This is a genomic window from Pseudomonas sp. NFACC08-1, assembly GCF_900106735.1.
In the GTDB taxonomy this organism is placed as follows: domain Bacteria; phylum Pseudomonadota; class Gammaproteobacteria; order Pseudomonadales; family Pseudomonadaceae; genus Aquipseudomonas; species Aquipseudomonas fluorescens_Q.
Map to the genome: position 1 here is coordinate 57,484 of NZ_FNNL01000007.1, position 56,198 is coordinate 113,681.

Sequence of the window (56,198 nt, forward strand, 5' to 3'; positions counted from 1 at the left end):
GCAACGGTGGCGCCGTTAGTGCGGTCGAAGCCGTCTTCGGCAACGGTGGCGCCGTTAGTACGGTCGTAACCATCAGATGCGACGGTGGCGGCGCTCGTACGGTCATAACCATCGGCGGCGATGGCCGAGCTGGTGCGGTCGAAACCGTCGGCAGCAAAGGTGTTGGCAGCCAGTACGGAAAGGGTCAGGGCGATGATCAGTTTGGTTTTCATGGTCGTGCTCCAGAATGTTTGGCGTTAGCGCCTTGGGTGTGGAGTTGATATTACGCTTGTTAATTTGATTAAAAAGCGCAAAAAAATGCTCAAATAAATCGATAAAATCGATGTATTCGCCGTTGCAGCAGAGCGGTCAATGAGGCCATTGCCGGCGTATTCGAGTGGCGTTCTGTTGAGGATGAGGATGAAGGTCAGGCATTAACCAGGGATTAATGTCAGAAAAATCTTTAGCCAGGAACGAAAAAAGGGGCGAACCCTGTCAGGTTCGCCCCTTTTTGTTTGTACGACTTGGAGGTCAGTCGGTCACGATCCGTGAATGCTTGCGGGTGTCTTTCATGGTGATGTACACCAGCAGCGATACGGCGATGCAGGCCGTCACGTACCAGTAGTAACCGGTTTCCATGCCGATGCTCTTGAACCATAGGGCGATGTATTCAGCGGTGCCGCCGAAGATCGACACGGTCAGTGCGTACGGCAGGCCGACGCCCAGGGCGCGGATTTCGGTGGGGAACAGCTCGGCTTTCACCACGGCGTTGATCGAGGTGTAGCCGCTGACGATGATCAGCGCGGCCATGATCAGGAAGAACGCACCCCACCAGGTCTGGATGGTGTGAAGGGTGGTGAGGATCGGCACGGTGAACAGCGTGCCGAGGATGCCGAAGGCGATCAGGATCGGCCGGCGACCGATCTTGTCCGACAGGCCGCCGATCACCGGTTGCAGGCACATGAACAGGAACAGCGTGGCGGCGGAAATGGTGGTGGAGTCGGAGATGCTCATGCCGACGGTGTTCACCAGGTATTTCTGCATGTAGGTGGTATAGGTGTAGAACGCCAGCGTGCCGCCCATGGTCAAGCCGACCACGGTCATCAGTTCCTTGGGATGGCGCAGCAAGGTGCGCATGGCGCTTTCCTTGGCTTTTTCCTTCTTGGTGAACGACTCGGTTTCTTCCATGCCGCGCCGCAGGTACAGCGCCACGATCGCACACAGCGCGCCGATGGCGAACGGGATGCGCCAGCCCCAGGCATACAGCTGTTCGGTGGTGAGGAACTGTTGCAGCACGATCAGCACGCCGAGGGCGATGAGCTGGCCGGAGATCAGGGTCACGTACTGGAAGCTGGAGAAGAAGCCGCGACGTTCCTTGGTCGCCATCTCGCTCAGGTAGGTCGCCGAGGTGCCGTACTCGCCACCCACCGACAGGCCTTGGAGCAGGCGGGCAAACACCAGCAGGATCGGCGCACCGACGCCGATGGTTTCGTAGCTCGGGCTCAAGGCGATGATCAGCGAGCCGAAGCACATCAGGTACACCGAAGCCATCAACGCACGTTTGCGACCGGCGCGGTCGGCGTACAGGCCCATCAACCACCCGCCGATCGGGCGCATCAGGAAGCCCACGGCGAAGATCGCGGCGGTATTGAGCAATTGGGCGGTGGTGTCGCCCTTGGGGAAGAAGACTTTGGCGAAGTACAACGAGAAAGCAGCGTAGACGTACCAGTCATACCACTCGACCATGTTGCCGACCGAGCCGCTGAAGATCGATTTGATCCGGCTGGCGGTGGTTCTTTCACGGGCGGGCACGGCAGCCGACCCAAGGGGCAGGGCGTTGGAGTTATCCATTGAAGGATCCTTCGTTTAATTGTTTTTGTGGAGCGCGTGGGAACGCAGCCTGCCAGGGCTATAGCAGGAGCTGTGCCAGGTGGCAGAAGGCCGGTTTAGAGGGGGTAGTGACGTTGAATGAGCGGAAATCCGCTTGCTTTGGATTCGGCGTGAGCGGGAATCCGCTTATGTTGATCGTTCCCACGCGGGAGCGTGGGAGCGATCAACACCCTACAAAAACATCTCCCGACTCAACCCATGGCGTTGCATCTTTTCATTGAAGGTGCGGCGCGGCAGTTGCAGTTCTTCGAGCACGGCTTTCACATCGCCTTTGTGCCGCGTCAGGGCGGCGCGCAGGCATTGGGCTTCGAAGGCTTCCTGCTGGGCCGCGAGAGACTGGCCCGGCTCCGTCTCCAGGGCCTGTGGTTGATCGAGCCCCAACACCTGGCGTTCGGCGACATTGGCCAGCTCTCGCACGTTGCCCGGCCAGTCGTGGCTGAGCAGGTGGCTCAATTGCGGGCCGCTCAGGGGCGCGGCGGCGCGGCCCAGGCGTTCGGCGGCGCTGTGGGTGAAATGCTCGAACAGTAGGGGAATGTCCTCGCGCCGTTCTCGCAGCGGCGGCAGGCGCAGCTCGGCGATATTCAGGCGATAGGCCAGGTCTTCGCGAAAACGCCCGGCCCGGGCTTCGTCCAGCAGGTCGGGCTTGGTGGCGGCGATGATGCGCAGGTCCACCTGGATGCTCTGGTTGGAACCCAGGCGTTCGAGCTTCTGCTCCTGCAACACCCGCAGTAACTTGACCTGTTGGGCCAGGGGCATGCTCTCGATTTCATCGAGGAACAGCGTGCCGCCGTTGGCGTATTCGAGCTTGCCGATGCGCTTGCCCTGGGCGCCGGTGAAGGCGCCGCTTTCGTGACCGAACAGCTCCGCTTCGAACAGCGCTTCGGGAATGGCTGCGCAGTTCAACGCGACGAAGGGCATGCTCGCCCTCGTGCCGAAGTCGTGCAGGCAACGGGCGACCAGTTCCTTGCCGCTGCCGGTTTCGCCGCGGATCAATACGTTGACCGGCAGTGCGGCCAGGTCCAGCACCTGGCGCCGCAGGTTTTGCAACGCACGGGAAACGCCCAGCAGCGTGCCATCGAGGCGGGCCCGGGCGTCGGCTTGTTCATGCAGGCGACGGTTTTCCAGGACCAGGGTGCGCTTGTCCAGGGCCCGGCGCAGGCTGCCGAGCAGGGCTTCGGGGCTGAAGGGTTTTTCCAGGAAGTCGTAGGCGCCGTCGCGCATGGCCTCCACAGCCATGGGCACGTCGCCGTGGCCGGTCAACAGAATCACCGGCAGGTCCGGATCGCGGCGACGCACTTCGGCCAACAGTTCCAGGCCGCTGAGGCCGGGCATGCGCACGTCGCTGAGGATCACCCCGGGGAAATGCTCCGGCAACCGGGCCAGGCATTCGTCGGCGCGGCTGAACAACTGCACCTGGAACCCCGACAGGCTCAACCATTGCTCGACGGCACTGCGGATGCTGCCTTCGTCATCCACGACCATGACTGAATCAAGCATGCAGTTGGGCCTCCTGATCGATGGGCAAGGTCACGCAGAATACTGCGCCATGTTCGTGATTGTCTGCCGTCAGCCGCCCGCCGGATTCATGAATGATCGCGAAGGAAACCGCCAGCCCCAAGCCCAAGCCGTCGCCTACCGCCTTGGTGGTGAAAAACGGATCGAACACCTGGGCCAGGTGTTCCTCGGCGATCCCGCTGCCGCTGTCGCTGACGGTCAGGCGCCACAATTGCTCATCGGCCTCCAGGCGCACTTCCAGGCGCTTGATGGGTTGCTCGGCCATGGCGTCGAGGGCATTGCGCAGCAGGTTGATCAACACTTGTTCGAGGCGGATCGCATCGCCGCGCACCCAGGCCGGTCGAGTCAGGTGCAACACGGTGCTGATCTGTTCGTCGCGCAGGCGCGTGTCCAGCAATTGCAGCGCCTGGTCGACCACCGCCGCCAGGTCCAGGCGTTCGCGCAGGCCGCTGGGGCTTTTGCGGGCAAATGTTTTCAGGTGGCCGGTGAGGGCGGCCATGCGCGTCAGCATGTCGTCCACCGGCTTGAGGGCCTTGTAGGCGTCATCGACCCGACCGTGATCGAGCAACAAGCGCAGGGTCGCCAATTGCATGCGCTGGGCGGTCAAGGGCTGGTTGATTTCATGGGCCAGGGCCGCCGACATCTGCCCCAGTGCCGCCAGCTTGGCCGATTGCACCAACCCGTCCTGGGCCGTGCGCAGATCCCGGGTACGTTCTTCGACCAACCGTTCGAGCTCTTCGCGGCTGCGCTGGCGCAACCTTGCCAGGCGCCAGCGCTGGTTGAGAAACAGCAGCAGGAACACCAGCGCCAGCCACGAACCGGCGGCCGCGAGCCCGGCATTACGCCGGTCTTCGAAGGCGATCTGCGGACGGCGCAGCAAGTGCAGCGTCCAGCCTTCGGCGGTCAGCGGCAAGGATTCCCACAGGTAGTCCGCCGAGCCGTCGGGCGTCTCGACCCGGGCCAGATGGCTATTGTCGTCAAAGCGCCGCAACGTTTCGTAAGCCAGCGGTTGCAACGGTTGTTTGTCGTATTGACGGGTGGCCTTGAGCTCGGCGCGGTCGCTGTCGCTCAGCGGCTGCAAGTGGCGATAACGCCAGCCTGGGCGGTTGGCGATGAAGATGATGCTCCGGGCATCGCTGACCAGCAGAGTGTCGCTGCCCTGGCGCCATTCGCGTTCAAGCTCCGGAAACTCCAGCTTTACCACCATCGCGCCGAGGAACTCGCCGTTGTCGTCGGTCACGGCGCTGGAGAGGAAGTATCCCGGGATGCCGCTGGTCACGCCCACCGCATAAAAACGTCCGGTGCCCTGGGTGCGGGTCTGGAGGAAATACGGACGAAAGCCATAGTTGTGCCCGACATAGCTGCTGGGCAGGCGCCAGTTGCTGGCCGCGACGGCCAAGCCTGTGTGGTCGAGCAATTCCAGGGTGGATGACTGGGCGGCGCCATTGATCCGTTCCAGCTTGCGGTTCAATACATCCTGCTGCGCCGCGCCGACCGGTCCCTTGAGGGCCGAACGTAACTCCGGGTCCAGCGCCAGCACGGCAGGCAGGGCGCGATAGCGCTCGATCAGGGTGTGCAACGAATTGGCGTACAGCGCCAACTGCTGGTTGGCACGGCTGGCGTCTTCTTCCAGGGCCACGCGTTCGGCGTGGCGCACGGCGAGGGTGGCGGCAACGGCTGCGCCGGTGAGGATCAGCAAGGTGTACAACGACAGACGCAAGGTACGGGTAGTTGGCAGCATGCTGGTGTGAACAGTTGCAAGTCGGGCGGGCACGATAGCATGGCGGTTGCGAAGACGGCTGCACATCCATATTCAAGGTGTCATTCATTGTGGCGAGGGCGCTTGCTCCCGCTGGGCTGCGTAGCAGACCCTTTTGTGAGCGCTACGCGCTCAAGCGGGAGCAAGCTCCCTCGCCACGGTTTGCACAAAAAAAGGCCGGTGGGCTTGTCGCCCACCGGCCTTTTTTACAGCAGCAAAGTGCCTGTTACTGCACTTCCACCGCCAGGCTGTCACTGATCTTCTTTTGCCAGATGGCAGGACCGGTGATGTGCACCGACTCGCCTTTGCTGTCGACCGCAACGGTCACCGGCATGTCCTTGACCTCGAACTCGTAGATCGCTTCCATCCCCAGTTCGGCGAATGCCAGGACCTTGGATTTCTTGATCGCCTGGGCCACCAGGTAAGCGGCACCGCCGACGGCCATCAGGTAGACCGCCTTGTTGTCCTTGATCGCTTCGATGGCGGTCGGGCCGCGCTCGGATTTGCCGATCATGCCCAACAGGCCGGTCTGCTCGAGGATCTGGCGGGTGAACTTGTCCATCCGCGTGGCCGTGGTCGGGCCGGCCGGGCCGACGACTTCGTCGCCTACCGGGTCGACCGGGCCGACGTAGTAGATGAAGCGGCCCTTGAGGTCCACCGGCAAGGTTTCACCCTTGTTCAGCATTTCCACCATGCGCTTGTGCGCCGCGTCGCGGCCGGTGAGCATCTTGCCGTTGAGCAGCACGGTTTCGCCCGGTTTCCAGCTCTGGACTTCTTCCGGGGTCAGGGTGTCGAGGTTCACGCGGCGAGCCGACGGGCCGGCTTCCCAGACGATTTCCGGGTAGGCGTCCAGCGGTGGCGCTTCCAGCGACGCCGGGCCGCTGCCGTCGAGCACGAAGTGGGCGTGACGAGTGGCGGCGCAGTTGGGGATCATGCACACCGGCAGCGAAGCGGCGTGGGTCGGGTAGTCCATGATCTTCACGTCGAGCACGGTGGTCAGGCCACCCAGGCCCTGGGCGCCGATGCCCAGTTGGTTGACCTTCTCGAACAGCTCCAGGCGCATCTCTTCGATACGGTTCTGCGGGCCGCGCGCCTTGAGCTCGTGGATGTCGATGGATTCCATCAACACTTCCTTGGCCATGACCGCAGCTTTCTCGGCGGTGCCGCCGATGCCGATACCCAGCATGCCCGGTGGGCACCAGCCGGCGCCCATGGTCGGCACGGTTTTCAGTACCCAGTCGACGATGGAGTCGGACGGGTTGAGCATGGCCATCTTCGACTTGTTCTCGGAGCCGCCGCCCTTGGCCGCCACGTCCACTTCCACGGTATTGCCGGGGACGATGGAGTAGTGGATGACCGCCGGGGTGTTGTCCTTGGTGTTTTTGCGGGCGCCTGCCGGGTCGGCGAGGATGGACGCACGCAGGACGTTTTCCGGCAGGTTGTAGGCGCGACGCACGCCCTCGTTGATCATGTCGTCCAGGCCCATGGTCGCGCCGTCCCAACGCACGTCCATGCCCACGCGCACGAACACGGTCACGATGCCGGTGTCCTGGCAGATCGGCCGGTGGCCGGTGGCGCACATGCGCGAGTTGATCAGGATCTGCGCCATGGAGTCACGGGCCGCCGGCGATTCTTCGCGCAGGTAGGCCTCGTGCATCGCCTGGATGAAATCCACGGGGTGGTAGTAGGAAATGAACTGCAAAGCGTCGGCAACGCTCTGTATCAGGTCATCTTGCTTGATCACGGTCATGAGTCGCGCTCCTCTCTAAAGACGGGAACATTCAATAAGGTGCCGGCCGCTTGGGTGCATCGGTCGACGGGCGGCACCTCTATAAGGCACGCCGGGCATGCTGGCGCGACGCTAAAAAGGCGCGGCAGTATATCGCAGGCCGGCCCCCTGTGGGAGCGAGCTGCCTTTGTGGCGAGGGGATTTAATCTGTGGCGAGGGGATTTATCCCCGTTGGGCTGCGCAGCAGCCCCAAAAAGCTGAACGAGATCAGCCTGACACACCGAGTTGTCTGGTTAAGGGGCTGCTGCGCAGCCCAGCGGGGATAAATCCCCTCGCCACAGATGGTCTCCTTGTCACAGGGGAACCTTGTCTCTGGTCCAAACTGGGTTCCGCCCGCAGCAAACAAATGCGTCAATCTGGGCCATTGCTTTGACGCCATTTTTCTGCTCCAGAATTGAATGGTCATTTGTCCTACACGCCACTAAAGTGGCGTCTGGCCTGTAGCGTAGGACGCCTCCTGTCAGTTTCCTTTCCCATGGTGAGTCAACGATTGACCCATAACGCCATTCAACGTCTTTTGCTGAAACGCTTCGCTTTGGCGGCAGCGACGTACGCGCTGGCACTGGTTTTATTGTGGCTGGCATTTTTCAGTGGTCATTACCTCGATTCGTTGCGCGGTGTCATCATCGGCAGCGTGTTGGTCGTGCTGTGCCAGGCTGGGCTGTTCGCGCTGTTTATCACGGATCGTAACCTGCGCTTCGCCGACCCCAGCCTTACCGAAGCGCAGGTGTTGATCGGCCTGGGCTGGCAGACCTGGATGATGGCGCACCTGGACCAGGCTCGGGGCGTGTTCCTGGTGTTTTATGTATTGATCCTGCTGTTCGGGCTGTTTCATCTGTCGCGCCGGGCCTTCGTGCGCTGCGCGACGCTGGTGTTCATCAGCTTCGCCGCTATTACCCTTTGGGACGGTTACTTCTTCAGGCTTCCCGATCCCACCTTGGCCGGGTTGCAGGTGGCCGTGCTGTTTCTGGTGCTGGTGTGGCTGGTGTTTTACGCCCGCTACGTCCAGATATCACGTCAGCGCATGCGCCAGCGGCGGTTTGCCCTGCAGGCGCACCAGGACACCTTGCGCGGGATGATGCGCCAGCTCGAAGACCTGGTGGCCACCGACGAGCTGACCGGGCTGTTCAATCGCCGCCACTTCCTGCGCCTCGCTTCGCGCGAACTCAACACGCTCAGGCCCGGCATCGCCCATGGCCTGGCCCTGATCGACCTCGACCATTTCAAGCGCATCAACGACCTGCACGGCCACGCCGCCGGCGATCAGGTGCTGCAGGCATTTGCCGCGGTCGCCACAGCGTGCCTGCGCGAGGGCGATGTATTGGCCCGTTATGGTGGCGAGGAGTTCGTCATGCTGCTGCCTGCCTGCGACCCCCAGCGCCTGACGGCCTGCTGTGAAAGGCTGCGGCTGGCATTCACAGAAGTCGAGCTGATCGGTCTGCAGGTCGGCGCCCTCAGCTTGTCGGCGGGCATGACGATGCTGGGAATGGGCGATGACCTGGACAACGCGTTGCAGCGTGCCGACCAGGCCCTGTACCGTGCCAAGCGAGACGGTCGCAATCGGTGCGCTGCCGCCTGGGAGAATGTCGATGCCTGAACTGACAGTCGCCGGTCGGCAATGGACGGTGGCGGCGGGCAGTAACCTGCTGGACGCCTTGAACGGTGCAGGCGTGGCGGTGCCCTACAGTTGCCGCGCCGGCAGTTGCCACGCCTGCCTGGTGCAGTGTGTGGGCGGTGATGTGCGCGACAGCCGCCCCGACGCCCTGAGCCCGACGCAGCGCGACCAGGGTTGGCGGCTGGCCTGCCAATGTCAGGTGGTCGAGGATGTGCAGATCCACACCTTCGACCCGCAACGTGACGGCCAGGCCGCTGACGTGGCGGCGGTGGATTGGCTTGGTGGCGATGTGCTGCGCTTGCGCATCACCCCCAAGCGGTCGCTGCGTTATCAGGCCGGGCAGCATCTGGTGCTGTGGGCCGGCGACGTGGCCCGGCCGTATTCCCTGGCGAGCCTGCCCGAGGAAGACCGTTTCCTGGAATTCCACCTCGATTGCCGCGAGCCCGGTCAATTCATTGATGCGGCCCGGCGGATGAAGGCCGGTGATCCGATCCGCCTGGGCGAGTTGCGCGGCGGTGCCCTGCATTACGACCCCGACTGGCACGCCAGGCCGCTGTGGCTGCTCGCCGCCGGCACTGGCCTGGCGCCGCTGTTCGGCTTGCTGCGCGAAGCCTTGCGTCAGGATCACCAAGGCGCGATTCGCCTTATTCACGTGGCCCATGATGCGGCCGGGCATTACCTGGCCAAACCCCTGGCGGCGCTGGCGGCCAAGCACCAAAACCTCACCGTGGAACTGTTGACCGCGGCCGAGGCGCCGTCCGCCTTGGCGCAACTGCGGCTTGTTTCACGGCAAACCCAGGCCTTACTCTGCGGCCATCCCGACCGGGTCGAGGCCTTTGCCAAACGCTTGTACCTGGCCGGCTTGCCGCGCAACCAACTGCTGGCCGACGTCTTCCTGCCCCGTGGTTGAGCGCTGATTTCCAGACGCGAGACCGACCATGACCCCAACCCTGTTGCTCGACCGAGAACGCGGCCTGCTGACGGTGCGCTTGAACCGTGCGGAAAAGAAAAACGCCCTGACCCGGGCCATGTACAGTCAGCTGGCCCAAGCCCTGGCGATGGCCGATACTGACCCGCAGATTCGCGCAGTGCTGCTCACCGGCTCCAGCGACTGCTTCACCGCCGGCAACGACATCGTCGACTTCCTCGAACAACCACCGAACGACCTCGATAACCCGGTGTTCCAGTTCATGCTCAGCCTGCTCGATTGCCGCAAACCGGTGATCGCCGCCGTGGCCGGGCCGGCGGTGGGCATCGGCACCACGTTGCTGTTGCATTGCGACCTGGTCTACGTCAGCCGGGACGCGCGGCTGCGCATGCCGTTCGTCAACTTGGGGCTGTGCCCGGAATTCGGCTCCAGCCTCATCCTGCCACGGTTGCTGGGCCAGGCCAGGGCCGCGCAATTGTTGCTGTTGGGCGAGGGCTTCAGTGGCGAACAAGCGGTCGCCTGGGGCATTGCCACCGAGGCAATGGACAGTGGCGAGGCGGCATTGGCCAAGGCGCGGGAGGTGGCGTTGCGCTTCGAATCGCTGCCGGCTGAAGCGGTGAGTATCAGCAAGCAACTGATGAAAGCGCCGGACCGGGAACAGTTGCGCAAGGTGATAGAAGCAGAGGGCAAGCTGTTCACCCAGCGGCTGCGTTCGCCCGAGGCGGTTGCGGCGTTGTCGGGGTTTATCAACAGGCAATAAGTTCTGCAGGGGCCAGTTCAGGCACTACATTCCCCAAGGGCAAAAACCAAAAAGCCCCGCCATTCACATGGTAGGGCTTTTGTTTTCCAGCGCTCGGTCACTCAGACCATCGGGTCGCCAACATGCAGGATTTTCATCCCGTTGGTGCCGCCGATGGTGTGGTAGCTGTCGCCTTTGGTCAGGATGACCCAGTCACCGGTCTGCACCACGCCGCGCTTGACCAGCTCATCCACCGCCGCCTGGCTGACTTCGCCCGGTTGCAGGGCGGCCGGGTCGAACGGCACGGTGTAGACGCCACGGAACATGGCGGCGCGAGCCTGGGTTTCGCGGTGCGGGGAGAATGCGTAGATCGGCACCGAGGAACGGATGCGCGACATGATCAACGGTGTGTAGCCACTTTCGGTCAGGGCGATGATCGCCTTCACACCCGGGAAATGGTTGGCGGTGTACATCGTCGCCAGGGCGATGCTCTCGTCGCAGCGCTCGAAGGTCTTGCCGATGCGGTGGCTGGAGGTCTTGCTGGTCGGGTGCTTTTCAGCGCCGATGCAAATACGCGCCATGGCTTGCACCGCTTCGAGCGGGTAGAGGCCCGCGGCGCTTTCGGCCGAGAGCATCACGGCGTCGGTGTAGTCCAGTACGGCGTTGGCTACGTCGGACACTTCGGCGCGGGTCGGCATCGGGTTCTGGATCATCGACTCCATCATCTGGGTCGCGACGATCACCGCTTTGTTGTGGCGGCGTGCGTGCAGGATGATCTTCTTCTGGATACCCACCAGCTCAGCGTCGCCGATTTCCACGCCCAGGTCGCCACGGGCCACCATCACGGCGTCGGAGGCCTTGATCAGGCCGTCGAGGGTTTCGTCGTCGGCGACGGCTTCGGCGCGCTCGATCTTGGCCACCAGCCAGGCAGTACCGCCGGCTTCGTCGCGCAGTTGACGGGCGTATTCCATGTCGGCGGCGTCACGGGGGAAGGACACGGCCAGGTAATCGACTTCCATCTCTGCGGCCAGCTTGATGTCGGCCTTGTCTTTTTCGGTCAGGGCCGGTGCGGTCAGGCCACCACCGCGACGGTTGATGCCTTTGTGGTCCGACAGCGGGCCGCCGATGGTCACGACGCAGTTCAGTTCGGTGGCGGTGGCGGTCTCGACGCGCATCACCACGCGACCGTCGTCGAGCAGCAACTCGTCGCCCACGCCGCAGTCCTTGACCAGGTCCGGGTAGTCGATACCCACCACCTGTTGGTTGCCTTCGGTCAGCGGATGGCTGGTGGAGAAGGTGAAGGTGTCACCAATCTTCAGCTCGATGCGCTTGTTGGCGAATTTGGCGATACGGATCTTCGGGCCTTGCAGGTCGCCCAGCAGGGCAACGAAACGGCCGTGCTTGGCGGCGAGGTCGCGCACCAGCTTGGCACGTGCCTTGTGTTCTTCGGGGGTACCGTGGGAAAAGTTCAGGCGGGCGACGTCCAGGCCAGCCAGAATCAGCTGTTCGAGAACTTCCGGCGAATTACTGGCCGGGCCAAGGGTAGCGACGATTTTGGTGCGACGGACGGACATGCAAGACTCCTCAAGTTCAAGCGCCAGCGAAGGCTACTATGCTCTTTGGGTGTAGTCATTGTTCATATGCACTACTTTTTCGTTTGTTTTTCGAAATGAACATTCCTGAAAATTTTCACACCTCCTTAAAGCCTGCCACAGGCTCTTGTGGCGAGGGAGCTTGCTCCCGCTGGGTTGCGAAGCGACCCCAAACAAGTTGAACCCGGGCTGCCTGATACACCGAGGGGCCAGGTTTCAGGGCTGCTGCGCAGCCCAGCGGGAGCAAGCTCCCTCGCCACGGGGTGTGTGCCAGCCATGGCAAGCGTTTTCAGGCTGAAGATTTTCCCAGCCAGGTCGATACAGAGCTCAAGACAGGAGAACCTCCCATGCGATTCGTGCTTTTTGTTGCCCTGGCCCTGAGCGTCACGGGCTGCACCCGTTGGTCGATGAACCATCACATGAACCTGGCCTACAAGGCCTATGACCGCGGTAATTGCGAGCAGGTCATGCTCGAACTGTCCCAGGTCGACCGCGCCAGCCGTGCCCGCCGCTACATGCAGCCGGAAGTCTCGATGCTGCGCGGCCAGTGCCTGGAACGGCAGAAGCTGTTTGTCGATGCGGCGCAGACCTACCAGTTCATCATCATGCAATACCCTAACAGTGAATACGCCTTCCGCGCCCGCGCCCGGCTCGAGACCTTGCAGAGCCTGGGCCATTACCCGACCCGCAGCGCGTCGGCGATCCGCCCGACGGCGTCCTGACAGGCTCATCAAGCCATGGGCCGGGGGCGATCCCTGGCCACAAGCCCCCCGGGTATTTTTGTTTATGAAAGGTGTGCGCACGGACTGGCTGCCACACGACCATGAGCTATATTTGTACAAAACGTCATTAGAGCTAAATCTCTAACTTCAAGCGGCACCTGTGACCGGCAGCACTAGGCTTGAACGCTTGCGAGCGTCTGGCACCGGGATCGGGGAGAGCGAGCTGGCGTGTGCTCGTTCCGAAGTATTAGGTTGCCCCGATTCGGGGTCGTTCAAAAAGCGATACAGGACATGTACAAAAAACGGCGCATCGAACGGCAGCAGCTGCCGTATTTCCTGAGAGTGTTTAATGGCGTCAACGGCAAGCCCATCGGTTTTTTGGGCAACGTTTCTGCAGATGGCCTGATGCTGATCAGCCATTTACCGTTGATGGTCGGCGCGGACTTTGACTTGCACCTGAAAATCCCTTCCGATGAGGGACCGCAGCAGAACATTGTGCTCAGGGCCAATTGCCTGTGGTGCCGCGAAGACGTGACGCCGCAGCATTTCGACGCCGGTTTCAGCCTGCAATGGGCGCCGCCGGAGTACGGGCAACTGATCAGCGCATTGCAGCAATATTTCAGTTTTTATCCGTTGCCGGAATCGGCCTGAGCCCCGGTCACTTTTGTTGGCGCAACACTTTGTGGGAGCGAGCAAGCTCGCTCCCACAGGTTTCTCATACACCTCTTCTAGCGCTGAACCTTCGCCTCGTTATCCAGCATCTTCTCCAGCAACAACACCCCCATCTCGCCCATTTGGTGAATCGCCAGGGCCAGGTTGCGCGGGGCGCCTTCCAGGTCTTCCGATAAATCCAGGATCAGCGTGCTCACCGAACAGAAGGTTTCGTAGGTGTGCGCGAGCATGCCTTCGGGGTCGGCGTCGGGGGCGACGATGAAGTAGTCCGGTTGTTTGCCAGGCTTCTTGTCGGGTTGGCCGTGGTTGGGCTTGAGGTAATAGTCGAGGGCTCTTTGGGCGGCTTCGTCGAGCTTTTCGGGGTCGAGGGTTTCGTGGGGGGGGGAGCGGGTCGGTATGGGGTGGATTGGGGGTTGGTTTGATCATATTCACTTCTCTTTGGTGGCGCTGCCATCCGGCTCGCGACTAAACGAGGGGTGGCGGCTGGACGCAGGTTAGTCGACCGGTGAGAAGTGAAACCGGCGCGCCCGAGGGCGCCCTGCGCACAGCCACCATCAAGTGCGGGGATAGGGGAACCCGACTGGATGACGCTTGTGCACCTCACTTCAACACCGGGCGACTAAACCCGATCGCTGGATATCAGCGACGCGAATCAAGTTACGGGGCAAGGCCAAGGCACACAAGCCGGCGGATTCTGGCGGATCTGTAGTCCGTTGCGCAAGGCGCTGTAGTCAGCTGGAGCTTTGCTGGCTCGCTGTAGGACCTATGCGGTCCCCGCCTTTTTCCATGCAAGATATTGCGTCACCAATTGCGCCCCCAACTCACTGGGGCGCGCATCCAGGGTCGGGATGCCATGGGCGCTCAGTTGCTGATGCAGTTCGGCCCGGGCATTCAAGTAGTCCACCGTCCCGCAGTAGGCCAAGGCTTCAGGCAAGGTTTGCACCGGCGCCTGGCGCAAGCGGTCGAGGGCTTCTTCCCGCAGGCTGGCCACCAGCACCCGATGCTGTTGGCCCAACCGTTTCACGGCGGCGAGCAGATCCGCGTCGTCTTCATCCCGCAAGTTGGTCACCACCACCACCAGGGCCCGGCGTTTTTGCCGGGCCAGCAACTGGGTGACGGCTGCCTGGTAGTCGGCGGGGCGTTGGCTGCTATCGAGGTCGTACACGGTGTTGAGCAAGACGTTGAGCTGGCCCGGGCCTTTGACCGGGGCGAGGTAGCGGGGCTGATCACTGGCGAACGTGTTCAGGCCCACGGCATCGCCCTGGCGCAGCGCGGTGTAGCTGAGCAGCAGGCAGGCGTTGAGGGCGTGGTTGAAGTGCGACAGCTCGCCGTCCTGGCTGCGCATGCGCCGGCCGCAGTCGAGCATGAAGATGATCTGTTGGTCGCGCTCGTCTTCGTATTCCCGGGCAATCGGCGTGCGATGGCGGGCCGTAGCCTTCCAGTCGATCTGGCGCAGGCTGTCGCCCTCGCGAAATTCGCGCAGTTGATGGAATTCCTGGCCCTGGCCGCGCCGTTGCCGCTGACGGATGCCGAGTTGGCTGAGCCAGTTGTCCACCGCCAGCAGTTGACCGTCGTAGAGCCTGGCGAAATCCGGGTAGACCCGAGTCTCATCGAGCGCATCCAGCAGACGCTTGTCGGTCCATAGGCCCAACGGGCTCGGCAGGTTGATTTCGCAATGTTCGAAGGCGAAGTGCCCGCGCTTGAGCGGGCGCAGGCGGTAGCCAACCTGGCTGTGTTGGCCGGGTTGCAGCTCGACGGACAGGGGCAGGTTTTCGAAGTCCAGGCCGTCGGGGACGTGATCGAAGACCTGCGCCTCCAGCGGTTGGGCAAAGTCATGGCTGATGTCCAAGTGGATTTCACCCCAGCGACCCAGGGCCAGGCTGCCGGGCATCTGCCGTTGTACCCGCGGCGAGGGCAGGCGCCTGACGCGCACCGCGTCGAGCAGCGCCAGGGCCAGCAAGGCCAGCAGCAGCCCCCAGTTGATCGACAGCAGCGCCGATGGCACCGTCACGCCGAGTGCCCGCAGCGTGCCCAGCGCGATGCCGAGGGCCAGCAGAAGCGCGAGCCAGATCAAGAGCAGGCGCGAGGGTTTCATGGGTGCATTCCCGTTGGAGACATGCAGAGCGCGCTTTTGTGGCGAGGGGATTTATCCCCGCTGGGCTGCGAAGCGGCCCCCTGGTTTTGTCTGACACACTGCAAGGGGCCGCTGCGCGCCCCAGCGGGGATAAATCCCCTCGCCACAATGAGTTTCTCCATCATGAAATGCGTATTCACAAGCGCGGCGCCGGCACTTGATCGAGCAGTTGCCCCAGCACCTGATCCACCGACAGCCCTTCGATGTCCAGCTCCGGCGCCAGCCGCACGCGATGGCGCAGCACCGCCAGGGCGCAGCCCTTGATGTCGTCCGGCACGACGAACTCGCCGCCACGCAACAACGCTCGGGCCCGGGCACACCGCACCAGGGCAATCGACGCGCGCGGCCCGGCGCCGAGGGTCAGGCCCGGCCAACTGCGGGTGGTACGGGCCAGGCGTACGGCGTAGTCGAGCACCTGGTCGTCCATCGGCAGGTCGCTGGCAATGCGTTGCAGCGCTTGCACGTCCTTGGCCTGCAACACCACGCGCAGCGGTTGCACGTCGAGCATGTCGGCGCGGGTCGAGCGGCTGACCTGGCGCACCATGTCCAGCTCCTGGTCGGCGTCCGGGTAGTCCATGCGCACCTTGAGCATGAAGCGGTCGAGCTCGGCTTCCGGCAGCGGGTAGGTGCCTTCCTGTTCGATGGGGTTCTGGGTGGCGAGGACCATGAACGGCTGGCTGATGGGCAGGGCGCGGCCTTCGAGGGTGACCTGGCGTTCCTGCATGGCTTCGAGCAGCGCGGCCTGGGTCTTGGCTGGTGCGCGGTTGATCTCGTCGGCCAGCAGCAGGTTGGTGAACACCGGGCCCTTGCGCAGCTTGAACTGCTCGGTCTGCAAGTCGTACACCGCGTGCCCGGTGACGTCGCTGGGCATCAGGTCGGGGGTGAACTGGATGCGCGCGAACTCGCCGTTGAAACAGCGGGCCAAGGCCCGCACCAGCAAGGTCTTGCCCAGCCCGGGAACGCCTTCGAGCAGCACGTGCCCGCCGGCGATCAGCGCGGTGAGCACATCGTCGATCACCGCGCTCTGGCCGACCACCGCTTTGCGCAGCTCGGTGCGGATGGCCTGGGCCAACTGACTGGCGCGCTGACGCTGTTGGGCGGCGTGGGCCTGGCCGTCGACAGGTTCGTTCTGTTCAGTCGTCAATTCTGGAGTTCTCCTAACGGTTAAATCCTATTTCTATTAGATAAATCATCTAGTTACATGATCTAACCATTTCATGCTTTGCCATGACTGGGCGGTGACATCTGAGCCGCCGACATAACCTAGCCCATTTGGAAGTGCAGGTTTGGAAAGATCAACCCAGCGAAGCGTGCGGGCAAACCCGCCTCCACCGTGCGGGATCTGGGGGTCCTGCTGACCACAATCCCCGCGTCGATCAAGCGGCTCAGTTCCTCCGTGGCAAGCCGATCCTTCAAACCTGTGAACACCTTGAACTCTGCACGCGGCATCGCCCCTTGGGTGAGCAGCGCCAGCACGGCAGCTGCACTGGTATGCCTGATGCCGGCACGGCGAAGCTCAGGATCCGTTGAGAACACATGAACAACCTGCTCGCGCAGCTTGGCTGGGTTTAGCGAGGTCGTCATGTACTCAATCTGGTCGTGGCAGACATCGAGCATGAACTCGATGAAGTTGAAATAGTGACGCTGTGAGAGTTGGCCGCGCCCGTCATAGTCTCCTTCACGAGGACGATCAGCCAAAGCCAGGAAGCGATAGTACTCATCTTGCCTGCGAGCCAGGCCGCGGGACAGTGACCAGAGGAAAGGTTTTAGCCCGAGGTGAACCAGTTGCAGGTGGGTGAGCATCCGAATCACTCGACCATTGCCATCGAGGAAGGGGTGCACAAGCGCCACTCGGTGATGGCCTGCCAGGGCCGCGATCAGTTGGCGTCGCGGATCCTTTATTCGTCCGTAGTGCAACTGCAGATGCTCAAGCATGGGCAATACAACTGCAGCCGCTGGAGCGATATGCGCGCCGACCTGGACCTGTTCATCCTCTTCGACCCGCAGCCTGCCCGGTTCCATCAGGCGACCATCGCTCAGGGTGAGTTCCTGCGTGGAAGCATCTTTGAACAGTCGACGATGGATGGCCGCGATTAACCTGGGATCGAACATGGCAGAGAAATTATCCGCTGGCCGCATGCGAAGCAGCCGCTCCATCACCTCCTGCTGCGTCATGTGTTGTACGGCCAGCTCTTTGAGCTCTTTTCTTTCCCGTTTCGGTGTCGTGCGAGCAATCTGGAGGTCGGCGATCTCGGTTCGATGCCCTTCGATCAGGTTCGAGTAATAGGTATTGGTGATGCGCAACAGGCCCGCCAGTTGGCTGGATGTTTCATCGGCTAGCCGTCCTGCAAGAAAGGCGGCCTTGCGCGGCAACTGATCCGCGGCCCGGAAGATCGAGTCGGGCAGAGTCTCTGACCCTATTACCAAGTTCACAAGGCATTCCTGAGGGTTTGCAAATGGGCGACCTGGCGGCAGAACTCAACGTTCGACGTCCGCTGTTTCGGCCGGGGGCTCAAGGCCTGGCTGATGGCTCGCGTGGGCTGGCGGGTCAGGCGGGCGAGTACCTGCCATTGTTCGGCGACGGCCAGTTGTTCGAAGCCTGGGTGAAGATGACGCGCCCGGCGCAGGACGTCTTGTTGCAAGGCATGCAACAGGTACGCCTGGCCGTTGTGGCGCAGGTGGAAACCGGCGCCGGCCTGCACATGCTCTTCCAACTGACGCCGCGCCTTGGGCGCCGGTTGTTGCAGTGGGCCATGGCGTACCGCCGAGCGCCAGAGCCATAGCGCAACCAGAGCCAGCAGGGCCACCAGTGCCTGGGGGAAATAGCGCAGCAGCAAGGTCAGCAGGTCGTCGTGGTCGGTGTTGAACAGCAGGGTGACGTCCGTGTCGGCGCTCAAATACCAGAGCAGCCAGGCGTTGTCGTATTGGTCGATGGCGTCGTTCTTCCACAGCTCGGCGTCGGTGATCACGGTGATCGAGCCCAGGCCGAGGTTCAACTGCATCATGTGGGTCGACAGCGCGCTGTTGGCCCAGGCCTGGGCCAGGTTATGCGGGTCTTCGAGGTGGAAATCGGTGTCGAAGCCGATATACGCCGGCGCCTCTTCATCTTCCAGGTAGAGCTTGGTCAGTTCCGGGTAACGGTCCTTGATCAGTTCGGGCGCGGGCTCCTTGAGGTCTTCGCTCAGGAGTTGACGCAGGCGCACGCGATCAAGCAGCAGGTCGCCGCTGCTGCCGGTGTTGTTGTCCCACAAGGCTTCGGCCACAAAGACCAGGCGTCCGCCGGCCCGGGTCCAGTTCATCAACTGTTCGACTTCCCGTGGCGTCATGTGGGTTCGCTCGCCCAGCAACAGCAGGCTGTGCTGGCGAGGTTCCAGGGTGGGCAGCACGTCCAGGCTGTTGGCGTGCTCGACGTTGATACCCCGCTGGCGCAGGAAAAGTTCGGCGGCCAGGTAAGGATTGGCCTGGGCTTCAGGGGAGGGGCCGTGCTCGACGACCTCTTCATAGGGTTCGGCCTTGGTGTAGAGGTAGAGGCCGAATGCGCACACCAGCGCGGCCAGCACGGCGCCGATCAGCCACCCTGCGTGCCGGCTCATCGAGAGGCTCCCGGACCGAACAGCTCGCGCCAGCCGTCACACAATTCCTGTTGCAGGTGTGTCGGCGGTGGACGATGCCCATAGGCAATGTTCTGCCAATGCAGGGTCAGGTTTTTGCTGAAGCCCAGCAGGTTGTCCTGCTTGAGTTGTTCGACGCGTTCCAGCACCTGGCCTTCGGTGTCGGCCGGTTTCAAGGGGATCTTGAAGTCATGATGCAACCGACTGAGCAGCGCCCGGTACAGCAGGCCCAGGGCTTCACGGGGTTGCGTGGCCCACAGTTGTTCGACGCGGGTGGCCACATCGGCGGGCAGGCTCTCTTCGCGAATATCCAGGCCGAACATGCGCGCCGGTACGGCTCGTTCCACCGGCAGGCGCTGCGTCGGTCGGCGATTGGCCAGGGCCTTGAGTCTTTCACGGTAGCGCCAGGCCAGCCAGGCGATCGCTGCCCCCAGGCAGGCCCACAGCACCACCTGGATCAGTGCGGCGGCGATGTCGAAACGTTGGCTGCCGAGCCATTTGAACAGGTCCTTGAGCCAGCTCGGTTTGGCCTCGGTCTCGGCCTCGGGGGATTCGGCAGTTTCTTCGCCGAAACGATAACGGATGACGGTCTCGGGGTTCTTGAACGGCGGGGCGTCGAGGATTGCCTTGATACCGTCCCGGGAGGCTTCGCTGGTGAGGGGCTGGTTGAGCAGCCGCGGGCTATCGGGGGCGTCGCTGGCTTCGGCGGCAAACGCCGGGGGCGTCGGCGGCAGCAGCATGAGCGCCAGCAGCATCAACACCGGGGCCACGCCGCTCAGGCGCTGGCGCAGGCGTCGGAACACCAGTTCGATGTCCCACGCTTCGAGGATGGTGCGCCGGTTCAGGTAGAGGCTGAAGCCGCAGGCGACATACACCGGCTCCCACAAGATCAGCAGCAGCGGGTAGAGGAAATTGACCAGGTGTTCGAACCACAACCAGTCGTGCTCGGCCGCTGACACCAGCGTCTCCCAATCCCATTGCAGTTCGACTTGTTGTGGCACGAACAGGTAGAACAGGGCCATCAGGCCGAACCACAAGGCGGTTTCCAGGTGCACGCCGATGATGGTCAACCATTGCGCCGCGCCGCGGTTGCGTTGCATCAGTACCCGCAAGCGCTGCGTCCGCGCCTCACCGCTAAGCCCCTCCAGTTGCACCACCGGCATCAGGAAGCTGCGGCTCAGGCTCAGCCGGCGCCAGGTCAGGCTGGCCAGCAACTGCGGCTTGAGCAGCGCCGGCCATTGGCGCAACGCCTGGCGCAAGGTGGGGGTTTCACCAAACAGAGCCTTGGACAGAATGTACAGCGGCAGCCGGTCGAAGGCCGGCTTCAACCACCAGAACAGCATCACCACCAGCGACGGTGAATCCCACAGCAGCAGGGTCAGCAACAGATACACCGGCAACGTGATGAGCGCCCAACTGGTCATCAGCAGGCGTCGATGCTGCTGGCTCATCAACACCCCAAGGTCCATGGCTTCCCAGGTGGTGCGTGGGCGGATGACGACGGTGGCGTCACTCAGGCGCATGGCGGACCCGTCCGGCAAGCGACAGATAGCTGATGACCAACAGCCACAACAAGGCGCCCACCGTGTATTTGGTGGCGGGCGTCACGGCGCTGGAAGACCAGTAGGCCTCGATGAACGCGGCAATGAGCAGGAACAGCATCACACCGCCGATCATCAGTACGCTTTTGCCCGCCGCGAGCCGCAAGGCCTCGCCTCGGCTCAGGCGTCCCGGCGCAATCAGAGCCCAGCCCAGTTGCAGGCCTGCGGCCCCGGCCAGGGCGATGGCAGTGAGTTCGAAGGCGCCGTGGCCAATCACGAACGACCAGAACGTTCCCCCGGAGCCGATCTGGGTCAGGTGCCCGGCCACCGCGCCAATGGTCAGGCCATTGAAAAACAGGAAGAACGCGCTCCCCAGGCCAAACATCAAGCCACTGGCAAAAGTCTGAAAGGCAATGCCGATGTTGTGCATGATGTAGTAACCGAACATGACCCAGTCCTCGCTGGCGGCGCGCTCGACCGAACGCCCCAAGTGCCCGGACGCGGGGTCATACATGCTGCGGATCTGGCTGATTTCGTCGGCGCCGAGCACGCTGTAGACCAGTTCCGGGAACAGATAGACCAGCAGCCCGATACCCACCAGGCTGCCCAGGAACATCAGGCTGGCGGCCAGCACGAATCGCCATTGTTCACGCACCAGTCGGGGAAAACCGGCCAGGATAAACGCCGAGAGACCGGTCGATGGCCGGCTGCGATCCCGGTACAGTTGCTGGTGACCGCGCAGCGCGAGTTGTTGCAGTGTGTCGACCAGCAAGCTGCTGTAGCCCCGGGCCTGGGCCAATGCCAGATGGTGGCAAAGCCGTCGGTAGGTGGCGGGAAAGTCGCTGCTCTGGGGCACGCTGCGGCTGCGCTCCAGTTGGTCGAGTTGCCGGGCCAGGTGCTCCCATTCCCCTTGGTGACGGCTTTCGAACAGGCTTTGCTTCATGTTGGCCCCAGCAGGCCGCGGGCGACGCCATTGAGTTCGGCCGCAGCGTTTGGCACTTGGACGTTCAGTGGCGCGGCCAGGATGGCAGCCAGTTCGTTGACTCGCGCCTGGGACAGTTCTGCCTGGCGTTCGGCGAAGCCCAGCACGGCGCGTTGCTCATGCAGGCTGAGGGTGAAAGGTGTTCGTATCGGCGCTGCCATTGGCAATGCAGGGCGTTTGACCGGCTGTTCGCGATACACCACCAGCGTGCCGGCCGCGAGATCGCCCAAGCGCTTGAACGCCGGATGCTGCAGGCAACTGATGGCCCCGAAGGTGTAGCCGAAGGGCAGCATGTCGACGAAACGCAGCAGGTTGCGGATCAACGATGCCGACCAGCCGATGGGCCGGCCATCGTCCTGCACCACGCGCAGCCCCATGATCTGCTTGCCGGGAGAGCGCCCCTGGTTGAGCACCTCGAACAGCACCATGTACCACCAACTGACGACAAACAGCAGGATGGACCCAAGGCCGATCCCCAGCTCGCCGAAAAACGCCAGGACCAGAAAGAAAAGCCCCAGGACCAGCCCGCGTATGCCCAGGTCGATGGCGAAGGCGATTGCACGCGGCATCAGCCCCGCCGGGCGCAGCGGCAGGTCGATGCCTTCGGGTGTTTCAACCTGATAGCGCGTGTCCAGGGGCGCGGGCAGCGTCGCGTTCCTTTGCAGTGCTGGTGTCTCGAGCATGGGCAACCTGTGATGGGCCAGACCGAATGTTCAATCTCGACCCAGATGCTAGCAGTCTTCGTGCGGGCAAACGATACAACTGTGCAGGTCATTTCATGGTTTGCAACAGGATTGAGAAGGCGAACACTGCCCATATGAGCACCAGGGTTCAAACTGTGGGCGTGGAACCCGTGTTGGAATTCAAAAGTTACAGGACTGCTGGTCTCGGGCGGGCCCGAGCGCCTAGACTTCGCCAGTCTTCAGTTCAGGAACAGCCCGTGACTTCCATCTTCTGGTACGACTACGAAACCACCGGCATCAACCCGCGTTGCGACCGGCCCTTGCAGGTGGCGGGTATCCGTACCGATTTCGAACTCAATGAAATCGACGAACCGGTGAACCTGTATTGCCGGCCCAGCGATGACATCCTGCCGCATCCGGCGGCCTGTGCGATTACCGGTATCACCCCGACATGCCTGGCCGAAAAAGGCTTGAGCGAAGCCGATTTCATGACCCGTGTCCACGGGCACCTGGCCGCGCCCGGAACCTGTGGCGCCGGCTACAACACCCTGCGCTTCGACGATGAAATGACCCGCTACAGCCTCTATCGAAATTTCTTCGACCCGTACGCACGGGAATGGCAGGGCGGCAACAGTCGCTGGGATTTGATCGACCTGGTGCGCGCGGCCTATGCGCTGCGCCCGCAAGGCATTGTCTGGCCGCAAGAGGACGGGCGCGTAACCCTCAAGCTCGAGCGCTTGACCGCCGCCAATGGCATCGACCATGGCCAGGCCCACGATGCGTTGTCGGACGTGCGCGCGACCATTGCCCTGGCCCGGCTGATCCGTCAGCAGCAGCCCCGGCTCTACGACTGGCTATTCCAGTTGCGCAGCAAACAGAAGGTGATGGACCAGATCCGTCTGTTGCAGCCCATGGTGCATATTTCCGGTCGCTTCTCGGCGGCGCGCAACTACATCGGTGTGGTCTTGCCGCTGGCCTGGCACCCGAAAAACCGTAACGCCCTGATCGTCTGCGACCTGCACCTGGACCCCCAGGGCCTGCTGGACCACGATGCCGAAAGCCTGCGCCAGCGTTTGTATACCCGCCGTGAAGAATTGCTCGAAGGTGAGTTGCCGGTGCCGCTCAAGCTTATCCATATCAACAAATGCCCGGTGATCGCGCCATTGTCGGTGCTGCGTGCCGAGGACCAGCAGCGACTGGAGTTGGACATGGAGGGCTATCAGCAACGGGCATCGCGGCTAACTGACGCACAGAAAGTTTGGCAAGATAAACTTCAGGCTATTTATGGTCGCGAGGATTTCACCGCCAGCGAGGATCCCGAGCAACAGTTATACGCGGGCTTCCTGGGGGATCGCGATCGACGTTTATGTGAACAAGTCCGCATGGCGGACCCGGCGCAATTGGCTCGAGAACGCTGGCCTTTCGATGATGAGCGTTTACCAGAACTATTGTTCCGATATCGTGCACGCAACTTTCCAGACACGTTGAATCCTGAAGAGCAGGAGCGTTGGAGACTTTTCTGTCAACAACGGCTGTCATCCCCGGAGTGGGGCGCGCCTAATACCTTGGAAAGTTTTGACGCGGCGATGGGGGAGTGGATGGACCTGTCTACACCAGTGCAGCAAGAAGTACTCAGGGAGTGGCAGGGTTACAGCCAGCAATTGCGCAAACGTTTAAGCCTTGGGCCGCGATGAAGTGAAAAGATGACAGGCAAAAAAAACGCCAGCAATCGCTGGCGTTTTTTTGTTCGCTAAGAACGCTGCGAACCGGTGGGGCTTAGCCCAGCAGGGTTGCCCAGCCTTCAACCACGTCACCGCCCCACTTGGCTTTCCACTCTTTCAGAGTCTTGTGGTTGCCACCTTTGGTTTCGATGACTTCGCCGTTGTGCGGGTTCTTGTATTGCTTAACTTTGCGAGCGCGTTTGGTGCCGGTAGTTTTCACGGCGCCACGTGGTGCTTTGCTCGACTTGGCTTCTGGATCCAGCAGGGCAATGATGTCGCGCAGCGACTTGGAGTATTCGCCCATCAGAGTGCGCAGTTTGCCTTCGAACTCAAGCTCGGTTTGCAGTTTGTCGTCTTGGGACAGGTTTTTCAGGCGAGCTTGCAGTTCTTTGATAGCTTCTTCTGTGGCGCGGTATTCATTGATCAAGGACATGTGGACTACCTTATGTAGGACGCGGGTGACAAGGACACAGTGCGACAATAGTAATCAGACAGTTTCATCAAGTAAACATTTAACCGGTGTTTTATTTAATTAATTAGTGCTACGCCACAAAAACGCCTGTTGCAGTTAAATACCGAGGCAGAGTCTTCACATCTGTTCACATATATAGCTTGCTTTCCCGGGCCTCGCCGGTCGTGGCCCGGGGGCCGTCGTCGAGATTTGGCGTCTCATCGATACTGCAGTTTTGCCGCGCAATGGCTAGAATGGCCGCCTTTGCGAAGTTCTGGAGTTTCCCTAATGCGCACTTTTCGTCTGGTGATTGCTTGCCCGGACCGCGTCGGCATCGTTGCTAAAGTCAGTAACTTTCTGGCGTCCCATAACGGCTGGATCACCGAAGCAAGCCATCACTCGGACAATCAAAGCGGTTGGTTTTTCATGCGTCACGAGATTCGTGCCGACTCGCTGCCCTTCGGTATCGAAGCCTTCCGTGAAGCATTCGCCCCCATTGCCGAAGAGTTCTCGATGGACTGGCGTATCACCGACACCGCGCAGAAAAAGCGCGTGGTGCTGATGGCCAGTCGCGAGTCCCACTGCCTGGCCGACCTGTTGCACCGCTGGCACAGCGATGAGCTCGATTGCGACATCGCCTGTGTGATTTCCAACCATGACGACTTGCGCAGCATGGTGGAATGGCACGGCATCCCTTACTACCACGTGCCGGTCAACCCGCAGGACAAGCAGCCGGCGTTCGCCGAAGTCTCGCGGTTGGTCAAGCAGCACGATGCCGAGGTGGTGGTGCTGGCCCGCTACATGCAGATCCTGCCGCCGGCCTTGTGCCGCGAATACGCCCATAAGGTCATCAACATCCACCACAGTTTCCTGCCGTCGTTCGTCGGGGCCAAGCCGTACCACCAGGCCTCGATGCGTGGTGTGAAGCTGATTGGCGCCACCTGCCACTACGTGACCGAAGAGCTGGATGCCGGCCCGATCATCGAGCAGGACGTGGTGCGCGTCAGCCACAGTGACAGCATCGAAGACATGGTGCGTTTCGGCCGTGACGTAGAGAAGATGGTGTTGGCCCGGGGCCTGCGTTATCACCTGGAAGACCGGGTGCTGGTGCACGGCAACAAGACCGTGGTGTTCTGACCACACTGCAAAGGGCCTGGACGAGCGATCGCCAGGCCTTTTTACTGAAGCACAATGATTCATGAAACCTTCAGGGACAACCTTGCACCATGACCGATCCACTGGATAAAGCCACCTCCCGTGCGCCGGACACCCTGGGCGAAGGCTGCCTGAGCCGCTACGACCCTGATGCACTGGGGCCCGAGGATGGCACTGAGTTCCCCGATGCCGCGCAACTGTGGGAGCAGTTACATCCCCAGGATGAGCCCGGGCAGAAGCGCTGATCGCTCAGGCCTGCTTGAGCTTTATCAGCTTCTTGATCAGGGGGCGCCCGACCATCAGGAAGAACACCGGTCCGCCGGCCACCAGGTAAAAGTAATAGGTCACCGCTCGCCAGATCAGGATCGCTGCCGCCGCCGTGGATTTGCCCACCATGGGAGCCAGCAACGCCGCCGAGGTCACCTCGGCCGCCCCGGCACCGCCGGGCAAGAGGCTGAATTGCCCCGCGCTCAAGGACAGCATCTGGATCAGGAAACTCCAGGCCCACTGCAAGTCCGCGCCCAACCCTTTCAACGCCAGGTACAACACGCTGTAGCGCAGGGCCCAGTGCAGGCACGTCAGGCCAAAGACCTGGAACAGCGTCTGCCGTGGCAATTTCAAGGTATCGGTAAAGGCCGCGAGAAAGTGCAGGATCTTGCGCGCCCAGCGTCGGCGGGTGCTGCCCTTGACCCGCAAATGGCACAGCAGCCGCGCGCCCAGCAGGATCAGTCGGCGATGGAAGCGGGCCACCAGTGCGCAGGCGAACAGTCCGCCAAACATTGAAACCGCACTCAACCCCAGCATCCACTCCATGCGCTGGCTGAGGTTCTGGAACAGCGCATAAAACAGAATGCCCACCAAGGCGCAGAGGAAGAACAGCAAGTCGCTCAACTGATCCATGGCAAACACCGCGCTGCCATGGGCCGGGCGCACGCCGTTGCGTGCCAGCAGGGCCATCAGCGTCAGTGGGCCGCCACTGCCACCGGGCGTCGCGCACATGGCGAACTCGGTGGACATCACCACGCCGATGCTTTTCAGCCTGCCGATGCGCCCACGGTGTTCCCCCAGCAGCAGGCGCAAGCGCACGGAGTTCAAGGCCCAGCACAGCACGATCATGCCGAGCATGGCCAGCAGTAGCGACAAGGGAAAGCGCTGCACCCGCGACCACATTTCCCCACCACCGACCAGCAGCGGCACCAACAGCGCCGTGAGCAGGGCGGCGCCCAGCCAGATCAGCCGTTTCATGCGGCGCTGCGGGCACGCAGCCCCTGGGTTGCCAGCCAGCCGACCTTGGTCATCGGCACGCGACCGTCGTTGAGCAGGCGTTCGAGGGTGCGCAGCCAATAGTCCCGGGAAAAGCTATGGCGCATGTCCACCGGATGCAGGCCCAGGCGAATCACCGGGGCCTGGCGCCAGCGCTGTTCACGCTGGTCGCTGATGACTTTCGACAGGCCACGGCGCCAGGCACTGCGGGCACTCCAGACCAGCCCCGGCGCGTCGATGGCGCTGAAGTCGGGCAGGCGATAGAGGTGTTGGGTGTCACTGGTGTAGCTCAGCGGTAACTGGCGCAAGGCTTGGCGCGTGCCTTCGCTCATCAGCCAGGCCGGGGCGACGAAACCCTCCAGTGGCCAGTGGTAGCGTTCAAAGGTTTCGATACCGGCGCGCAGGCGGGCGAGGGCGGCGACCTCGGATAGGTTGTAGAACTCACCCTCATGGGTATAGACCCGGCGCATGAACCAGTCCTTGGGGTGGCGGGCGACAGGACCGTCGTCGCAATGGTAGTAGCCATGCAACACCAGCTCGTCGCCACGCTCGACCCGGCTATCGAGCAGGCGCCGAAAGCCGGGGTGAGCCTCCAAGGCATTGTTGCGGTGAAAGTCAGGTACCACCAACCAGGTCATCGGCACGTGGTCGAGGGCGTCAACGGCTTCGACGAAGGGCTGGTAGTCGGGCCAGGTTTGCGGTGCCACGTCATGCAGCACCAATAGCACGCTGGGCGAAGAACTCATCGACACGGTCCTCGCCTCAACCATTGGCCAGCAACGGCATTTGTTCGCCGAGCACGGCGTAGTAGTGCCCCAGCAAGCTGTTGACCACGGTATCCCAGGCGTAATGACGCTCCACGTGCCGGCGTGCCAATACCCCCCGGCGCTGACAGCCTTCGGAAAACAGTTGGCGCACGGCATTGGCCATGGCCTGTGGATTGTTGGGCATGCACAGCAGGCCGCAGTCTTCGTTGACGATTTCGGTAAAGGCCCCGGCCGCCACCGCTACCACGGGAATGCCACTGGCCATCGCTTCGAGGATCACCAGGCCGAAGGTTTCCTGGTCTCCGGCGTGCAGCAAGGCATCGGCGCTGGCCATGAGTCGGGCGACTTGCGGCGCCGGGCAGAATTCATCGATCACCGTGACGTTGTCCGGCACCAAGGCTGGCATCGACGAGCCCACCAGGAGCAGGTGGTAGCGCTCGCCCAGGCGTTTCATGCACTTGAGCAGCACCGGCAGGTTTTTTTCCTTGGAGCCGCGACCGGCGAAAATCAGCAGGCGCGCGTCTTCGGCGATGCCCAGCTCGGCGCGCAACTCCGGGTCGCGGGCGGCCGGGTTGAAGGTTTGCAGGTCGACGCCCAACGGTTGCACGTAGACGTTCTTGACCCCCAACCCGGTCAGTTTGTCGGCCATGACCTGGCTCGGCGCCAGGACCCGGTCGAAGTTGCCGTACAACTTGCTGACATAGGCTTCGATGTTGGGGGTGAACCAGTTGCCCATGCGGTTGCTGACCAGCAGTGGCAGGTCGGAGTGATAGAAACCGATGACGGGCACGTCGAGCTGGCGACGGGCATCCAGCGCGGCCCACGCCGTGAGGTAGGGATCGCCGACTTCAATCAGGTCGGGCTGTAGATCGCGCAGGACATTGCGCCAGGGGGCCAGGCGAAGGGGGAAACGATAGCCCTTGCCGAACGGCAGTGCAGGGGCAGGAACCTTGTAGATCCCATCGTGCTCGCTCAAATGCGCGCCGGGGATCAGCAGACTGTGGCGAATACCGGGCCGATCGCCCAGGCGCCGGTGCTTGGCATCCAGATAAGTGCGCACGCCTCCGCTGGCGGGGGCGTAGAACATGGTTATGTCCGCTATATGCACGATGAACGTCCCTCCGGTCAGTGTTCTCCTGTGTTGACCTTTAGTAAGAATAGATGTTCGGTTGGGTTATGGTGACGTAGCGGCTATGTAAATGAATACGTGGCGAGGGAGCTTGCTCCCGCTGGACCGGGCTGGCGCTCCAGCGCGAAGCACTCCCAAGATTCGGGGCCGCTTCGCAGCCCAGCGGGAGCAAGCGCCCTCGCCACATGAGTGCGATCACATGCGATTTTTATTTCCAGCGCCGGGGGCTTAATGCGCCAGGCATGCTTTTATATATGCGTGCAAAATGGCGTCATATCGCAAACACCACGGGTGACTACATGCCTGACTCATCGCAACTCGTTATCGGGGCCGACCTTAGCGGCCAGCCCATCGCCCAGGCCATGCGCCTGGCGAACCGTCATGGTCTGGTGGCAGGCGCCACCGGTACCGGCAAGACCGTCACCTTGCAGCGCCTGGCCGAAATGTTCAGCGATGCCGGCGTGGCGGTGTTCGCGGCGGACATCAAGGGTGACCTGTGCGGCCTGGGCGCTGCCGGCAATCCCCAGGGCAAGATCGCCGAGCGTATCGCCGGCATGCCCTGGCTCAACCACAAGCCCCAGGCTTACCCGGTGACCTTGTGGGATATCCACGGCCAGTCCGGGCATCCATTGCGCACCACCCTGAGCGAGATGGGCCCGTTGTTGATCGGCAGTCTGCTGGAACTGACGGACAGCCAGCAGTCGGCGCTCTACGCCGCGTTCAAGGTGGCCGACCGCGAAGGCCTGTTGTTGCTGGACCTCAAGGACCTGAAGGCGCTGCTCAACCATCTCAAGGACAACCCAGAATTGCTGGGGGACGACGCGGCCTTGATGACCACCGGTTCCAGCCAGGCGTTGTTGCGACGCTTGTCCACCCTGGAACAGCAGGGGGCGGACGCGTTGTTCGGCGAGCCAGCCTTGCAGCTCGAAGACATCCTGCAACCGGCCAGCGATGGCCGTGGCCGCATCCACTTGCTCGACGCCAGCCGCCTGGTCCATGAAGCACCGAAGGTCTACGCGACGTTCCTGTTGTGGCTGCTGGCCGAGCTGTTCGAGCAGTTGCCTGAGCGCGGCGATGCAGACAAACCGCTGCTGGCGCTGTTCTTCGACGAGGCGCACCTGCTCTTTGCCGGGACGCCCAAGGCCTTGCAGGAGCGCCTGGAACAAGTGGTTCGGCTAATCCGTTCCAAGGGCGTGGGGGTGTATTTCGTGACCCAGTCGCCGGGCGATTTGCCGGACGACGTGCTGGCGCAGTTGGGCTTGCGCATCCAGCATGGCCTGCGGGCCTTTACCGCCAAGGAGCAGAAGTCGTTGCGGGCAGTGGCGGACGGTTTTCGGCCCAATCCGCAATTCGATGCCCTGGCGGTACTGACCGAACTTGGCATTGGTGAGGCCTTGGTGGGCACCTTGCAGGAAAAAGGCACGCCGGAAATGGTCCAGCGCGTGCTGGTGGCGCCGCCGCAATCACGCATCGGGCCGCTGAGCGAGGCCGAGCGCGCCGGGTTGATCGCCAGCTCGTCGCTGCAAGGGCGCTATGACAAGCCCATTGATCGCGAGTCGGCCTATGAAGTGCTGATGGGCCGCAAAAGGCTGGAACCGCAGGCCGAAGAGGCACCGGGTAAGCCGACGGCGGAAGAACCGAGCTTCACCGAAAAGGCCGGGGAATTTCTCGGCACCGCGGCCGGTCAGGCGCTTAAATCGGCGATGCGCCAGGCGGCCAATCAGTTGGGGCGGCAATTGGTGCGTGGGTTGATGGGGTCGTTGCTCGGTGGCAGCAAGCGCCGGTAGGCAAGGCCGAGTTGCTTTCACCAGGGAGGCGGGAGTTTGTGTGTATATCCGTTTTTTTGGTAACGGCTGCTGGCGGTTCCGCTCTTACAGCGGCTCACTTTTGAAAAGCGCAAAAGTAAGCAAAACGCTCATGCCCCACCACTTGGTGCCTCGCCTGGGCTCCGCATGCCCTCACTCCGGCATTGCTCCGTGGGCCCGCCGCGAAGGACCATCCATGGTCCAGCGCGGCTACCTCGGCATCCATGCCGAGGTGCCCACTGCGCAATGCCTGCGTTCGGCCAGCGTGGTTTAACGGGGCCGCCCAGATCAAGATCAAAAGCAGAGCAAGAGCAGAGCAAGAGCACTTCCAGCATTTATGTGGCTGAACCACCGCTATCGCGAGCAAGCTCGCACACATGGAGTTGCGGGTGTTCACAGCATCTGCATGCGACACAAAAACCTGTGGGAGCGAGCTTGCTCGCGATGAGGCCAGCCCATTCAACATCTTTCATCGACAGTGACACCGCCTTCGCGAGCAGGCTCGCTCCCACAGGAGGAACGCGTTCACTCCCAACCAGGTCGGCTCTCAGGCCGCCTCGCGGTGGACGTTGATCTCGGCGCCCCATTAACCACGATGGCCGAACGCAGGCATTGTGGAGTGGGCATCCCGGCATGGATGCCGGGATAGCTGCGCTGGGCCATGGATGGCCCTTCGCAGCGGGCCCACGGAGCAATGCCGGAGTGAGGGCACACCGAGCCTAGGCGAGGTGCCAAGTGGTGGGGCAGGAGCGCTTTGGTTACTTTCGCGCTTTTTGTACGGACCGCTATCGGAGCAGCCCCTGGGCGTATCCGCAGCAACTGTCAGAGTTTGAATATGGCCCGGATGATGTGTTGGCCAAGGTGTATCACAGTCGATTTCGCTTCCAGAAACGCTACTTCAGCATCGCCAAAGGACTGGTAGGACAGCACATCGCAATACGCCCTAACGCTGAAAGCGATGGCTTGTTTGACGTCTATTTCTGCCATCACTTCTTACGGACCTTCGACGTGAATAACCCTGACTACGGCGCATAATGTGTCCACTATGTCTCCGCACAGGTATCAACCATGTGTCCGGTCCGTACACGCTTTTCGAAAGTGACCCGCCGTCAGGGCGGAACCCTAAGCAGCCGTTACCGCAGAAACGGATATACACACAAACTACAACCCCCCCGCCCATAGCGGTCCCACACCCAACCGAGACCGCCAGATCAATCCTTGGGCCGAGCATGCGCCGCCAACCGCTCCAACGCCGCCCGCAGATTGGGATCGCTAATGCCATCCGCCGTAGCCTGGATGGTCGCGGCCGCATCGGTAGACAGGTCCAGAGTGTGCCCCTTGACGCCCACCTGCACCGTAGGCGGCTGCACCTTGAACAAAATCCGCGTCAGACTGGCGAATTCTTCGAACACCTGCAATTGACGCAAAAGACGCTTTTGCTGATAGCGCAAACGCGTGGCCCAATGCCCGTCGGTGACGATCAGCAACAAACTGCCTTCGCGCCAGGACGCCACGTGGCAATGCTCGCGCGCGGCAGGCTGCAACTGGCTGTCGAGCAGGCGCTGCAAGTGGCCCAGGCGTCTGGCGTGGCCGAAGATGGCTTTCAGCGGCTTGGCTTCGCGCAGCAGAACGGCGGGTGCCTTGGCTGGAAGAGGGCGGAAGGCCATGAGTGAATACCGCAAGTGACAGAGGCGCCATGGTAGCAGAAAGCGCCGGGCACGCCTCGGCCTGATACCCAGCGGCTTTTACCCGCGCAACCAAAGCGTAACTTCTGCCTTTTGTGGGTTGAAGTTCGCGCAAAAGCCCTTATTTTATGCAGGCCCCGTCACAGCGCTGTGCCAGCATCGTGGAATAACGCCACTTTCCTCTCCATCGTTTCCGGGTAGAATGCTCGTTCGCATGCGGCCATGAGGGCTGCACGGGCGACTCACGGGGCCGCCCTCCATCCCTTTAGTGTGGAAGATCCTGCCGATATGTTTGCGCCTTTGTTAAAGAAACTTTTTGGAAGCAAGAACGAGCGTGAAGTCAAGCGCATGCTCAAGACGGTACAGACTGTCAATGCCTTCGAAGAGCAAATGGTGGCCCTTTCGGACGATCAGTTACGCGCCAAGACTGCCGAATTCAAGGACCGCATCGCCAAGGGGGAAACCCTTGACCAGCTCCTGCCTGAAGCCTTTGCGGTCGCCCGTGAAGCCGGCAAGCGGATCATGGGCATGCGCCACTTCGACGTTCAGTTGATCGGCGGCATGACCTTGCACGAAGGCAAGATCGCCGAAATGCGTACCGGTGAGGGCAAGACCCTCGTGGCGACCTTGGGCGTGTACCTCAACGCACTGTCCGGCAAGGGCGTGCACGTCGTGACGGTCAACGACTACCTGGCCCGCCGCGACGCCAACTGGATGCGCCCGCTCTACGAGTTCCTCGGCCTGACTGTCGGTGTCGTCACGCCGTTCCAGCCGCCGGAAGAGAAGCGCGCCGCCTACGCCGCCGACATCACCTACGGCACCAACAACGAATTCGGGTTCGACTACCTGCGCGACAACATGGCGTTCAGCATGGAAGAAAAATTCCAGCGTGAACTCAACTTTGCCGTGATCGACGAAGTGGACTCCATCCTCATCGACGAAGCCCGTACCCCGCTGATCATTTCCGGTCAGGCCGAGGACAGCTCCAAGCTGTACATCGAGATCAACAAGCTGATCCCGCAGCTCAAGTTGCACGTCGAGGAAGTCGAAGGCGAAGTGACCCAGCCCGGGCACTACACCGTTGACGAGAAGACCCGTCAGGTCGAGCTCAACGAAGCGGGTCACCAGTTCGTCGAGGAAATGCTCACCCGTATTGGTTTGCTGGCTGAAGGCGAGAGCCTGTACTCGGCCCACAACCTGGGCCTGCTGACCCACGTTTATGCTGGCCTGCGTGCGCACAAGCTGTTCCATCGCAACGTCGAATACATCGTGCAGGACGGCCAGGTCGTACTGGTGGACGAACACACCGGCCGTACCATGCCGGGTCGTCGCCTGTCCGAAGGCCTGCACCAGGCCATCGAAGCGAAGGAAGGCCTGAACATCCAGGCCGAGAGCCAGACCCTGGCCTCGACCACCTTCCAGAACTACTTCCGCCTGTACAACAAGCTGTCCGGCATGACCGGTACGGCCGACACCGAAGCGTTCGAATTCCACCAGATCTACGGCCTGCAAGTGGTGGTGATTCCGCCGAACAAGCCATTGGCCCGTAAAGACTACAACGACCTGGTGTTCCTGACCGCCGAAGAGAAGTACGCGGCGATCATCAACGACATCAAGGAAGGCATGGCCCAGGGCCGTCCGATCCTGGTGGGTACCGCCACCATCGAGACTTCCGAGCACATGTCCGCCCTGCTCAACAAGGAAGGCATCGAGCACAAGGTCCTCAATGCCAAGTTCCACGAGAAGGAAGCCGAGATCATCGCCCAGGCCGGTCGCCCGGGTGCGCTGACCATCGCCACCAACATGGCCGGCCGTGGTACCGACATCCTCTTGGGCGGCAACTGGGAAGTGGAAGTCGCCAGCCTGGAAAACCCGACCCCCGAGCAGATCGCGCAGATCAAGGCCGACTGGCAGAAACGTCACCAACAGGTGCTCGAATCCGGCGGTTTGCAGGTGATCGCTTCCGAGCGTCACGAGTCGCGTCGTATCGACAACCAGCTGCGTGGCCGTGCCGGTCGCCAGGGCGACGCCGGTTCCAGCCGTTTCTACCTGTCCCTGGAAGACAGCCTGATGCGCATCTTCGCCTCTGACCGGGTGAAGAACTTCATGAAGGCCTTGGGCATGCAGCCGGGCGAGGCGATCGAGCACCGCATGGTGACCAACGCCATCGAGAAGGCCCAGCGCAAGGTCGAAGGCCGCAACTTCGATATTCGTAAGCAACTGCTGGAGTTTGACGACGTCAACAACGAACAGCGTAAAGTGATCTATCACATGCGTAACAGTTTGTTGGCCGCCGACAACATTGGCGAAACCATCGCCGATTTCCGCCAGGACGTGCTCAACGCCACCGTCAGTGCCCACATTCCGCCGCAGTCGTTGCCGGAGCAGTGGGACGTCGCTGGCCTGGAAGCCGCCTTGCAGAGCGACTTCGGCGTGGCGTTGCCAATCCAGCAATGGCTCGACGAAGACGATCACCTGTACGAAGAAACCCTGCGCGAGAAGCTGCTGGCCGAACTGATCGCCGCGTACAACGAGAAAGAAGACCAGGCCGGCGCCGAAGCGCTGCGCTCCTTCGAGAAGCAAATCGTGCTGCGGGTGCTGGACGACCTGTGGAAAGACCACCTCTCGACCATGGACCACCTGCGTCACGGTATCCATTTGCGTGGTTACGCCCAGAAGAACCCGAAGCAGGAGTACAAGCGCGAGTCCTACACGCTGTTCTCCGAGTTGCTCGACTCGATCAAGCGCGACTCGATCCGTGTGCTGTCTCACGTTCAGGTTCGCCGCGAAGACCCGGCCGAAGAAGAAGCCCGCCTGCGCCAGGAAGCCGAAGCCCTGGCTGCGCGCATGCAATTCGAACACGCCGAAGCGCCGGGCCTGGAAGTGGTCGCCGAAGAGGGCGTCGATGTGGATGTCGCCTTGGCGACCGCACCGGTGCGCAACGAGCAGAAGCTGGGTCGTAACGAACTGTGCTATTGCGGTTCGGGCAAGAAATACAAGCATTGCCACGGGCAGATCCAATAAACCCGTTCCAACGCTGAACCACCCGCGCCGCGACCGGATTTTATCCGTCGCGGCGTTTTGCCATTTTGATTCGCCGTCCCAATGAGGATGGCATCGATATACATCTAATTTAGGAGCGCATTCATGGCTGTTGGTCTTGGTCCGTTGCCCACGTTGCACCCGGTTGCCGGTTTTGAACTCGGTATCGCTTCGGCGGGCATCAAGCGCCCCGGGCGCAAGGACGTCGTGGTCATGCGTTGCGCCGAAGGTTCGACGGTCGCTGGCGTGTTCACCCTCAACGCCTTTTGTGCCGCGCCGGTCATCCTGGCCAAGCAACGCGTGCAGGGACCGGTGCGTTACTTGCTGACCAACACCGGTAACGCCAACGCCGGTACCGGCGCGCCAGGCCTGGCCGCTGCCGAGCGCACCTGCGCCAAGCTGGCGGAACTGACCGGTGTCGACGCCAGCCAGGTGCTGCCGTATTCCACCGGCGTGATCGGCGAGCCGCTGCCGGTCGAGAAGATCGAAGGTGCGTTGCAAGCCGCTCTCGATGATCTGTCGGAAAACAACTGGGCCGCCGCCGCCACCGGCATCATGACCACCGACACCTTGCCCAAGGGCGCGAGCCGCCAGTTCGAGCATGATGGCGTGACCATCACTGTCACCGGTATCAGCAAAGGCGCAGGCATGATCCGCCCGAACATGGCGACCATGCTTGGCTACATCGCCACCGACGCCAAGGTCTCACGCCAAGTGCTACAAGACCTGATGCTTGACGGCGCCAACAAGTCGTTCAACCGCATCACCATCGACGGCGACACCTCCACCAACGACTGCTGCATGCTGATCGCCACCGGCAAGGCCAGCCTGCCGGAAATCACCGAAGCCAGCGGCCCGCTGTTCGCGGCGCTGAAGCAGGCGGTGTTTGAAGTGTGCATGGAAGTGGCCCAGGCCATCGTGCGTGACGGCGAAGGCGCGACCAAGTTCGTGACCGTGCAGGTCAACGGCGGTGGCAATCACCAGGAATGCCTGGATGTCGGCTACACCGTGGCGCACTCGCCGCTGATCAAGACCGCATTGTTCGCCTCCGACCCGAACTGGGGCCGCATTCTCGCCGCCGTTGGCCGGGCCGGCGTGCCTGAGTTGGACGTGAGCAAGATCGATGTGTTCCTCGGCGAAGTCTGCATCGCCAGCCAAGGCGCTCGCGCTACGACCTACACCGAAGCCCAGGGCGCGGCGGTCATGCAACAGGAAGAAATCACCATCCGTATCGAGCTGGGACGGGGTGATTGCAGCGAAACCATCTGGACCACCGATCTGTCCCACGAGTACGTCAAGATCAACGCTGAGTACCGGACTTAACAGGCTCGGGACCGAGTTGCTGCCATCGCGAGCTTGCTCGCGATGGCGCCAGAACAGACACCCCAGGACCATAAGAAAGGAATCCAGGTATGAGCATGCACCTGATCATCGGCGACAAAGATCTATCTTCCTGGTCCCTGCGCGGCGCGTTGGCCCTGGCGCTGACCGGCGCGAAGTACACCGAAGAGCTGGTCAGGCTCGGCCAACCCGACACCCGCGAGAAGCTGCTCAAGTATTCTGCCACGGCCAAGGTCCCGCTGCTCAAGACCGAGTTCGGCGTGATCGCCGACTCCCTGGCGATTGCCGAATACCTGGCCGAGCAGTTCCCGGATGCCGGCCTCTGGCCCAAGGACGTTGCCGCCCGGGCCCAGGCGCGGTCGGCTTGTGCACAAATGCACAGCGGCTTCTTCGCCATTCGCAACCACATGCCCATGGACCTGCTGCACGATGCACCGCTGTCACCCATGCCGGCTGACGTCCAGGTGGAAATCGAGCGGATGCTGGCGCTGTGGGCCGAATGCCGTGCCGCGGCGACCGAAACCGGTCCTTACCTGTTTGGCCGCGTGAGCCTGGTCGATGCGTTTTTTGCCCCTGTTGCCGTGCGCTTGCGCACTTATCAGGTGAAACTGTCGCAGGTCGATGAGGCCTACGTCGAAACCCTTTATCAATGGCCGGCGTTCAAGGCGTGGCAACACGCTGGCCTGGAGGACACTGCGCGGTGAAACGAGTCCATGTGGCGGCGGCGGTCATTCGCGACGCCGCCGGTAAAATCCTGATCGCCCGAAGGGCCGACACCCAGCACCAGGGGGGCCTGTGGGAGTTCCCCGGTGGCAAGGTCGAGGCCGATGAGTCCGTCGAAACCGCCCTGGCCCGTGAACTTCATGAAGAGCTGTGCATTGTCGTCGATGCCGCCCGACCGTTGATCAAGGTGCGCCACGATTACCCGGACAAACAGGTGTTGCTGGATGTCTGGGAAGTCTCGGCGTTCACCGGCCAGCCCCACGGCGCCGAAGGGCAGCCGTTGGCCTGGGTGACGGCCCGAGATCTGACGAACTATGAGTTTCCGGCGGCCAATCAGCCGATTGTCGCGGCGGCCCGTTTGCCGGGTGAGTACCTGATCACGCCTGACGGCCTTGAAACACCGGCCTTGCTGCGCGGCATGCAGAAGGCGATTGCCGGTGGGATCAAGTTGGTCCAGCTACGTGCCCCCAACGGTTACGACCCGCAATACCGCGATCTGGCGGTGGACGCGGCGGGGCTGTGTGCCGGCAAGGCCCAGCTGATGCTCAAGGGCCCGTTCGAATGGCTGGGGGATTTTCCTTCCGCTGGCTGGCACATTACCGCCGCGCAACTGCGCAAGCATGCAGCGGCTGGTCGACCGTTTGGCAAGGACCGCTGGCTGGCGGCCTCCTGCCATAACGCTGAGGAACTGTCCCTGGCGCAGCAGATGGACGTGGACTTCGTGACACTCTCGCCGGTGCAGCCAACCCAGACTCATCCCGATGCGCAGCCGTTGGGGTGGGCAGAGGCGGCGCGCTTGATCGAGGACTTCAATAGGCCGGTTTATCTGTTGGGCGGGGTCGGGCCTGGCGAGCGGCAAAAAGCCTGGGAGGCCGGGGCGCAGGGTGTGGCGGGGATTCGGGCGTTTTGGCCAGAGGCTTGAAGCGGCAGTGAACTGATCGTTCCCGCGCTCCGCGTGGGAATGCCTCAACGGACGCTCCGCGTTCGGCTCTGGAGGGACGCGGAGCGTCCCGGGCTGCGTTCCCACGCAGAGCGTGGGGAACGATCATGCAGGTGATCAGCCCTCAGGCTTGGCCGCCGCTTCCCAAAGCACCTCCGCCACCCCTTGCCGTCGGGCAATGACCCGCGCGGCCACGAACAGCAGATCTGACAACCGATTGATATAGGCCAGCCCCGGCCCGGCCAGCGGCTCCATGGCGTTCAATTGCTGGCAGCGCCGCTCGGCGCTGCGGGCCAGGCTGCGGCAGACGTGGGCCTGGGCTACCAGCGTCGAGCCTCCTGGCAGGATGAAGTTTTCCAGGGGGCCCAATTCCTCGTTCCACCCATCGATCGCCGCTTCCAGCCGCTCGATTTCCGCGACGTTCAAGGCCTGATAAGCCGGCATCGCCAGTTCCCCGCCGAGGTCGAACAGACGGTGCTGACAAGGGGCGAGCACGTCACTGACCTCCTTCAGCCCCGGATGCCGGGTCGTTTCAGTGGCGAGCCCGGCCAGCAATAAACCCAGCTGGCTATTCAGTGTATCCACTTCGCCGATGGCCTCGACCCGTGGGTGGTCCTTTGCCACGCGGCGACCATCGCCCAACCCGGTTTCACCTGTGTCGCCGGTGCGGGTGTAAATCTTCGACAGGCGAAAACCCATGCTCAGCGCTCCAGTTGTCTGTTTTCCTGCGGCACCATTGAAGTGCCCGCCAGGGGCAAGCGCAAGGTGAAGCAGGTGCCTTGGCCCGGCGCCGACTGCACTTCCATCTGGCCCTTGTGGTTGTTGGTGATGATGAAATACGAGACCGACAGCCCGAGGCCCGTGCCCTGGCCGATCTCCTTGGTGGTGAAGAAAGGTTCGAAGGTACGTTTGCGCACGTTCTCGCTCATGCCGATGCCATTGTCCTCGACCTGGATTTCCGCCCACGGCGGATTCAACCGCGTGCGCAGGATGATACGCCCCGGTTCGCTGTCGTCCTGGCGCTGATGGATCGCCTGGGCGGCGTTTTTCAGCAGGTTGAGCAGCACCTGTTCCAGCTCGTTGGCCGTGCCGGGCACCGGGCCCAGGTTCGGGTCGAACTGACGGGTGATCGCCTGGCCCTTGAAGTCGAAACCGATGGCCAGGTCGAAGTCGTTGCCAGCGATTTCCACTGCCTGGTCGATCAGCGCGGGCAGGTCGCAAGGCGCCATTTGCCGGGTACTGCGACGACTGAAACTGAGCATGTGGGTGACGATTTTTGCCGCCCGGGCGCCGGCTTGCTGGATGCCGTCGAGCAACTGCGGGATCTCCCGACCCTGGAGGTAACGATTGACCTCCTCTAACTGGATACCCAGCAGCTCGGCCTGTTCGAGGTTCTTGGGCAGTTCCGGCGACAGGCGACGGCGGATGTTCTGCACGTTGTGCAGGATCGCGCCCAACGGGTTGTTGATTTCATGGGCCATGCCCGCTGCGAGGCCGCCGACCGAGAGCATTTTCTCCGATTGCACCATCATTTCTTCCAGCGACAGGCGCTGGGTGATGTCATCGATCCGGATGACCACGCCACGCCCGGCGCCGCCCATCAGCGGGTAGAAGGTGAGGGCGTAATGCCGGGCTTCGTCGTCCTTGGTCCAAGTGACGCGTTCGATCTTGGCCACCGTGTGCTGCTCGACGGTCTGCTTGAGCTGCGGCAGGTAGGGTTTGAGCGGTTCGAAGGCGAGGAAGATCGGCTGGTTCAGCGCCTCGTCCAGCCGTGTGCCGGAGAGGGCGCTGGCTTCCTGGTTCCATTGGGTGACGTAGAGCTGCTCGTCGAGGGCGATCAGCGCCGACGGCATGGAGTCGATAATGCTGTTGAGGTAATTCTGGAAACCGGTGAGCTTTTTCTCGATCTTGCTGCGCACCTGGACTTCCAGTTCCAGCTTGCGATTGGTGTGGCGGGTTTCTTCCGCCAGGCCCTGGGCCTGGTCGTAGGCGGCCTGGGAGTCGTCCCGCGCGCGCTTGAGTTGCTGCTCCCGGGCTTCGATGCGCGAGAGCATGGTGTTGAACGCCTCGGCCAGGCTGCCGATCTCATCGTGGTTGCCGCGTGCGGCACGCAGGGCATAGTTCTCTTCGCGGGTGACCTGGCGTGACAGTTCTTCGAGTTGATGGATTGGCTGGGTGATCAGGCGCTTGATCTGCTGGGCAATGATCAGCCACAGCAACACGCTGAAAATCAGGATGCCGAGGCTGGCAGTCAGGGTGCCGGTGTAGAACGCGGTCGGCAATTCGCTGCTGGCCACCAGTAACAGATGGCCGGGCACCGTGCCGGGGCGGGGCAGGGTGATGACCTGGTTGCTGCGAAATTCGCCCGCCTGCCAGGCTTGTATGTTGCGGTAATGGTCCGGCAGCTTGAGCTTTTCGCCCTGTTGCAGTTGTGCCAGGCGTTCGCCCTGGCCGTCGTACAGCGCCGCCGCCCGCAGCGGTGCGTAGCTGTTGAGCTCGTCGAGCAAGCGTTGGGCGCTTTGTGGCGATTGCAGGGCATCGGAGATCAGGCTTGGATTGGCCACCAGCCGGCCAATGGTCTGCAGGGCCTGGGGTGCCATGCTTTCCTGGGAGATGTAGTAGGCGGCGCTGATAAAGGTCAGGTTGGCCACCAGCAGGACAGTGGTCAACAACACCAACAGGGCGGCCAGCAGTTTCTGGCCGACCGGGAGGTTTTCAAGGCGCTGGCGCAATGGCATCAGACTCGTCGCTAAAAAGGAATACGAGGGCCAGCGTAGCCGCTGCTCAGTCGCTGGGCAATCCGAGGTTGTGCAAGTGGACAATCAGTCGCTGTCGCAGTTGTTCCAGGTGCGGCACGCTCAGTTCATGGCGTTGGGCGACCTTGCAGGCATAACCGAGCAAGTAGCTGATTTCGGTGCGGCGCCGATTGGCGACATCCTGGTACATCGAGGAATAATTGGCGGCCGTGGCCTGGATCACCCGTTCGACTTCCGGCTGTAAATCTTCGGCCGCCGCGGGCTGGCCGCAGCGTTCGAGCAGGTCGGTGAGCTCTGCGCACAAGGTCGCCACTTCGCAGCGGTGTTCCTGCAAGCCGCCGTTCTTGCAGTGATGCAACACGGTCAGCGGGTTGATCGCACAATTGAGCGCCAGCTTGCGCCAGAGCCGGGTGAGGATGTCGGCGCTCCATTCGTGGGGAATGCCAGCGGCGGCCAGGTCGTCGAGCCAGAACGGCGCCACTGGGTGAGCAGGATCGCCCAGCCAGGTGTAGCCGTGGCCGGCGAATATCACGCGCCAGTCACCGTCGCGGAACGCGCCTTCGGTGCTGGAGGCGCTGATGCAACGGGCTTGGGGCACACAATTGGCCACCGCGTCCTGGCTGCCGAGGCCGTTCTGCAACAGGATAAGTTCCGATTCGGCGTCCAGGCGATGGGCCACCGAGGCCACGGCCGCTTCCGCGTCGTAGGCTTTGCAGGCCAATAGCAGGCGCTTGATCGGTTCTGGGTTGTCCGCCGTTTCGCCAGGTATCGGGTAGCTCTGCGCCTGGCCCTGTTCCATCAGCGTCAGGCCGCCGGCGCTTCGGTAGGCTTGCAGGCGGGCTTCGTTGCGCAGCACCAGCCGAACCGGCAACCCGGCCCGGGCCAGGCGCGTGGCCCACAACGTGCCGAGACTGCCGGCCCCCAGGACATGCCAGGTGGTCGACATCAGTTTTTTACTCGGATTGGCGCAGGCATCTGAGGGCTCGCAGTGTCGGCAGGAAAAGAGCCGTTATAATGAGCCCGATTTTAACCACAAGCCAAGCGCGCGCCGTTGATACTGGCGCGCCTTTTTATTTGGAGAACACTACATGCCGTCATTCGACGTGGTATCCGAACTGGACAAGCACGAAGTCACCAACGCGGTTGAAAACGCCGTCAAGGAACTCGACCGTCGTTATGACCTCAAGGGCAAGGGCAGTTTCGAGTTCAAGGAAAAAGACCTGACCGTGAACCTGACCGCCGAGGCCGAGTTCCAGCTCGAGGCGATGATCGAGATCCTCAAGCTGGCGCTGGTCAAGCGCAAGATCGACGTGCAGTGCCTTGAGGTCAAGGACGCCTATGCCTCGGGCAAGCTGATGAAGCAGGAAGCCGTGCTCAAGGAAGGCATCGACAAGGAATTGGCAAAGAAGATCGTCGCTCATATCAAGGACGCCAAGCTCAAGGTGCAAGCCGCCATCCAGGGCGAGCAGGTGCGAGTCACCGGCAAAAAGCGTGACGACTTGCAGGAAGCCATTGCGGCACTGCGCGGCAAGGAATTCGGCATGCCACTGCAATTCAATAATTTCCGCGACTGACCCCCTGGTTGTCTGCATGTGGCGAGGGGATTTATCCCCGCTGGGCTGCGCAGCAGCCCCTAAAAGCTGATCACGTCGACCTGATACACCACGACGCAGGCTTTAGGGCTGCTCCGCAGCCCAGCGGGGATAAATCCCCTCGCCACAATGTGTTTCGATTGGTCTTTCGTGGTAACAGGAACAAAAGGAGAATTTGATGGACTTGAATGCTGAAGTGGACAACCTGGTCAAGGCTTCCCAGACCTGGATCCCCATGATCATGGAATACGGCAGCCGCGTGCTGCTGGCGGTCATCACCCTGGCCATCGGCTGGTGGTTGATCAACAAAGTCACGCAGAAACTGGGTGCGCTGCTGGCCCTGCGTAACGCTGACCTGGCGCTGCAAGGGTTCATCAGTACCCTGGCCAACATCATTCTGAAGATATTGTTGATCGTCAGCGTCGCTTCGATGATCGGTGTGGAAACCACTTCGTTCGTTGCCGCCATTGGTGCCGCCGGCCTGGCGATTGGCCTGGCCCTGCAAGGCAGCTTGGCGAACTTCGCGGGTGGCGTGCTGATCCTGCTGTTCCGTCCGTTCCGCATCGGTGACTGGATCGAAGCCCAAGGTGTGGCCGGTACGGTCGACAGCATCCAGATCTTCCACACCGTGTTGCGCACCGGTGACAACAAGACTGTCATTGTGCCCAACGGCAATCTCTCGAACGGCATCATTACCAACACCAACCGCCAGCCGACCCGCAAGGTGGTGTTCGATGTCGGCGTGGATTACCAGGCCGACCTGCAAAAAGCCCGGGAAGTGCTGCTGGACCTGGCCAAGGATGAGCGTGTGCTGGCGGATCCGGCGCCTGAAGCGGTGATTTCCACCTTGGGCGACAGTTCCATCACGGTGTCGCTGCGTATCTGGGTGAAGACTGCGGATTATTGGAGTGTGATGTTCATGCTCAATGAACAAGCGCGGGATCGCTTGAAGGACGCGGGTATTGATATTCCGTTTCCACAGCGAGTGATTCGGGTGGTTCAGGAAGGAGCAGCGCAATAATGATTCGCTATAACTTGGCCTGGGGTCAGGTTATGTTTAGTTAGCTTGCTATTTAACAAGCTGTGTTAAAGCTGACATGCGGTGGATATAAAAAAACCGCTCACCTGGATCAGGTGAGCGGTTTTTGTTTGTTGCGGGTGCAGCTATCGAATTAGCACTGAATTACAAGATGCTCAGTGGGTATTCGATGATCAGACGGGTGTCATTGTTGTCAGTGACTTGGCCGGCTTCGTTATAAGCGGTGTTTGCACGGTAGAACGCAGTACGCAGGCGGAAAGACAGGTCTTTGGCTGGACCGCTTTGCAGAACGTACTTGGTTTCGAAGTCCAGTTCGTGCTCTTTACCTTCTTCACCGCCAGTGGAGATGTTGTCACCTTTGACGTAACGAGTCATGAAGCTCAGGCCAGGAACGCCGTAGGTCTTCATGTTCAGGTCGTAGCGAGCCTGCCAGGAGCGCTCGTCCTGACCGTTGAAGTCGGAGTACTGGATGGAGTTGGCGAGGAAAATGGTACCGCCGCCGTCAACGCCATACACATAGCCGCTGTCACCGGAGGAGCGCTGGTGAGCCAGGGTGAACTTGTGGGCACCGATGGCATAGGCTGCTGCGAGGGACCAGATACGGTTGTCAACATCGCCGCTGATTTTCTGGCCCTGATCCTGGCTGTCATAACCGTTGAAGTCGAAGTTCAGGGACTGGTCTTCGTTGATCGGCAGGGTGTAGTTCAGGTTGATGTATTTCTTTTTGTAGTGATCTTCAACGTCGGAAGCCGCTACGCCTGCTACGAAATTGTCGGTGAACTGGTAGGTTGCGCCAACGATGTCAGCAGATTTCAGGCCAAGGCCGTCATCTCCCATGCCAGTTTGCGAGCTGATGGCGTTGAAATGACCTGCGCTCAACTCCAAGCCTTTGATTTCTTTGCTGGTGATCAGCGTACCCGTGGCAACTTCTGGCAGCAGACGGCTGTCGTCAGTCGAGAAAACCGGGCTGGTGGTGAACTGGTTACCGTATTTCAGGACGGTGTCGGACAGACGGAATTTAACCGCGCCGCCCACCTTCGATTGTGTGTCTTCCAGGTTGCCGTCGCTGTCACGAGCGAACAGACCGTTACCGGCACGACCGCTACCGCCATCAATGCGAACGGTGCCAAATGCGAAGCCATCAACGCCTACACCAACGGTACCTTGAGTGAAACCCGACTCGTAAATGGCACGAGCGGCAACACCAGACTCTTCACGATAACTTTGTGAAGTGCTTGGGTTGTTCTTGAAATCACGGTTCATGTACAGCGCACGGGTCAGAACAGTCAAGCTCTGATCTTCAATAAAACCCTTGGATTCTTCCTGGGAAGAGGCCATTGCGAACTGCGAGGTACTGGCCGATACAGCCAGTGCGATCATGCTCCACTTCATCACGCGCATCGTGATTTGCTCCTTTGGTTTTTAGAAGAGTACTGCCGTCCCACCTGTTTTTTTATCTGGGCGGCTCTTTCTTTTTGTGTCGGCGCAAACTTATATCACGTCGACATTCTTTGGCGATACTTGCCCATTCAACCTTTCAGCTTCTTTACGACCATGTCGCCAATGGCTCGATCCATGTCGCATTTCAGCTGGTCCGACGCAACCGTATCCACAACTTAATGTTGTTTTTTCTTTTCCGGCATCGGTGTAAAGAGTCCGTCATTACCGCGCTTGAAGCTCCTATGGGCAGCCTTGCCACTTTAATTTGTATGTCGGCAGGTTCTCGCTTCCGGCGAGGCCTTTGGACAGTGCGGGGATGAATGCAACAAGCATGCTCAAACCCGAATTTCGTTTACATTTTTTTCACATTTCACCGGTTGACGCGGTGAAACCTCATGAAACCGGGCTCCAAAGGCCTTGTTTTAAATAGGGTTGACTCGTGTGCGGCTCTCGTGATTGACGCCGACAAACGCGGCGAGACAATCAAAAACGTTACCGGTTCACCCTACCCAGTGAGTAGATCACGGATGCTTTGTGCACTGAGCGTAGACGCACTGTGCTGTTTTGGTGCAAAAAATTTTCCGGCTGTACGAAAATCTTACAACGCCGAGGCCTTGCGTGGGCCCCTGGCACGGTCCTGTCAGGACTGTGTGGTGCCGCTTGCGCTGTGTTGGTGCGTCAGCTTGCACAGGTTGATGCTGTGTGTTGAAAAAACTTCGCAGGACGAGCATCAGGACGGTACACCGTGATCGATCCGGCGTTCGCGGGTATGCTGCGCATCTGAGTCCGATGCAGGCCCGTAGGCCGCCAAACCGGGCAGAACCGATAACGAGCGAGGAGTACACGCGGTGTTCGCTTTAGATCCACGACTGCAACAAGACACATTGCCAATCGGTGATTTCCCATTGTGCCGACTGCTCTTGTCCAACGATTCGAACTACCCGTGGTTCATCCTCGTACCGCGGCGGGAAGATATCAGCGAATTGTTTCAATTGGATGACGTTGATCAACAACAGCTGTGGAAAGAAACCACGGCGCTGGCCGAAACCCTCAAGGATTCGTTCGATGCCGACAAGATGAACGTTGCAACCTTGGGTAACGTTGTCAGTCAACTGCACATGCACGTCATCGTGCGCAAACGGGATGACGCCGCCTGGCCCGCGCCGGTCTGGGGCAAGCACCCGGCCCAGCCTTATAATGCAGGGCAGGTCGCGGCCATTCGTGAACGGTTGCGAATGGCCTTGACCGATGATTTCAAGTTTCTGGAGGGCTGAACCATGAACCTTGAAGACCGCGTAACCGATCTGGAAAGCCGCCTGGCGTTTCAGGATGACACCATCCAGGCATTGAACGATGTGCTTGTGGAGCAGCAGCGGATCGTCGAGCGTCTGCAACTGCAGATGGCGGCGTTGCTCAAGCGCCAGGAAGAAATGGCCGGGCAGTTCGAGTCGTTCGAAGAAGAGGCGCCGCCTCCTCACTACTGACTGGGCCCGACTCTCGTTTGACGGGCAATAAAAAACCGCGAGCAGCCAGGCTGCATCGCGGTTTTTTTAGGGGCAGGGATCAGCGGCGCGGCAGCGCGGCGATCACATCTTCGGCCTGCAGGCCCTTGTCGCGGTTCATCACGGAGAACTCCACGCGCTGGCCTTCCACCAGGACGCGATGGCCTTCGCCACGAATGGCCCGGAAATGCACGAAAATGTCATCGCCGGAGTCGCGGGAGATGAAACCGAACCCTTTGGACGTATTGAACCACTTCACCGTGCCGGTATCGCGGTTGGACATGTCGTAGTTCTGCGCAGCGGCGGCCGGCGACGACTTCTTGTAGAAGCTGACGGCCAGGTGCAGTGCCACGGCGAGCAGTGCCGCGCCCAGGCTGAACAGAATGGCCGGTTGACCGCCGATTTCCGGCATGGGTGCCAGCAGGGCCAGGGTTTGCAGGGCAACGGCCAGTACCAGCAGGGCGCTGACCAGGTTTTGCAGTTGGTGACGTGGACCTTTGTTCCAGTAAGGGATGACGGGTGCAAGGGTCAGGTTGAGCAGGCCGAAAAAGGCCAGGTACAGTGCATCGGGGTGTTGCAGGTAAGGTGTGGCTTCGGAACCCAGGCTAGGGATGAAGGACAGCAGCAGGGCAGCTGCGCCCATTAGCAAGTGGACGATTTTCAACATTTTGATTGGCTCACGGTTAAGACAGATCACAAGGAAGAGCGGGTCGGGGACGGTTCGCTTCGAAACAATGAGAGGCGTTGGACACGTACCCGAATCAGCCTATGCGCCACACCCGGGAAAATAAGCGTAGCGACACACTGCCTATTTAACAGTAAAGCTCGGGCCTTCTCAAACCCGTTACGGGCGCGCACCGCGCTGTTCGTCGGCCAGAAAAGACTCGCCGATGCTTGAAGGTGCCAGGCAAACGGCGTTGAATTCCTCGAGGTGTCGGAACCGCCCGCTGCCCCGGCTTGTCGGTTCAGGAGGGCTGGCGATCTGTCGCAGGCCATCGGCGGCCAAAACCACTAGAGTTTGGGGCGTTGTCGAATTCATCACCGTCAGGAGATCAACCAGCATGGCAATTGATATCGGTATCAGTGAAGAAGACCGCAAATCCATCGTCGACGGGCTTTCGCGCCTGCTGTCGGACACTTATGTGCTGTATCTCAAGACCCACAATTTCCATTGGAACGTCACGGGGCCGATGTTTCGCACCCTGCACCTGATGTTCGAGGAGCAATACAACGAGCTGGCCCTGGCGGTGGACCTGATTGCCGAGCGCATCCGCGCCCTGGGTTTCCCGGCTCCGGGGGCCTACTCGGTGTACGCGCGCCTGTCTTCTATTAAGGAAGAGGAAGGCGTGCCTGGCGCCGAAGACATGATCCGGCAACTGGTCGAGGGCCAGGAAGCGGTGACGCGTACGGCCCGTGGCATCTTTCCCTTATTGGACAAGGTCAGTGATGAGCCCACCGCCGACCTGCTGACCCAGCGCATGCAAGTTCACGAAAAGACCGCGTGGATGCTGCGGGCGCTGTTGGAAAACTAATAGGGAGCGCGTTGTAATGTCGTGGCGAGGGAGCTTGCTCCCGCTGGGTTGCGCAGCGACCCCCATACCAGACGCTGATTCTTTGGAGGCTGGAAGATTTTGCGCCTGCTGCGCAGCCGAACGGGAGCAAGCTCCCTCGCCACAGGTGTAGGACGACGTAATTCGTCGCCTGCCTGCTGTTGGCTTGTCCTACGCCCATGGTCATAAAGTCGTCTGGAACTGGCGATGCCGTTGAGCTTCCATAGAGCCACAGGTGGATTGTTCCAACTGAGAGGCTCGTATGGCAAAGGAGTGTCAACGGTATGATTCAAGGAAAGGAACCGGAGGAGGGTGTGCGTGGGCGCTTTCAGTCCATCAGCGTCGATCCGTTCGTCAGGGGTTTCGACATGCAACTGGTGCGTCCCCTGGCCCGATCCATTCGTCTGAACGGGTTCGCCACCTGTCTGCGGCTGGAGCAGGTCTATTGGGATATCCTCGGCGACATGGCCCAGCTCAACAGCTGTTCCATCAGTACGTTGCTGTCCCATGTCGACAGAGAGGTGCACCTGCGCCATGGCGGGGTACGCAATTTCAGCGCGCTGGTGCGTGTTGTATGCGTGGTGCACGGTTTGAAGGAAACCGTGTCGCAGGTGGCGGACTGTCATTGACGGGTAGCTGCCCTGTCGATGACTGAGTCGGACTGCAAACGGCCTGTGCGGTCTTACGGCTGCACAGGCCGCATTTAATGGATATAATCCCGCTCTTTGCCGCAAAGCCCAGCCTTTGCGCGAGTAACCTGATCGCCGAGACAACCCCATGCCGATGTACGACTATCAATGTGCTTCCTGTGGTCATCAGATGGAAGCCATTCAAAAGATCAGCGCGGCACCGCTGGTCGACTGCCCTGCCTGCCAGGCGCCAGAACTGAAAAAGATGCTGTCCATGCCTGGTTTCCGCCTCGGCGGCACAGGCTGGTATGAAACCGACTTCAAGACCGGCGCCAAGAAGAATTTGGCCGGTGGCGACAAAGCAGATTGAGTTGAACACGCGCGAGTGCTTGCACGGGCAGGTCCTCCAACCGAATTTCGAATTACGAGAAGTGAAACCACTACCATGATGCGCAGCCATTATTGCGGCCAACTGAACGAAAGCCTGGAAGGTCAGGAAGTTACTCTTTGCGGATGGGTCCATCGTCGCCGTGACCATGGCGGGGTGATTTTCCTCGATATCCGTGATCGTGAAGGCCTGGCCCAGGTGGTGTTCGATCCGGACCGCGCTGACACCTTCGCCACCGCCGACCGCGTGCGCAGCGAATACGTGGTCAAGATCACCGGCAAGGTGCGCCTGCGTCCGGCCGGTGCTGGCAACGCCAACATGGCGTCCGGCATGATCGAAGTGCTGGGTTACGAGCTTGAAGTGCTCAACGAATCGGAAACCCCGCCGTTCCCACTCAACGAATACTCCGACGTGGGCGAAGAAACCCGCCTGCGCTACCGCTTCATCGACCTGCGTCGCCCGGAGATGGCCGAGAAGCTGCGCCTGCGTTCGCGCATGACCACCAGCATCCGTCGTTACCTGGACGAGAACGGCTTCCTCGATGTCGAGACGCCAATCCTGACCCGCGCCACGCCGGAAGGCGCCCGCGACTACCTGGTGCCGAGCCGTACCCACCCCGGCAGCTTCTTCGCCTTGCCGCAATCGCCACAGCTGTTCAAGCAACTGCTGATGGTGGCCGGGTTCGATCGCTACTACCAGATCGCCAAGTGCTTCCGCGACGAAGACCTGCGTGCCGACCGTCAGCCTGAGTTCACTCAGATCGACATCGAGACCAGCTTCCTCGACGAAAAAGACATCATGGGCCTGACCGAAGGCATGATTCGCAACCTGTTCAAGGAAGTGCTGGGCCTGGAATTCGGCGAGTTCCCGCACATGACCTTCGAAGAGGCCATGCGCCGCTACGGTTCCGACAAGCCGGACCTGCGTAACCCGCTGGAGCTGGTGGACGTGGCTGACCAGCTCAAGGACGTCGAGTTCAAGGTGTTCAGCGGCCCGGCCAACGACCCGAAATGCCGTATCGCGGCCCTGCGCGTTCCTGGCGGGGCCAGCATGCCGCGCAAGCAGATCGACGACTACACCAAGTTCGTCGGCATCTACGGTGCCAAGGGCCTGGCCTACATCAAGGTCAACGAGCGCGCCGCGGGTGTTGATGGCCTGCAATCGCCGATCGTGAAAAACATCCCTGAAGCCAACCTCAATGTGATCCTCGATCGCGTGGGCGCGGTTGACGGCGACATCGTGTTCTTCGGCGCCGACAAGGCCAAGATCGTCAGCGAAGCCTTGGGCGCGCTGCGCATCAAGCTGGGTCACGACCTGAAGCTGCTGACTTGCGAGTGGGCGCCAATGTGGGTCGTTGACTTCCCGATGTTCGAAGAAAACGACGACGGCAGCTTCTCGGCGCTGCACCACCCGTTCACCGCGCCGAAGTGCTCGCCGCAAGAGTTGGAGGCCAACCCGGCCACCGCTCTGTCGCGCGCTTACGACATGGTCCTGAACGGCACCGAGCTGGGTGGCGGTTCGATCCGTATCCATCGCAAGGAAATGCAACAGGCAGTGTTCCGCCTGCTGGGCATCGACGAAGCCGAGCAGGAAGAGAAGTTCGGCTTCCTGCTCGACGCTCTGAAGTACGGTGCACCGCCCCATGGTGGCCTGGCCTTCGGCCTGGACCGCCTGGTGATGCTGATGACCGGCGCCCAGTCGATCCGTGAAGTGATCGCGTTCCCGAAAACCCAGAGCGCGGCCGATGTCATGACCCAGGCGCCGGGTGTGGTGGATGCCAAGGCATTGCGCGAGTTGCACATTCGTCTGCGTGAACAGCCAAAGGCTGAGTAAGGCTGGCACCTGAGAGGGCGCATCTTCGGATGCGCCTTTTCATTGGGGTCGATATTTCTGATTGCCGGCCACTGCGTACGCGCAGGGCGGGCAATGTTCCAAAGAGAAACGGAGCGAGTTATGGCAGGTCATTCCAAGTGGGCGAACATCAAGCACCGCAAAGAACGTCAGGATGCCAAGAGAGGCAAGATCTTCACCAAGTGGATCCGTGAACTGACGGTCGCGGCCCGCCAGGGTGGCGGCGACCCCGGTTCCAACCCGCGCTTGCGCCTGGCCCTGGACAAGGCGCTGGGTGCCAACATGAGCCGCGACATCATCGACCGGGCCATCGCCCGTGGCGCGGGTGCGACCGAGGCCGACAACGTTGAAGAGCTGACCTACGAAGGTTATGGCCCGGGCGGCGTGGCGGTGATGGTCGAATGCATGACCGACAACCGCAACCGTACTGCCGCCGCCGTGCGTCACGCGTTCAGCAAATGCGGTGGCAACCTGGGCACCGACGGCTCGGTGGCCTATCTGTTCGAGCGCAAGGGGCAGATCAGCTTCGCGCCGGGCCTCGATGAAGATGCCCTGACGGAAGCGGCCCTGGAGGCCGACGCCGATGACGTGGTCAGTCATGAAGACGGTTCGTTCGACGTGTTCACGTCGTTCGCCAGCTTCTATGCCGTGCGCAACGCCCTGGAGGCGGCCGGCTTCAAGCCCGCCGACGCAGAGATCGTCATGCAGCCGACCACCAGTGCCGAACTGGACCTGGAAGGGGCCGAGAAGGTGCTCAAGCTGATCGACATGCTGGAAGACCTGGATGACGTGCAGAACGTTTATTCCAATGCCGATATTCCGGAGTCGGTGGCTGAACAGCTGGGCTGACGGGCACTCAAGGCTTGTTTGAAATCATTGTGGCGAGGGAGCTTGCTCCCGCTGGAGTGCGAAGCGCTCCCAAAAAGGTCTGCTGCGCAGCCCAGCGGGAGCAAGCTCCCTCGCCACGGATCCACTGCAAGCCCTTGATGAGCTGTATCCTCTTGTAACCGCATTACCTTTCGCAGGCGCTATGACTTTAATCCTTGGTATCGACCCTGGTTCGCGCATCACCGGCTACGGTGTGGTTCGCGATACCGGGCGCGGCTGCGTGTACGTCGCGTCCGGTTGCATCCGCACCGGGGCGGGTGAACTGCACGAGCGCTTGCAGATCGTTTATCGCGGCGTTCGCGAAGTCATCCAGACCTACGGCCCGGTCACCATGGGCATCGAAAGGGTCTTCATGGCGCGCAACGCCGACTCGGCCTTGAAACTGGGGCAGGCCCGGGGCGCGGCAATCGTTGCTGGCGCCGAGGAAAACCTGGAGATCGCCGAGTACACCGCGACCCAGGTCAAGCAGGCGGTCGTCGGAACCGGGGCGGCGAACAAGGAGCAGGTGCAAATGATGGTGATGCACCTGTTGAAACTGGTCAGCAAGCCGCAGATCGATGCCTCGGACGCCCTGGCCATTGCCATTTGCCATGCCCATACCCGTTCCAGCCTGTTGCCTCACGGCCTGGGAACCGCACGCAGTCGTGGCGGGCGCCTGCGTCTCTGATAGCATCAGCGCAATCTTTCGTGAGCCCGAGCATCTTGCGCCTGTGTCGTCGGCCTTCCTGCCCGGGCTGTTACTCGCCAGCCGGCAGGCTGGCCAACACCCAAGGATCTGAAACGTGATTGGACGCTTGCGCGGCACCCTGGCTGAAAAACAGCCGCCGCACCTGATTCTGGATGTAAACGGCCTGGGCTATGAGCTGGAAGTGCCCATGACCACGCTGTATCGCTTGCCGTCGGTCGGCGAGCCGCTGACCCTGCACACCCATTTGGTCGTGCGCGAGGATGCGCAGTTACTCTATGGCTTCGTCGGCAAGCGCGAGCGGGATTTCTTCCGCGAACTGATCCGTCTCAATGGCGTCGGCCCGAAACTGGCCCTGGCCTTGATGTCGAGCCTGGAAGTCGATGAATTGGTGCGTTGTGTGCAGTCCCAGGACACCTCGGCCCTGACCAAGGTGCCGGGTGTGGGCAAGAAAACCGCCGAGCGCCTGCTGGTCGAACTCAAGGACCGCTTCAAGGCCTGGGAGGCGGTGCCGGCGATGTTCGCCCTGGTGCCGAACCAGCCGGATGCGCCTGCGCCTGCGGTCAGCGCCGAAAACGATGCAGTCACCGCGCTGATCTCCCTGGGCTACAAGCCGCAGGAAGCCAGCAAGGCGATTTCCGCTATCAAGGAAAAAGGCCTGAGCACTGAAGACATGATTCGTCGTGCCCTGAAGGGAATGATTTAAGTGATTGAAGCTGACCGCCTGATCGCCGCCACGGGCGCGCCCCGTGACCGCGAGGAAATCCAGGACCGCGCGATTCGTCCTGTCAGCCTGGCCGACTACATCGGTCAACCGACCGTGCGCGAGCAGATGGAGTTGTTCATCCAGGCCGCCCGTGGGCGCAGCGAGTCGCTGGACCACACCTTGATCTTCGGCCCGCCGGGCCTGGGCAAGACCACCCTGGCCAACATCATTGCCCAGGAAATGGGCGTCTCGATCAAGAGCACGTCCGGGCCGGTCCTCGAGCGGCCGGGTGACCTGGCGGCGCTGCTGACCAACCTTGAGCCCCATGATGTGCTGTTCATCGACGAAATCCATCGGCTGTCGCCGATCGTCGAGGAAGTGTTGTACCCGGCCATGGAAGATTTCCAGCTCGACATCATGATCGGCGAAGGGCCGGCGGCACGCTCCATCAAGTTGGACCTGCCGCCCTTCACCCTGGTGGGCGCCACCACTCGCGCAGGCATGCTGACCAACCCGTTGCGCGACCGCTTCGGTATCGTCCAGCGCCTGGAGTTCTACAACAACGCCGACCTGGCGACGATTGTCAGCCGCTCGGCGGGCATCCTCGGGTTGCCGCTGGACCCGGACGGTGCGTATGAGATCGCCCGGCGTGCCCGGGGCACGCCGCGGATCGCCAACCGCCTGCTGCGCAGGGTCCGGGATTTTGCCGAAGTCCGGGCCAAGGGCCACATCACCAAGCCGATTGCCGACTTGGCGTTGAACCTGCTGGACATCGACGAGCGTGGTTTCGACCACCAGGACCGGCGCCTGCTGCTGACCATGATCGAGAAGTTCGACGGTGGCCCGGTGGGCGTGGACAGCCTGGCTGCGGCCATCAGCGAAGAGCGCCACACCATTGAAGATGTGCTGGAACCGTACCTGATCCAGCAGGGCTACATCATGCGTACCCCTCGCGGGCGCGTGGTGACCCGTCATGCTTATCTGCATTTTGGTTTAAACATCCCGACACGAATGGGTGAGATGCCGGTGGTAGACGAATTCCTCGATGCCGTGGACGATTGAACGAGCTCTGTACGCCGACTTTTTTCCAGTTCGTGCTGTCCCAGACGACGCCTGGAGCGTCAATGCGTTCGAGAATGAAAAAACAGTTGCCTGGCCGATTGGCAACCTGAGGAGTAAGCACTAGAGTATGCGCGCGCAAAACGGGCTGGAGTCGTTCGCACATCGCTGTCGCGTTTATTACGAGGACACCGATGCTGGCGGCATCGTCTACTACGTCAATTACCTCAAGTTTATGGAACGGGCTCGAACCGAACGGCTGCGGGAACTGGGTTTTGCCCAATCCGCGCTGGCAGGGGAGGACCTGTTATTCGTCGTGCATTCCAGCGAAGCGCGCTACCACGCGCCGGCGCGACTGGACGACGAGTTGCTGGTAAGTGCCGATGTCATCGAATTGAACCGTGTCAGCCTGCGTTTCAAGCAGCAGGTCAGGCGGGCTACGGATAACGTGCTGCTCTGTGAAGGGCAGTTTTTGGTGGCCTGTGTGCGCACCCATAGTTTGAAACCCCGGGCCATTCCCGAAGCTCTACGTGCGGCCTTTGCCGGCGTGAGCGGCGCGGGTACACACTCAGAGCAGGAGATAAAGCGTGGAAGCTAACGTCGTCGACCATTCCTCCATGTGGAGCTTGGTCAGCAATGCCAGCGTCGTGGTGCAACTGGTAATGCTGACCCTGGTAGCCGCATCGGTGACCTCATGGATCATGATCTTTCAGCGCAGCAACATGCTGCGCGCCGGTCGTCGTGCCCTGGAGAGCTTCGAGGAGCGTTTCTGGTCCGGCATCGACCTGTCCAAGCTCTATCGCCAGGCCGGTAGCAACCCTGACCCGGACTCGGGCGTCGAGCAGATCTTCCGTGCCGGCTTCAAGGAGTTCTCTCGCCTGCGCCAGCAGCCGGGCGTCGACCCTGAGGCGGTGATGGAAGGTGTGGCCCGTGCCATGCGCGTCGCCATTTCCCGCGAGGAAGAGAAGCTCGAACAGGGCCTGTCGTTCCTGGCCACCGTTGGTTCGGTCAGCCCGTACATCGGTCTGTTCGGTACCGTGTGGGGGATCATGAACTCCTTCCGTGGCCTGGCTTCCGCCCAGCAAGCGACCCTCGCCACCGTGGCCCCGGGTATCGCCGAGGCACTGATCGCCACCGCCATCGGTCTGTTCGCGGCCATCCCGGCCGTTATCGCCTACAACCGCTTCGCTGCCCGCAGCGAAATGCTGACCGGCCGTTACTACACCTTCGCCGATGAATTCCAGGCGATCCTGCACCGTAAAGTGCACACCAGCGAAGAATAAGCAGGTATTTCCCAATGGCTTTAATCGCTCGAGCCCGAAAAAAGCGCAAGCCGGTCGCCGAGATGAACGTGGTGCCCTACATCGACGTGATGTTGGTGCTGCTGGTCATCTTCATGGTGACCGCGCCGATGCTCAATCAGGGCGTGAAGGTCGATCTGCCCAAGGTTTCCAGCGAAGCCTTGCCGCAGGACAACAACACCCAGGTCCTGACTATTTCGATCAAGGCTGACAAGACCTACTACTGGAACCTTGGCAGCGAAGTGGACACCGAGAAGCAGCAGGACCGGGCCATGACGTTGCCGCAGATGACCGATGCGGTGACCAAGATCATTCGTGTCGGCAACGATGCCGGCAAGCGCACGCAAGTCTTCATTCGCGGCGACAAGACCGTCGACTACGGTGCCGTGATGGGGGCCATGGGCGGCCTGCAGAAAGCCGGGGTCGGTAATGTTGGCTTGATCACTGAGGCGCCCTGATGCAGCAACAGCGAGAGCCGTCCGCCTCGGAAAGCTACTTCTGGCCCAGTGTCCTGGCCATCGGCCTGCATGTGCTGGTGTTCGGCATGCTGTTCGTCAGTTTTGCCATGACTCCGGAGTTGCCACCGGCCAAGCCGATCGTGCAGGCGACGTTGTACCAGCTCAAGTCGAAAAGCCAGGC

General features: G+C 61.5%; 53 protein-coding genes and 2 pseudogenes (1 of these 55 running past the window's edge). 31 read left to right on the forward strand and 24 right to left on the reverse strand.

All coding sequences use genetic code 11. The annotated features are described in order from the left end of the window. From BLU76_RS31895 to BLU76_RS15885, 5 genes and pseudogenes are all read right to left on the reverse strand, one after another. A pseudogene (locus BLU76_RS31895) lies at window positions 1–212 on the reverse strand (heme utilization protein); the annotation flags it as partial. A gap of 298 nt (window positions 213–510) precedes the next feature. Continuing rightward, complete coding sequence (locus BLU76_RS15870) at window positions 511–1,830, reverse strand: MFS transporter (RefSeq protein ID WP_063324580.1); 1,320 nt, start codon at window positions 1,828–1,830, stop codon at window positions 511–513. 210 nt (window positions 1,831–2,040) lie between these two features. Further along, window positions 2,041–3,366 (reverse strand): sigma-54-dependent transcriptional regulator, encoded by a 1,326-nt coding sequence (locus tag BLU76_RS15875; protein ID WP_092223445.1) that lies wholly within the window; start codon window positions 3,364–3,366, stop codon window positions 2,041–2,043. Further along, a complete protein-coding gene (locus tag BLU76_RS15880) occupies window positions 3,359–5,125 on the reverse strand; it encodes a sensor histidine kinase (protein ID WP_092145069.1) in 1,767 nt (588 codons plus the stop codon). Before BLU76_RS15880 ends, BLU76_RS15875 begins: the two co-directional genes overlap by 8 nt. A gap of 244 nt (window positions 5,126–5,369) precedes the next feature. Then, window positions 5,370–6,893 (reverse strand): fumarate hydratase, encoded by a 1,524-nt coding sequence (locus BLU76_RS15885; protein ID WP_092223447.1) that lies wholly within the window; start codon window positions 6,891–6,893, stop codon window positions 5,370–5,372. A 529-nt stretch (window positions 6,894–7,422) separates the two neighbouring features. Between BLU76_RS15885 and BLU76_RS15895 the strand changes: the two genes are divergently transcribed. Genes BLU76_RS15895 through BLU76_RS15905 form a run of 3 tightly spaced genes read left to right on the forward strand, consistent with a single transcriptional unit; the run spans window position 7,423 to window position 10,235 of the window. Next, window positions 7,423–8,529, forward strand: a complete 1,107-nt coding sequence (locus BLU76_RS15895) for a GGDEF domain-containing protein (RefSeq protein ID WP_063325235.1) — start codon at window positions 7,423–7,425, stop codon at window positions 8,527–8,529. After that, window positions 8,522–9,457, forward strand: a complete 936-nt coding sequence (locus BLU76_RS15900; protein WP_092223451.1) for an iron-sulfur-binding ferredoxin reductase — start codon at window positions 8,522–8,524, stop codon at window positions 9,455–9,457. Before BLU76_RS15895 ends, BLU76_RS15900 begins: the two co-directional genes overlap by 8 nt. Window positions 9,458–9,485: 28 nt before the next feature. Further along, window positions 9,486–10,235 carry an enoyl-CoA hydratase gene (locus BLU76_RS15905; RefSeq protein ID WP_092223453.1) on the forward strand — a complete coding sequence of 250 codons (750 nt, stop codon included), beginning with the start codon at window positions 9,486–9,488 and terminating at the stop codon, window positions 10,233–10,235. A gap of 101 nt (window positions 10,236–10,336) precedes the next feature. Here BLU76_RS15905 and pyk read toward each other — a convergent pair whose 3' ends face one another. Beyond that, a complete protein-coding gene (pyk, locus tag BLU76_RS15910) occupies window positions 10,337–11,788 on the reverse strand; it encodes a pyruvate kinase (RefSeq protein WP_063324585.1) in 1,452 nt (483 codons plus the stop codon). Window positions 11,789–12,153: 365 nt separating this feature from the next. On the opposite strand from pyk, the gene BLU76_RS15915 reads away from it, so the two are divergent. Further along, on the forward strand, window positions 12,154–12,528 hold the full coding sequence (locus BLU76_RS15915; RefSeq protein WP_092223455.1) for a tetratricopeptide repeat protein: 375 nt from the start codon (window positions 12,154–12,156) through the stop codon (window positions 12,526–12,528). Between the two features lie 291 nt (window positions 12,529–12,819). Continuing rightward, window positions 12,820–13,179 (forward strand): PilZ domain-containing protein, encoded by a 360-nt coding sequence (locus BLU76_RS15920; protein ID WP_063324586.1) that lies wholly within the window; start codon window positions 12,820–12,822, stop codon window positions 13,177–13,179. 77 nt (window positions 13,180–13,256) lie between these two features. On the opposite strand, the gene BLU76_RS32320 is transcribed toward BLU76_RS15920, so the two are convergent. From BLU76_RS32320 to BLU76_RS15960, 8 genes are all read right to left on the reverse strand, one after another. Further along, window positions 13,257–13,430, reverse strand: coding sequence for a DUF6124 family protein (locus BLU76_RS32320; protein ID WP_371915040.1), 174 nt, complete (start codon window positions 13,428–13,430; stop codon window positions 13,257–13,259). A gap of 533 nt (window positions 13,431–13,963) precedes the next feature. Further along, window positions 13,964–15,295 (reverse strand): DUF58 domain-containing protein, encoded by a 1,332-nt coding sequence (locus BLU76_RS15930; RefSeq protein WP_092223457.1) that lies wholly within the window; start codon window positions 15,293–15,295, stop codon window positions 13,964–13,966. A gap of 175 nt (window positions 15,296–15,470) precedes the next feature. Continuing rightward, window positions 15,471–16,478, reverse strand: a complete 1,008-nt coding sequence (locus BLU76_RS15935; protein WP_072345504.1) for an AAA family ATPase — start codon at window positions 16,476–16,478, stop codon at window positions 15,471–15,473. Window positions 16,479–16,597: 119 nt separating this feature from the next. Next, window positions 16,598–17,767, reverse strand: coding sequence for a Fic family protein (locus tag BLU76_RS15940; RefSeq protein WP_092223459.1), 1,170 nt, complete (start codon window positions 17,765–17,767; stop codon window positions 16,598–16,600). Further along, window positions 17,764–18,927, reverse strand: coding sequence for a DUF4350 domain-containing protein (locus BLU76_RS15945; RefSeq protein WP_092223461.1), 1,164 nt, complete (start codon window positions 18,925–18,927; stop codon window positions 17,764–17,766). Before BLU76_RS15945 ends, BLU76_RS15940 begins: the two co-directional genes overlap by 4 nt. Beyond that, complete coding sequence (locus BLU76_RS15950; RefSeq protein WP_092223463.1) at window positions 18,924–20,468, reverse strand: DUF4129 domain-containing protein; 1,545 nt, start codon at window positions 20,466–20,468, stop codon at window positions 18,924–18,926. Before BLU76_RS15950 ends, BLU76_RS15945 begins: the two co-directional genes overlap by 4 nt. After that, entirely contained in the window at window positions 20,455–21,429 is a 975-nt protein-coding gene (locus BLU76_RS15955) for a stage II sporulation protein M (RefSeq protein ID WP_063324592.1), read from the reverse strand. Before BLU76_RS15955 ends, BLU76_RS15950 begins: the two co-directional genes overlap by 14 nt. Next, window positions 21,426–22,151: an RDD family protein gene (locus BLU76_RS15960; RefSeq protein ID WP_092145087.1), complete on the reverse strand. Its 726-nt coding sequence runs from the start codon at window positions 22,149–22,151 to the stop codon at window positions 21,426–21,428. Before BLU76_RS15960 ends, BLU76_RS15955 begins: the two co-directional genes overlap by 4 nt. A 257-nt stretch (window positions 22,152–22,408) precedes the next feature. Here BLU76_RS15960 and sbcB point away from each other — a divergent pair, with 257 nt between their 5' ends. Next, window positions 22,409–23,845: an exodeoxyribonuclease I gene (sbcB, locus tag BLU76_RS15965; RefSeq protein WP_092145089.1), complete on the forward strand. Its 1,437-nt coding sequence runs from the start codon at window positions 22,409–22,411 to the stop codon at window positions 23,843–23,845. An 82-nt stretch (window positions 23,846–23,927) separates the two neighbouring features. Here the strand turns inward: sbcB and mvaT are convergent, their stop codons facing one another. Further along, entirely contained in the window at window positions 23,928–24,305 is a 378-nt protein-coding gene (mvaT, locus tag BLU76_RS15970) for a histone-like nucleoid-structuring protein MvaT (protein ID WP_003205091.1), read from the reverse strand. A gap of 306 nt (window positions 24,306–24,611) precedes the next feature. Between mvaT and purU the strand changes: the two genes are divergently transcribed. Next, entirely contained in the window at window positions 24,612–25,460 is an 849-nt protein-coding gene (purU, locus tag BLU76_RS15975) for a formyltetrahydrofolate deformylase (RefSeq protein WP_003205089.1), read from the forward strand. Between the two features lie 89 nt (window positions 25,461–25,549). Continuing rightward, entirely contained in the window at window positions 25,550–25,723 is a 174-nt protein-coding gene (locus tag BLU76_RS31530; protein ID WP_170862114.1) for a hypothetical protein, read from the forward strand. Between the two features lie 4 nt (window positions 25,724–25,727). On the opposite strand, the gene BLU76_RS15980 is transcribed toward BLU76_RS31530, so the two are convergent. Genes BLU76_RS15980 through BLU76_RS15990 form a run of 3 tightly spaced genes read right to left on the reverse strand, consistent with a single transcriptional unit; the run spans window position 25,728 to window position 28,595 of the window. Next, on the reverse strand, window positions 25,728–26,723 hold the full coding sequence (locus BLU76_RS15980; protein WP_092145090.1) for a glucosaminyl phosphatidylglycerol flippase: 996 nt from the start codon (window positions 26,721–26,723) through the stop codon (window positions 25,728–25,730). Next, the gene (locus BLU76_RS15985; protein WP_092223465.1) at window positions 26,720–27,487 is read right to left on the reverse strand and encodes an N-acetylglucosaminyl phosphatidylglycerol deacetylase; all 768 of its coding nucleotides are present in this window, start codon (window positions 27,485–27,487) and stop codon (window positions 26,720–26,722) included. Before BLU76_RS15985 ends, BLU76_RS15980 begins: the two co-directional genes overlap by 4 nt. Window positions 27,488–27,503: 16 nt before the next feature. Continuing rightward, window positions 27,504–28,595, reverse strand: coding sequence for an N-acetylglucosaminyl phosphatidylglycerol synthase (locus BLU76_RS15990; RefSeq protein WP_083569156.1), 1,092 nt, complete (start codon window positions 28,593–28,595; stop codon window positions 27,504–27,506). 341 nt (window positions 28,596–28,936) lie between these two features. Between BLU76_RS15990 and BLU76_RS15995 the strand changes: the two genes are divergently transcribed. The 3 genes and pseudogenes from BLU76_RS15995 to BLU76_RS16005 all read left to right on the forward strand — a co-directional run. After that, window positions 28,937–30,424 carry a helicase HerA-like domain-containing protein gene (locus BLU76_RS15995; RefSeq protein ID WP_092223619.1) on the forward strand — a complete coding sequence of 496 codons (1,488 nt, stop codon included), beginning with the start codon at window positions 28,937–28,939 and terminating at the stop codon, window positions 30,422–30,424. 130 nt (window positions 30,425–30,554) lie between these two features. After that, on the forward strand, window positions 30,555–30,716 hold the full coding sequence (locus BLU76_RS31535; RefSeq protein ID WP_072349343.1) for a nucleoid-structuring protein H-NS: 162 nt from the start codon (window positions 30,555–30,557) through the stop codon (window positions 30,714–30,716). A gap of 506 nt (window positions 30,717–31,222) precedes the next feature. Beyond that, a pseudogene (locus BLU76_RS16005) lies at window positions 31,223–31,477 on the forward strand (IS481 family transposase); the annotation flags it as partial. A 176-nt stretch (window positions 31,478–31,653) separates the two neighbouring features. On the opposite strand, the gene BLU76_RS16010 reads toward BLU76_RS16005, so the two are convergent. Beyond that, the gene (locus BLU76_RS16010; protein WP_072349345.1) at window positions 31,654–32,109 is read right to left on the reverse strand and encodes a DUF721 domain-containing protein; all 456 of its coding nucleotides are present in this window, start codon (window positions 32,107–32,109) and stop codon (window positions 31,654–31,656) included. 306 nt (window positions 32,110–32,415) lie between these two features. Here BLU76_RS16010 and secA point away from each other — a divergent pair, with 306 nt between their 5' ends. The 4 genes from secA to BLU76_RS16030 all read left to right on the forward strand — a co-directional run bounded on the left by secA (window position 32,416) and on the right by BLU76_RS16030 (window position 38,155). Next, window positions 32,416–35,151, forward strand: coding sequence for a preprotein translocase subunit SecA (gene secA / locus BLU76_RS16015; protein WP_063324599.1), 2,736 nt, complete (start codon window positions 32,416–32,418; stop codon window positions 35,149–35,151). Between the two features lie 123 nt (window positions 35,152–35,274). Next, window positions 35,275–36,492 carry a bifunctional glutamate N-acetyltransferase/amino-acid acetyltransferase ArgJ gene (gene argJ, locus BLU76_RS16020; protein ID WP_092223467.1) on the forward strand — a complete coding sequence of 406 codons (1,218 nt, stop codon included), beginning with the start codon at window positions 35,275–35,277 and terminating at the stop codon, window positions 36,490–36,492. Window positions 36,493–36,581: 89 nt separating this feature from the next. Then, window positions 36,582–37,214 (forward strand): glutathione S-transferase family protein, encoded by a 633-nt coding sequence (locus tag BLU76_RS16025; protein WP_092223469.1) that lies wholly within the window; start codon window positions 36,582–36,584, stop codon window positions 37,212–37,214. After that, the gene (locus BLU76_RS16030) at window positions 37,211–38,155 is read left to right on the forward strand and encodes a Nudix family hydrolase (protein ID WP_092145101.1); all 945 of its coding nucleotides are present in this window, start codon (window positions 37,211–37,213) and stop codon (window positions 38,153–38,155) included. The genes BLU76_RS16025 and BLU76_RS16030 overlap by 4 nt, the downstream gene beginning before the upstream one ends. Before the next feature lie 135 nt (window positions 38,156–38,290). On the opposite strand, the gene BLU76_RS16035 is transcribed toward BLU76_RS16030, so the two are convergent. From BLU76_RS16035 to BLU76_RS16045, 3 genes are read right to left on the reverse strand one after another with little or no spacing between them, the layout of a single operon-like run. Continuing rightward, window positions 38,291–38,872, reverse strand: coding sequence for a cob(I)yrinic acid a,c-diamide adenosyltransferase (locus tag BLU76_RS16035; RefSeq protein WP_063324603.1), 582 nt, complete (start codon window positions 38,870–38,872; stop codon window positions 38,291–38,293). Window positions 38,873–38,874: 2 nt separating this feature from the next. Beyond that, entirely contained in the window at window positions 38,875–40,911 is a 2,037-nt protein-coding gene (locus BLU76_RS16040) for a sensor histidine kinase (RefSeq protein ID WP_063324604.1), read from the reverse strand. 46 nt (window positions 40,912–40,957) lie between these two features. Beyond that, the gene (locus BLU76_RS16045) at window positions 40,958–41,875 is read right to left on the reverse strand and encodes a putative 2-dehydropantoate 2-reductase (protein ID WP_092223471.1); all 918 of its coding nucleotides are present in this window, start codon (window positions 41,873–41,875) and stop codon (window positions 40,958–40,960) included. A 142-nt stretch (window positions 41,876–42,017) separates the two neighbouring features. Between BLU76_RS16045 and BLU76_RS16050 the strand changes: the two genes are divergently transcribed. Both BLU76_RS16050 and BLU76_RS16055 read left to right on the forward strand, forming a co-directional pair. Further along, window positions 42,018–42,503, forward strand: coding sequence for a YajQ family cyclic di-GMP-binding protein (locus BLU76_RS16050; RefSeq protein WP_060740892.1), 486 nt, complete (start codon window positions 42,018–42,020; stop codon window positions 42,501–42,503). A 196-nt stretch (window positions 42,504–42,699) separates the two neighbouring features. Continuing rightward, a complete protein-coding gene (locus BLU76_RS16055) occupies window positions 42,700–43,542 on the forward strand; it encodes a mechanosensitive ion channel family protein (protein WP_063324606.1) in 843 nt (280 codons plus the stop codon). Between the two features lie 162 nt (window positions 43,543–43,704). Here the strand turns inward: BLU76_RS16055 and BLU76_RS16060 are convergent, their stop codons facing one another. Then, window positions 43,705–44,961, reverse strand: coding sequence for an OprD family porin (locus BLU76_RS16060; protein WP_092145109.1), 1,257 nt, complete (start codon window positions 44,959–44,961; stop codon window positions 43,705–43,707). Between the two features lie 887 nt (window positions 44,962–45,848). Here BLU76_RS16060 and BLU76_RS16065 point away from each other — a divergent pair. Both BLU76_RS16065 and BLU76_RS16070 read left to right on the forward strand, forming a co-directional pair. Continuing rightward, window positions 45,849–46,274 carry an HIT family protein gene (locus BLU76_RS16065; RefSeq protein ID WP_092145111.1) on the forward strand — a complete coding sequence of 142 codons (426 nt, stop codon included), beginning with the start codon at window positions 45,849–45,851 and terminating at the stop codon, window positions 46,272–46,274. Window positions 46,275–46,277: 3 nt separating this feature from the next. After that, a complete protein-coding gene (locus tag BLU76_RS16070) occupies window positions 46,278–46,484 on the forward strand; it encodes a SlyX family protein (RefSeq protein WP_003205050.1) in 207 nt (68 codons plus the stop codon). Window positions 46,485–46,563: 79 nt separating this feature from the next. Here BLU76_RS16070 and BLU76_RS32085 read toward each other — a convergent pair whose 3' ends face one another. Next, window positions 46,564–47,169 (reverse strand): cold-shock protein, encoded by a 606-nt coding sequence (locus BLU76_RS32085; RefSeq protein WP_003205048.1) that lies wholly within the window; start codon window positions 47,167–47,169, stop codon window positions 46,564–46,566. Between the two features lie 394 nt (window positions 47,170–47,563). On the opposite strand from BLU76_RS32085, the gene BLU76_RS16085 reads away from it, so the two are divergent. The 12 genes from BLU76_RS16085 to tolA all read left to right on the forward strand — a co-directional run. Then, a complete protein-coding gene (locus BLU76_RS16085) occupies window positions 47,564–48,034 on the forward strand; it encodes a Dps family protein (RefSeq protein WP_092145112.1) in 471 nt (156 codons plus the stop codon). A gap of 302 nt (window positions 48,035–48,336) precedes the next feature. Further along, window positions 48,337–48,681: a ribbon-helix-helix domain-containing protein gene (locus BLU76_RS16090; RefSeq protein ID WP_063324611.1), complete on the forward strand. Its 345-nt coding sequence runs from the start codon at window positions 48,337–48,339 to the stop codon at window positions 48,679–48,681. 148 nt (window positions 48,682–48,829) lie between these two features. Then, a complete protein-coding gene (locus BLU76_RS16095) occupies window positions 48,830–49,051 on the forward strand; it encodes an FmdB family zinc ribbon protein (protein ID WP_003178589.1) in 222 nt (73 codons plus the stop codon). 75 nt (window positions 49,052–49,126) lie between these two features. After that, complete coding sequence (gene aspS, locus BLU76_RS16100) at window positions 49,127–50,902, forward strand: aspartate--tRNA ligase (RefSeq protein WP_058542615.1); 1,776 nt, start codon at window positions 49,127–49,129, stop codon at window positions 50,900–50,902. 120 nt (window positions 50,903–51,022) lie between these two features. Continuing rightward, window positions 51,023–51,769 (forward strand): YebC/PmpR family DNA-binding transcriptional regulator, encoded by a 747-nt coding sequence (locus tag BLU76_RS16105; RefSeq protein WP_018614256.1) that lies wholly within the window; start codon window positions 51,023–51,025, stop codon window positions 51,767–51,769. Between the two features lie 181 nt (window positions 51,770–51,950). Beyond that, window positions 51,951–52,475: a crossover junction endodeoxyribonuclease RuvC gene (ruvC, locus tag BLU76_RS16110; RefSeq protein WP_014339919.1), complete on the forward strand. Its 525-nt coding sequence runs from the start codon at window positions 51,951–51,953 to the stop codon at window positions 52,473–52,475. Between the two features lie 115 nt (window positions 52,476–52,590). After that, window positions 52,591–53,199 carry a Holliday junction branch migration protein RuvA gene (gene ruvA / locus BLU76_RS16115; protein WP_058542614.1) on the forward strand — a complete coding sequence of 203 codons (609 nt, stop codon included), beginning with the start codon at window positions 52,591–52,593 and terminating at the stop codon, window positions 53,197–53,199. Then, complete coding sequence (ruvB, locus tag BLU76_RS16120; RefSeq protein WP_003178599.1) at window positions 53,200–54,261, forward strand: Holliday junction branch migration DNA helicase RuvB; 1,062 nt, start codon at window positions 53,200–53,202, stop codon at window positions 54,259–54,261. It abuts the gene before it with no gap. A 127-nt stretch (window positions 54,262–54,388) separates the two neighbouring features. After that, the gene (gene ybgC / locus BLU76_RS16125) at window positions 54,389–54,856 is read left to right on the forward strand and encodes a tol-pal system-associated acyl-CoA thioesterase (RefSeq protein ID WP_025215227.1); all 468 of its coding nucleotides are present in this window, start codon (window positions 54,389–54,391) and stop codon (window positions 54,854–54,856) included. After that, entirely contained in the window at window positions 54,846–55,541 is a 696-nt protein-coding gene (gene tolQ, locus BLU76_RS16130; protein WP_014339916.1) for a protein TolQ, read from the forward strand. Before ybgC ends, tolQ begins: the two co-directional genes overlap by 11 nt. 23 nt (window positions 55,542–55,564) lie before the next feature. Further along, the gene (tolR, locus tag BLU76_RS16135) at window positions 55,565–56,017 is read left to right on the forward strand and encodes a protein TolR (RefSeq protein ID WP_161798348.1); all 453 of its coding nucleotides are present in this window, start codon (window positions 55,565–55,567) and stop codon (window positions 56,015–56,017) included. Continuing rightward, on the forward strand, window positions 56,017–56,198 hold the start of the coding sequence (gene tolA, locus BLU76_RS16140) for a cell envelope integrity protein TolA (RefSeq protein WP_092145116.1). Its footprint extends 895 nt past the window's final position; 182 of the gene's 1,077 nt are visible here — the first part of the coding sequence; it begins with the start codon at window positions 56,017–56,019; its stop codon lies beyond the right edge, outside the window. Before tolR ends, tolA begins: the two co-directional genes overlap by 1 nt.

What these genes read in the sequence shown, in the direction of transcription:
- BLU76_RS15870 (WP_063324580.1), bottom strand. Translation starts at nt 1,830, where the DNA reads ATGGATAACTCCAACGCCCTGCCCCTTGGGTCGGCTGCCGTGCCCGCC.
- BLU76_RS15875 (WP_092223445.1), bottom strand. Translation starts at nt 3,366, where the DNA reads ATGCTTGATTCAGTCATGGTCGTGGATGACGAAGGCAGCATCCGCAGT.
- BLU76_RS15880 (WP_092145069.1), bottom strand. Translation starts at nt 5,125, where the DNA reads ATGCTGCCAACTACCCGTACCTTGCGTCTGTCGTTGTACACCTTGCTG.
- BLU76_RS15885 (WP_092223447.1), bottom strand. Translation starts at nt 6,893, where the DNA reads ATGACCGTGATCAAGCAAGATGACCTGATACAGAGCGTTGCCGACGCT.
- BLU76_RS15900 (WP_092223451.1), top strand. Translation starts at nt 8,522, where the DNA reads ATGCCTGAACTGACAGTCGCCGGTCGGCAATGGACGGTGGCGGCGGGC.
- BLU76_RS15905 (WP_092223453.1), top strand. Translation starts at nt 9,486, where the DNA reads ATGACCCCAACCCTGTTGCTCGACCGAGAACGCGGCCTGCTGACGGTG.
- pyk (WP_063324585.1), bottom strand. Translation starts at nt 11,788, where the DNA reads ATGTCCGTCCGTCGCACCAAAATCGTCGCTACCCTTGGCCCGGCCAGT.
- BLU76_RS15915 (WP_092223455.1), top strand. Translation starts at nt 12,154, where the DNA reads ATGCGATTCGTGCTTTTTGTTGCCCTGGCCCTGAGCGTCACGGGCTGC.
- BLU76_RS15920 (WP_063324586.1), top strand. Translation starts at nt 12,820, where the DNA reads ATGTACAAAAAACGGCGCATCGAACGGCAGCAGCTGCCGTATTTCCTG.
- BLU76_RS32320 (WP_371915040.1), bottom strand. Translation starts at nt 13,430, where the DNA reads ATGCTCGCGCACACCTACGAAACCTTCTGTTCGGTGAGCACGCTGATC.
- BLU76_RS15930 (WP_092223457.1), bottom strand. Translation starts at nt 15,295, where the DNA reads ATGAAACCCTCGCGCCTGCTCTTGATCTGGCTCGCGCTTCTGCTGGCC.
- BLU76_RS15945 (WP_092223461.1), bottom strand. Translation starts at nt 18,927, where the DNA reads ATGAGCCGGCACGCAGGGTGGCTGATCGGCGCCGTGCTGGCCGCGCTG.
- BLU76_RS15950 (WP_092223463.1), bottom strand. Translation starts at nt 20,468, where the DNA reads ATGCGCCTGAGTGACGCCACCGTCGTCATCCGCCCACGCACCACCTGG.
- BLU76_RS15955 (WP_063324592.1), bottom strand. Translation starts at nt 21,429, where the DNA reads ATGAAGCAAAGCCTGTTCGAAAGCCGTCACCAAGGGGAATGGGAGCAC.
- BLU76_RS15960 (WP_092145087.1), bottom strand. Translation starts at nt 22,151, where the DNA reads ATGCTCGAGACACCAGCACTGCAAAGGAACGCGACGCTGCCCGCGCCC.
- mvaT (WP_003205091.1), bottom strand. Translation starts at nt 24,305, where the DNA reads ATGTCCTTGATCAATGAATACCGCGCCACAGAAGAAGCTATCAAAGAA.
- purU (WP_003205089.1), top strand. Translation starts at nt 24,612, where the DNA reads ATGCGCACTTTTCGTCTGGTGATTGCTTGCCCGGACCGCGTCGGCATC.
- BLU76_RS31530 (WP_170862114.1), top strand. Translation starts at nt 25,550, where the DNA reads ATGACCGATCCACTGGATAAAGCCACCTCCCGTGCGCCGGACACCCTG.
- BLU76_RS15980 (WP_092145090.1), bottom strand. Translation starts at nt 26,723, where the DNA reads ATGAAACGGCTGATCTGGCTGGGCGCCGCCCTGCTCACGGCGCTGTTG.
- BLU76_RS15985 (WP_092223465.1), bottom strand. Translation starts at nt 27,487, where the DNA reads ATGAGTTCTTCGCCCAGCGTGCTATTGGTGCTGCATGACGTGGCACCG.
- BLU76_RS15990 (WP_083569156.1), bottom strand. Translation starts at nt 28,595, where the DNA reads ATGTTCTACGCCCCCGCCAGCGGAGGCGTGCGCACTTATCTGGATGCC.
- BLU76_RS15995 (WP_092223619.1), top strand. Translation starts at nt 28,937, where the DNA reads ATGCCTGACTCATCGCAACTCGTTATCGGGGCCGACCTTAGCGGCCAG.
- BLU76_RS31535 (WP_072349343.1), top strand. Translation starts at nt 30,555, where the DNA reads ATGCCCCACCACTTGGTGCCTCGCCTGGGCTCCGCATGCCCTCACTCC.
- BLU76_RS16010 (WP_072349345.1), bottom strand. Translation starts at nt 32,109, where the DNA reads ATGGCCTTCCGCCCTCTTCCAGCCAAGGCACCCGCCGTTCTGCTGCGC.
- secA (WP_063324599.1), top strand. Translation starts at nt 32,416, where the DNA reads ATGTTTGCGCCTTTGTTAAAGAAACTTTTTGGAAGCAAGAACGAGCGT.
- argJ (WP_092223467.1), top strand. Translation starts at nt 35,275, where the DNA reads ATGGCTGTTGGTCTTGGTCCGTTGCCCACGTTGCACCCGGTTGCCGGT.
- BLU76_RS16025 (WP_092223469.1), top strand. Translation starts at nt 36,582, where the DNA reads ATGAGCATGCACCTGATCATCGGCGACAAAGATCTATCTTCCTGGTCC.
- BLU76_RS16035 (WP_063324603.1), bottom strand. Translation starts at nt 38,872, where the DNA reads ATGGGTTTTCGCCTGTCGAAGATTTACACCCGCACCGGCGACACAGGT.
- BLU76_RS16040 (WP_063324604.1), bottom strand. Translation starts at nt 40,911, where the DNA reads ATGCCATTGCGCCAGCGCCTTGAAAACCTCCCGGTCGGCCAGAAACTG.
- BLU76_RS16045 (WP_092223471.1), bottom strand. Translation starts at nt 41,875, where the DNA reads ATGTCGACCACCTGGCATGTCCTGGGGGCCGGCAGTCTCGGCACGTTG.
- BLU76_RS16050 (WP_060740892.1), top strand. Translation starts at nt 42,018, where the DNA reads ATGCCGTCATTCGACGTGGTATCCGAACTGGACAAGCACGAAGTCACC.
- BLU76_RS16055 (WP_063324606.1), top strand. Translation starts at nt 42,700, where the DNA reads ATGGACTTGAATGCTGAAGTGGACAACCTGGTCAAGGCTTCCCAGACC.
- BLU76_RS16060 (WP_092145109.1), bottom strand. Translation starts at nt 44,961, where the DNA reads ATGCGCGTGATGAAGTGGAGCATGATCGCACTGGCTGTATCGGCCAGT.
- BLU76_RS16070 (WP_003205050.1), top strand. Translation starts at nt 46,278, where the DNA reads ATGAACCTTGAAGACCGCGTAACCGATCTGGAAAGCCGCCTGGCGTTT.
- BLU76_RS32085 (WP_003205048.1), bottom strand. Translation starts at nt 47,169, where the DNA reads ATGTTGAAAATCGTCCACTTGCTAATGGGCGCAGCTGCCCTGCTGCTG.
- BLU76_RS16085 (WP_092145112.1), top strand. Translation starts at nt 47,564, where the DNA reads ATGGCAATTGATATCGGTATCAGTGAAGAAGACCGCAAATCCATCGTC.
- BLU76_RS16090 (WP_063324611.1), top strand. Translation starts at nt 48,337, where the DNA reads ATGATTCAAGGAAAGGAACCGGAGGAGGGTGTGCGTGGGCGCTTTCAG.
- BLU76_RS16095 (WP_003178589.1), top strand. Translation starts at nt 48,830, where the DNA reads ATGCCGATGTACGACTATCAATGTGCTTCCTGTGGTCATCAGATGGAA.
- aspS (WP_058542615.1), top strand. Translation starts at nt 49,127, where the DNA reads ATGATGCGCAGCCATTATTGCGGCCAACTGAACGAAAGCCTGGAAGGT.
- BLU76_RS16105 (WP_018614256.1), top strand. Translation starts at nt 51,023, where the DNA reads ATGGCAGGTCATTCCAAGTGGGCGAACATCAAGCACCGCAAAGAACGT.
- ruvC (WP_014339919.1), top strand. Translation starts at nt 51,951, where the DNA reads ATGACTTTAATCCTTGGTATCGACCCTGGTTCGCGCATCACCGGCTAC.
- ybgC (WP_025215227.1), top strand. Translation starts at nt 54,389, where the DNA reads ATGCGCGCGCAAAACGGGCTGGAGTCGTTCGCACATCGCTGTCGCGTT.